Source organism: Pseudomonas sp. LAM2023 (genome assembly GCF_016620375.1).
Classification (GTDB): Bacteria; Pseudomonadota; Gammaproteobacteria; order Pseudomonadales; family Pseudomonadaceae; genus Aquipseudomonas; species Aquipseudomonas anuradhapurensis.
The window spans coordinates 55,368-112,076 of sequence record NZ_JAENHV010000009.1; the positions used below are offsets into that span (position 1 = coordinate 55,368).

At 64.7% G+C, this 56,709-nt stretch carries 48 protein-coding genes (2 of these 48 running past the window's edge); 23 read left to right on the top strand and 25 right to left on the bottom strand.

The window, feature by feature from the left end; all coding sequences use genetic code 11:
- Nucleotides 1-75, top strand: partial view of a LysR family transcriptional regulator gene (locus tag JKP78_RS00390; protein WP_186685589.1) — the 3' portion only. It extends 846 nt beyond the left edge of the window; only the last 75 of its 921 coding nucleotides appear in the window; its start codon lies off the left edge, out of view; the stop codon is at nucleotides 73-75.
- Here the strand turns inward: JKP78_RS00390 and JKP78_RS00395 are convergent, their stop codons facing one another.
- Entirely contained in the window at nucleotides 76-726 is a 651-nt protein-coding gene (locus JKP78_RS00395) for a TIGR04211 family SH3 domain-containing protein (protein ID WP_200625823.1), read from the bottom strand. It lies immediately after the preceding gene.
- A gap of 225 nt (nucleotides 727-951) precedes the next feature.
- On the opposite strand from JKP78_RS00395, the gene JKP78_RS00400 reads away from it, so the two are divergent.
- Nucleotides 952-1,431, top strand: a complete 480-nt coding sequence (locus JKP78_RS00400) for a VOC family protein (protein ID WP_186685593.1) — start codon at nucleotides 952-954, stop codon at nucleotides 1,429-1,431.
- A 94-nt stretch (nucleotides 1,432-1,525) separates the two neighbouring features.
- Here JKP78_RS00400 and JKP78_RS00405 read toward each other — a convergent pair whose 3' ends face one another.
- Nucleotides 1,526-3,274 carry a BCCT family transporter gene (locus JKP78_RS00405; RefSeq protein ID WP_186685595.1) on the bottom strand — a complete coding sequence of 583 codons (1,749 nt, stop codon included), beginning with the start codon at nucleotides 3,272-3,274 and terminating at the stop codon, nucleotides 1,526-1,528.
- Between the two features lie 313 nt (nucleotides 3,275-3,587).
- Here JKP78_RS00405 and JKP78_RS00410 point away from each other — a divergent pair, with 313 nt between their 5' ends.
- The 4 genes from JKP78_RS00410 (at nucleotide 3,588) to JKP78_RS00425 (ending at nucleotide 5,741) form a co-directional block, all read left to right on the top strand.
- Nucleotides 3,588-3,905 (top strand): hypothetical protein, encoded by a 318-nt coding sequence (locus tag JKP78_RS00410; protein ID WP_186679970.1) that lies wholly within the window; start codon nucleotides 3,588-3,590, stop codon nucleotides 3,903-3,905.
- 8 nt (nucleotides 3,906-3,913) lie between these two features.
- The gene (locus JKP78_RS00415; RefSeq protein ID WP_186685597.1) at nucleotides 3,914-4,114 is read left to right on the top strand and encodes a DUF1289 domain-containing protein; all 201 of its coding nucleotides are present in this window, start codon (nucleotides 3,914-3,916) and stop codon (nucleotides 4,112-4,114) included.
- Nucleotides 4,115-4,167: 53 nt separating this feature from the next.
- Nucleotides 4,168-4,809, top strand: coding sequence for a LysE family translocator (locus JKP78_RS00420; RefSeq protein WP_186685599.1), 642 nt, complete (start codon nucleotides 4,168-4,170; stop codon nucleotides 4,807-4,809).
- Between the two features lie 140 nt (nucleotides 4,810-4,949).
- The gene (locus JKP78_RS00425; RefSeq protein ID WP_200625824.1) at nucleotides 4,950-5,741 is read left to right on the top strand and encodes a substrate-binding periplasmic protein; all 792 of its coding nucleotides are present in this window, start codon (nucleotides 4,950-4,952) and stop codon (nucleotides 5,739-5,741) included.
- Between the two features lie 127 nt (nucleotides 5,742-5,868).
- On the opposite strand, the gene JKP78_RS00430 is transcribed toward JKP78_RS00425, so the two are convergent.
- From JKP78_RS00430 to JKP78_RS00445, 4 genes are read right to left on the bottom strand one after another with little or no spacing between them, the layout of a single operon-like run.
- Complete coding sequence (locus JKP78_RS00430; RefSeq protein ID WP_186685603.1) at nucleotides 5,869-6,888, bottom strand: XdhC family protein; 1,020 nt, start codon at nucleotides 6,886-6,888, stop codon at nucleotides 5,869-5,871.
- A 50-nt stretch (nucleotides 6,889-6,938) separates the two neighbouring features.
- On the bottom strand, nucleotides 6,939-8,282 hold the full coding sequence (locus JKP78_RS00435; RefSeq protein WP_200625826.1) for a c-type cytochrome: 1,344 nt from the start codon (nucleotides 8,280-8,282) through the stop codon (nucleotides 6,939-6,941).
- A gap of 17 nt (nucleotides 8,283-8,299) precedes the next feature.
- Entirely contained in the window at nucleotides 8,300-10,555 is a 2,256-nt protein-coding gene (locus tag JKP78_RS00440) for a xanthine dehydrogenase family protein molybdopterin-binding subunit (RefSeq protein ID WP_200625827.1), read from the bottom strand.
- Nucleotides 10,555-11,010: a (2Fe-2S)-binding protein gene (locus JKP78_RS00445; RefSeq protein WP_170030265.1), complete on the bottom strand. Its 456-nt coding sequence runs from the start codon at nucleotides 11,008-11,010 to the stop codon at nucleotides 10,555-10,557. Before JKP78_RS00445 ends, JKP78_RS00440 begins: the two co-directional genes overlap by 1 nt.
- A gap of 245 nt (nucleotides 11,011-11,255) precedes the next feature.
- Here JKP78_RS00445 and JKP78_RS00450 point away from each other — a divergent pair, with 245 nt between their 5' ends.
- Both JKP78_RS00450 and JKP78_RS00455 read left to right on the top strand, forming a co-directional pair.
- Nucleotides 11,256-13,442, top strand: coding sequence for an OsmC domain/YcaO domain-containing protein (locus JKP78_RS00450; RefSeq protein ID WP_186685608.1), 2,187 nt, complete (start codon nucleotides 11,256-11,258; stop codon nucleotides 13,440-13,442).
- Between the two features lie 229 nt (nucleotides 13,443-13,671).
- Nucleotides 13,672-14,487 (top strand): class I SAM-dependent methyltransferase, encoded by an 816-nt coding sequence (locus tag JKP78_RS00455; protein WP_200625828.1) that lies wholly within the window; start codon nucleotides 13,672-13,674, stop codon nucleotides 14,485-14,487.
- Between the two features lie 112 nt (nucleotides 14,488-14,599).
- Here the strand turns inward: JKP78_RS00455 and JKP78_RS00460 are convergent, their stop codons facing one another.
- Complete coding sequence (locus tag JKP78_RS00460; protein ID WP_186685612.1) at nucleotides 14,600-14,899, bottom strand: hypothetical protein; 300 nt, start codon at nucleotides 14,897-14,899, stop codon at nucleotides 14,600-14,602.
- A gap of 155 nt (nucleotides 14,900-15,054) precedes the next feature.
- Between JKP78_RS00460 and JKP78_RS00465 the strand changes: the two genes are divergently transcribed.
- Together JKP78_RS00465 and JKP78_RS00470 are read left to right on the top strand one after the other, a co-directional pair.
- The gene (locus tag JKP78_RS00465; protein WP_200625829.1) at nucleotides 15,055-15,483 is read left to right on the top strand and encodes a DUF2231 domain-containing protein; all 429 of its coding nucleotides are present in this window, start codon (nucleotides 15,055-15,057) and stop codon (nucleotides 15,481-15,483) included.
- The gene (locus tag JKP78_RS00470; protein WP_200625831.1) at nucleotides 15,480-16,772 is read left to right on the top strand and encodes a PQQ-dependent sugar dehydrogenase; all 1,293 of its coding nucleotides are present in this window, start codon (nucleotides 15,480-15,482) and stop codon (nucleotides 16,770-16,772) included. Before JKP78_RS00465 ends, JKP78_RS00470 begins: the two co-directional genes overlap by 4 nt.
- Nucleotides 16,773-16,935: 163 nt before the next feature.
- On the opposite strand, the gene JKP78_RS00475 is transcribed toward JKP78_RS00470, so the two are convergent.
- On the bottom strand, nucleotides 16,936-19,065 hold the full coding sequence (locus JKP78_RS00475) for a TonB-dependent receptor (RefSeq protein ID WP_186685618.1): 2,130 nt from the start codon (nucleotides 19,063-19,065) through the stop codon (nucleotides 16,936-16,938).
- A gap of 225 nt (nucleotides 19,066-19,290) precedes the next feature.
- Between JKP78_RS00475 and JKP78_RS00480 the strand changes: the two genes are divergently transcribed.
- Nucleotides 19,291-19,872, top strand: a complete 582-nt coding sequence (locus tag JKP78_RS00480) for a hypothetical protein (protein WP_186685620.1) — start codon at nucleotides 19,291-19,293, stop codon at nucleotides 19,870-19,872.
- Nucleotides 19,873-19,874: 2 nt separating this feature from the next.
- Here JKP78_RS00480 and JKP78_RS00485 read toward each other — a convergent pair whose 3' ends face one another.
- Nucleotides 19,875-20,666: a hypothetical protein gene (locus tag JKP78_RS00485; RefSeq protein WP_442793956.1), complete on the bottom strand. Its 792-nt coding sequence runs from the start codon at nucleotides 20,664-20,666 to the stop codon at nucleotides 19,875-19,877.
- A 145-nt stretch (nucleotides 20,667-20,811) separates the two neighbouring features.
- Between JKP78_RS00485 and JKP78_RS00490 the strand changes: the two genes are divergently transcribed.
- Nucleotides 20,812-21,330: a DMT family transporter gene (locus tag JKP78_RS00490; RefSeq protein WP_186685621.1), complete on the top strand. Its 519-nt coding sequence runs from the start codon at nucleotides 20,812-20,814 to the stop codon at nucleotides 21,328-21,330.
- Here the strand turns inward: JKP78_RS00490 and JKP78_RS00495 are convergent, their stop codons facing one another.
- A complete protein-coding gene (locus tag JKP78_RS00495) occupies nucleotides 21,331-22,239 on the bottom strand; it encodes a LysR family transcriptional regulator (protein ID WP_186685623.1) in 909 nt (302 codons plus the stop codon).
- Between the two features lie 602 nt (nucleotides 22,240-22,841).
- Nucleotides 22,842-23,171, bottom strand: coding sequence for a hypothetical protein (locus JKP78_RS00500; RefSeq protein ID WP_200625832.1), 330 nt, complete (start codon nucleotides 23,169-23,171; stop codon nucleotides 22,842-22,844).
- A gap of 195 nt (nucleotides 23,172-23,366) precedes the next feature.
- Between JKP78_RS00500 and JKP78_RS00505 the strand changes: the two genes are divergently transcribed.
- Nucleotides 23,367-24,116: a FadR/GntR family transcriptional regulator gene (locus JKP78_RS00505; protein ID WP_170030254.1), complete on the top strand. Its 750-nt coding sequence runs from the start codon at nucleotides 23,367-23,369 to the stop codon at nucleotides 24,114-24,116.
- 88 nt (nucleotides 24,117-24,204) lie between these two features.
- Here JKP78_RS00505 and JKP78_RS00510 read toward each other — a convergent pair whose 3' ends face one another.
- The 11 genes from JKP78_RS00510 to JKP78_RS00560 form a co-directional block, all read right to left on the bottom strand.
- Nucleotides 24,205-25,785: an aldehyde dehydrogenase (NADP(+)) gene (locus JKP78_RS00510; RefSeq protein ID WP_186685627.1), complete on the bottom strand. Its 1,581-nt coding sequence runs from the start codon at nucleotides 25,783-25,785 to the stop codon at nucleotides 24,205-24,207.
- A 181-nt stretch (nucleotides 25,786-25,966) separates the two neighbouring features.
- Complete coding sequence (garD, locus tag JKP78_RS00515) at nucleotides 25,967-27,520, bottom strand: galactarate dehydratase (RefSeq protein WP_186685629.1); 1,554 nt, start codon at nucleotides 27,518-27,520, stop codon at nucleotides 25,967-25,969.
- A gap of 76 nt (nucleotides 27,521-27,596) precedes the next feature.
- The gene (locus JKP78_RS00520; protein ID WP_170030251.1) at nucleotides 27,597-28,958 is read right to left on the bottom strand and encodes an MFS transporter; all 1,362 of its coding nucleotides are present in this window, start codon (nucleotides 28,956-28,958) and stop codon (nucleotides 27,597-27,599) included.
- Nucleotides 28,959-29,059: 101 nt separating this feature from the next.
- Complete coding sequence (kdgD, locus tag JKP78_RS00525) at nucleotides 29,060-29,971, bottom strand: 5-dehydro-4-deoxyglucarate dehydratase (RefSeq protein ID WP_170030250.1); 912 nt, start codon at nucleotides 29,969-29,971, stop codon at nucleotides 29,060-29,062.
- Between the two features lie 389 nt (nucleotides 29,972-30,360).
- Nucleotides 30,361-31,170, bottom strand: a complete 810-nt coding sequence (locus JKP78_RS00530) for a gamma-glutamyl-gamma-aminobutyrate hydrolase family protein (protein WP_170030249.1) — start codon at nucleotides 31,168-31,170, stop codon at nucleotides 30,361-30,363.
- A 491-nt stretch (nucleotides 31,171-31,661) separates the two neighbouring features.
- Complete coding sequence (locus tag JKP78_RS00535) at nucleotides 31,662-32,444, bottom strand: amino acid ABC transporter ATP-binding protein (RefSeq protein WP_186685633.1); 783 nt, start codon at nucleotides 32,442-32,444, stop codon at nucleotides 31,662-31,664.
- Between the two features lie 23 nt (nucleotides 32,445-32,467).
- A complete protein-coding gene (locus tag JKP78_RS00540; protein ID WP_170030247.1) occupies nucleotides 32,468-33,712 on the bottom strand; it encodes an NAD(P)/FAD-dependent oxidoreductase in 1,245 nt (414 codons plus the stop codon).
- Between the two features lie 17 nt (nucleotides 33,713-33,729).
- Nucleotides 33,730-34,440 carry an ABC transporter permease gene (locus JKP78_RS00545; RefSeq protein ID WP_170030246.1) on the bottom strand — a complete coding sequence of 237 codons (711 nt, stop codon included), beginning with the start codon at nucleotides 34,438-34,440 and terminating at the stop codon, nucleotides 33,730-33,732.
- A complete protein-coding gene (locus JKP78_RS00550) occupies nucleotides 34,437-35,156 on the bottom strand; it encodes an ABC transporter permease (RefSeq protein WP_170030245.1) in 720 nt (239 codons plus the stop codon). Before JKP78_RS00550 ends, JKP78_RS00545 begins: the two co-directional genes overlap by 4 nt.
- A gap of 169 nt (nucleotides 35,157-35,325) precedes the next feature.
- Entirely contained in the window at nucleotides 35,326-36,078 is a 753-nt protein-coding gene (locus tag JKP78_RS00555; protein ID WP_170030244.1) for a transporter substrate-binding domain-containing protein, read from the bottom strand.
- Between the two features lie 21 nt (nucleotides 36,079-36,099).
- Nucleotides 36,100-36,972, bottom strand: coding sequence for a MurR/RpiR family transcriptional regulator (locus JKP78_RS00560; protein ID WP_200625833.1), 873 nt, complete (start codon nucleotides 36,970-36,972; stop codon nucleotides 36,100-36,102).
- 143 nt (nucleotides 36,973-37,115) lie between these two features.
- On the opposite strand from JKP78_RS00560, the gene JKP78_RS00565 reads away from it, so the two are divergent.
- From JKP78_RS00565 to JKP78_RS00605, 9 genes are all read left to right on the top strand, one after another.
- A complete protein-coding gene (locus JKP78_RS00565) occupies nucleotides 37,116-38,141 on the top strand; it encodes an Ldh family oxidoreductase (protein ID WP_186685637.1) in 1,026 nt (341 codons plus the stop codon).
- Between the two features lie 214 nt (nucleotides 38,142-38,355).
- On the top strand, nucleotides 38,356-39,552 hold the full coding sequence (locus tag JKP78_RS00570; RefSeq protein WP_186685639.1) for an amino acid aminotransferase: 1,197 nt from the start codon (nucleotides 38,356-38,358) through the stop codon (nucleotides 39,550-39,552).
- Between the two features lie 326 nt (nucleotides 39,553-39,878).
- Entirely contained in the window at nucleotides 39,879-41,159 is a 1,281-nt protein-coding gene (locus JKP78_RS00575) for a serine/threonine transporter (RefSeq protein WP_170030240.1), read from the top strand.
- A 167-nt stretch (nucleotides 41,160-41,326) separates the two neighbouring features.
- Nucleotides 41,327-41,827 carry a thiol peroxidase gene (tpx, locus tag JKP78_RS00580; RefSeq protein ID WP_170030239.1) on the top strand — a complete coding sequence of 167 codons (501 nt, stop codon included), beginning with the start codon at nucleotides 41,327-41,329 and terminating at the stop codon, nucleotides 41,825-41,827.
- 343 nt (nucleotides 41,828-42,170) lie between these two features.
- The gene (locus tag JKP78_RS00585; RefSeq protein WP_200625834.1) at nucleotides 42,171-43,484 is read left to right on the top strand and encodes an MdtA/MuxA family multidrug efflux RND transporter periplasmic adaptor subunit; all 1,314 of its coding nucleotides are present in this window, start codon (nucleotides 42,171-42,173) and stop codon (nucleotides 43,482-43,484) included.
- Nucleotides 43,481-46,579, top strand: a complete 3,099-nt coding sequence (locus JKP78_RS00590) for an MdtB/MuxB family multidrug efflux RND transporter permease subunit (RefSeq protein WP_200625835.1) — start codon at nucleotides 43,481-43,483, stop codon at nucleotides 46,577-46,579. The genes JKP78_RS00585 and JKP78_RS00590 overlap by 4 nt, the downstream gene beginning before the upstream one ends.
- Nucleotides 46,576-49,683 carry an efflux RND transporter permease subunit gene (locus JKP78_RS00595; RefSeq protein WP_200625836.1) on the top strand — a complete coding sequence of 1,036 codons (3,108 nt, stop codon included), beginning with the start codon at nucleotides 46,576-46,578 and terminating at the stop codon, nucleotides 49,681-49,683. The genes JKP78_RS00590 and JKP78_RS00595 overlap by 4 nt, the downstream gene beginning before the upstream one ends.
- Nucleotides 49,680-51,167, top strand: a complete 1,488-nt coding sequence (locus JKP78_RS00600; RefSeq protein WP_186685645.1) for an efflux transporter outer membrane subunit — start codon at nucleotides 49,680-49,682, stop codon at nucleotides 51,165-51,167. Before JKP78_RS00595 ends, JKP78_RS00600 begins: the two co-directional genes overlap by 4 nt.
- A 101-nt stretch (nucleotides 51,168-51,268) precedes the next feature.
- Nucleotides 51,269-53,359, top strand: a complete 2,091-nt coding sequence (locus JKP78_RS00605; protein ID WP_186685646.1) for a putative bifunctional diguanylate cyclase/phosphodiesterase — start codon at nucleotides 51,269-51,271, stop codon at nucleotides 53,357-53,359.
- On the opposite strand, the gene JKP78_RS00610 is transcribed toward JKP78_RS00605, so the two are convergent.
- Both JKP78_RS00610 and JKP78_RS00615 read right to left on the bottom strand, forming a co-directional pair.
- On the bottom strand, nucleotides 53,356-53,616 hold the full coding sequence (locus tag JKP78_RS00610; protein ID WP_200625838.1) for a DUF1652 domain-containing protein: 261 nt from the start codon (nucleotides 53,614-53,616) through the stop codon (nucleotides 53,356-53,358). The genes JKP78_RS00605 and JKP78_RS00610 overlap by 4 nt on opposite strands.
- Nucleotides 53,617-53,890: 274 nt before the next feature.
- Entirely contained in the window at nucleotides 53,891-54,538 is a 648-nt protein-coding gene (locus JKP78_RS00615; protein WP_186685647.1) for a DUF1345 domain-containing protein, read from the bottom strand.
- A gap of 234 nt (nucleotides 54,539-54,772) precedes the next feature.
- Here JKP78_RS00615 and pgm point away from each other — a divergent pair, with 234 nt between their 5' ends.
- Nucleotides 54,773-56,410, top strand: a complete 1,638-nt coding sequence (gene pgm / locus JKP78_RS00620) for a phosphoglucomutase (alpha-D-glucose-1,6-bisphosphate-dependent) (protein WP_186685648.1) — start codon at nucleotides 54,773-54,775, stop codon at nucleotides 56,408-56,410.
- A 152-nt stretch (nucleotides 56,411-56,562) separates the two neighbouring features.
- On the opposite strand, the gene JKP78_RS00625 is transcribed toward pgm, so the two are convergent.
- A protein-coding gene (locus tag JKP78_RS00625; RefSeq protein ID WP_170030230.1) for a RidA family protein crosses the window boundary here: on the bottom strand, nucleotides 56,563-56,709 show its 3' portion. Its footprint extends 270 nt past the window's final position; 147 of the gene's 417 nt are visible here — the last part of the coding sequence; its start codon lies off the right edge, out of view; its stop codon occupies nucleotides 56,563-56,565.

Genomic DNA, 56,709 nt, shown 5'->3' on the forward strand with positions numbered 1-56,709 from the left:
GCTCGGCATATGCCGTTGAGGGTGCGGGTGTTCATCGACTTCCTGTTCGCCGAAGCCAGCTTGCCGCACGGCTGATCAGAACCAGCGATCGTTCTTCTTGCGCCCACGGGTCAGCGACGGCAGGATCAGCCCCGCCAGCAGGCCCGCGCCGGCAATGCTGCCGCCATACACCATGTAGCGCATCATCACCTGCTTGTTCTCGTCACCCAGGCGGGCCTTGGTATCGCGCAGGTCCGACTGGCTCTGGTCGAGTTGTTCGTTCAATGCCTGGTTGCGCGCCTGCAGTTCGTCGATGAGCTTTTTCCGCGAATCGAGCGTCTCCTGCATGCCCTGAACGCGGTTCTTCCAGCTGTCGTCGATGGTCTTCAGCTGCCCGGTCAGGTCCGCGACCTGGGCGTCGAGCTGTGGCAGGCGCTCGCCCTGGCCTGGCACCGCCTGCAAGTCGCTGCTGAGAATCCACACCACGTCGCCATTCTGGCCACGCACCTGGCTGTAGTTGCCCTGGGTGCCGATCAGGGTCAGTTTCTGCCCGGACTTGAGGATACCGACGATGCGGTGGCCATCGGTCGGGCCGCTGCGCACATAGGTGCTCAGGCTGTCGCTGACCCAGCGTGCATCGCTGGCGGGCTCTTCGGCGTGCACCGGCGCGGCAAGGGCGACAAGGGTGGCAATCAGGCCGCTGCGCAGGGCAGAGAGGGCGGAAGCAGTCGGGCGGGAATCGGGCATGTTGGTCTTCGCTGAAACAGGACAAAGGTAGGCCCGGTGGCTGGGCCGATGAACCGGTCGGTGAGTTGACCGCCAGCGAAAGACCGTTTTTTTATCGGCAGGTTCACCACCTGACGTCGGAAATGTCTGCAGAATATTGCAGAAGCAGCCACTTGGCCGGGCTCGCGCCGGTGCTTGATGCGGCGCGCTAGACTGCAGTGTCCACCTCTTTCATGGAGCAAGACCATGACTGCCAAGAACACCATTTGCCTCTGGTACGACAACGATGCCGAGGCGGCGGCAACCTTCTACGCCAGCGTTTTCCCTGATACCCGGGTGACGGCGGTGCACAAGGCACCGAGCGACTACCCGTCGGGCAAGCAGGACGATGTGATCACTGTCGAATTCACCGTCATGGGCATACCTTGCGTGGGGCTCAATGGCGGCAAGGCCTTCAGCCATTGCGAGGCGTTTTCATTTCAGGTCAGTACCGAGGACCAGGCCGAGACCGACCGCTATTGGAATGCCATAGTCGACAATGGTGGCGAGGCCAGCGTCTGCGGCTGGTGCAAGGACCGCTGGGGGATTTCCTGGCAGATCACCCCACGCGTCCTGATCGAAGCCATCGGCCACCCGGATCGCGCGGCGGCCAAGCGCGCGTTCGAGGCCATGATGCAGATGGGCAAGATTGATGTGGCCAGGATCGAGGCCGCCCTGCAGGGCTGAGCCGAGGGGAGTAGCCGCGCGCGTCCAGCCGCGAACACCGGCGAAGCCGGTGCCAGGGGTGATGACTGCGGCTATCGGCCCCACACAGGCCGCGTCAGGTTTCGGACACTTCGCTTGCCGCTGGGGTGGCCTTGCTGGATGCCTTCTTCTCCTGCACCACGATGTAGAACTCCTCGCCGTGCTTGACCGCGCCATACAGCACGGCCTTTTCGATCAGTTCGTTACCGCGCAGGTGGCGCAGCATCATCGGGTCCTTGCGCAGGTCGCGGTACAGCGCCAGGCATAGCAGCACCATCACCACCACGAACGGCAAGGCCACGACGATGGTCAGGTTCTGCAGCCCGGTGAGCGCCTCGCCGGGGTCGCGTGGGTCGCCGATGGCCAGCATGATCGCCGCCACCGTACCGGTCAGCGCGCCCCAGAAGATCACCGTGCGGCGCGATGGCGTGGTGGTGCCGTGTTCCGACAGTGTGCCCATGACCAGCGAGGCAGCGTCGGCCCCCGAGACGAAGAAGATGCCCACCAGGATCATTACCAGCACCGAGGTCGCCGAGGCCAGCGGGTAGCTGGCCAGCAACTGGTACAGCGCATGGTTGCTGTTGACTGCGCCATTGGCCAGTTGCAAGGCACCTTCGCGCAGGGCCTCGATGCTCGCGCCGCCGAAGATGGTGAACCACACCAGGCTGACCAGGCTCGGTACCAGCAATACGCCGGTGACGAACTGGCGGATGGTGCGACCACGGCTGATGCGGGCGATGAACATGCCCACGAATGGCGTCCAGGAAATCCACCAGGCCCAGTAGAACACGGTCCAGCCGGCCAGCCAGCTGTTCATCTGCTCGCCGCCGCTGGCATTGGTGCGGGCCATCATTTCCGGGAGCATCTTGATGTAGATGCCGATCGAGGTCGGCAACAGGTTGAGCATCAGCAGGGTCGGGCCCACCATGAACACGAACGCCGCCAGCACCAGGGCCAGCACCATGTTGGTGTTGGACAGCCACTGGATACCCTTGCCGATGCCGGAAACCGCCGAGGTGACGAAGGCGATGGTCAGCAAGGTGATGACCGAGATGTAGAACAGCTTGCCGGGGTTGTCGATCCAGCCGTTGTATTCCAGGCCGCCGGCAATCTGCAGGGCGCCCAGGCCGAGTGAGGCGGCCGAACCGAACAGCGTGGCGAAGATCGCCATCATGTCGATCATGCGGCCCAGCGGGCCATTGGCATGCTTGCCGATCAACGGCCGGAAGGCGGCGGAAATCAACTGCGAGCGGCCCCGGCGGAAGGTGCCGTAGGCAATCACCAGGCCGACGATGGCGTACATCGCCCATGGGTGCAAGGTCCAGTGGAACAGCGTGGTGGCCATGGCCACCTGCATCGCTTCGCTGCTCTGCCCAGCGGCTGACCCTGGCGGTGGTGACACATAGTGCGAAAGGGGTTCGGCAACGCCGAAGAACATCAGGCCGATGCCCATGCCGGCGCTGAACATCATCGCCACCCAGGACACCGTGCGGAACTCGGGCTGTTCGCCATCGCGCCCCAGCGGCACCCGGCCGTAGCGGCTGGCGGCCAGCCACAGCACGAACACCACGAACAGGGTGGAAGTCAGCACGAAGAACCAGCCGAAGTTGAGGATGACCCAGGACTGCGCGCTGGAGGCGTGGCTGGCGAGGCTGGCCTGGTTGAGGAAGCCCCAGAGGACGAAAGCGATTGCCAGGAGGCTGGTGCAGCCAAAGACGATCCAGTCGAGCTTGCCCTCGAAATGCCGGTCCTGGCGTGCTTCGGCGGTTTTCGAGGGGTCTGTCACGCCAAGGTCGAGCGTTTCGGTGATGTGTTCCTTTGCCATGAATTTCAGGGCCCTTTTTCTGGCTTACCTGCTGGCGCAGGCTTGTTGTCGTGTGGGCTGCCGGGCTCGCGCACTGCCTCGGCGGGAAACTGCTGAGGCGATTATCCTGCGCAGGAAATGCCAGCGCCTGTCCCGATAGCGCCGTGGGGCGTCCATTACGCGACTTGGCAAATACTTTTAGTTCTGGGGGTGATGGCCCTTTCTGCTTCGCGTTCTGGTACCCTGAAGGGCATCAACCGGGCCCGCCCGTCCGAGCACCGTAGAAGCGCTGCTGTGTGGGCCTGGCCGTAACAGGAAACGGAGATTCGTCAACATGGCCACTGACCGTGTGAGCCTGATTCATTTCGATAAATTGAGCATGAGCCCTGCCGCTGCCGATCGGTTCCAGAAAGCCCTCGATGCGCTGGAAGCGCTCAAGCTGCAGGACCGTTACGTGTACCTCATCGCTCCTTATCTGGGTGATATCGCCGACGCCTCCGACAGCGAGCAACTGGCCACCGCCCTGGAGCAGGGCTTGCGCGTGGTCGACGAACTGCTGGCTGCGAGGTCGGTCAGCAAGGTCAAGGCCGAGGACGTACGCCAGGTGTTCCAGGGCGCCGCGGCACAGGCGCGGGCAGCCATGCCTGGTTAAGTGGCAGCATGGCCAAAGACATCGACAACCCTTGCGTCTCGCTGTGCCAGCTCAACAGCGAGCTGTGCGTGAGTTGTGGCCGCACCCGCGACGAAATCCGCAAATGGCGGGGCATGAAGCGCCCCGAGAAGATGGCCACCGTGCAGCGGGCGGCCACGCGCATGAAAGTTATCGCCAAGAAAGCGGCCAAGCGGCAGAATGCCGGCTGAACCTGCGTATCCTGCACGCGGCCCTTTCTGTTTTGTTGTCTGACGAGCCTGAAATGGATTCTCACTCGCTGTTAGCCTTTACCCTGGTCGCGGCCATCGCGATCGCCAGCCCTGGCCCTGCCACCCTGATGGCCATCAACAACAGCCTTGCCCACGGCCAGCGCAGCGCGATCTGGTCGTCGCTGGGCAATGGCTCGGGCCTGTTCTGCCTGTCGGCTGCAGCCATGCTCGGGCTGGGCGCACTGCTGGCCAGTTCTGAAATGCTCTTCAATGCCGTGAAGATCCTGGGCGCCGGCTACCTGTTCTATCTGGGCGCGCGGCAATTGCTGAAAACCAGCCCGATGCTGGCACAAGATGGTGCAGAAGGGGTGCCCAAGGTACGACCGACGCCGCTGAAACTGTACAAGTCGGCCTTCTTCACGGCCGTGACCAACCCCAAGGCGACCATGTTCTTCACCGCGCTGTTTCCGCAGTTCATCGACCAGGGGGCGGCGTTGTTGCCACAGTTCCTGATCCTGACCGGGATCTTCGTGGCCTTGTCGCTGGTTTCGCTGAGCCTGTATGCGGCGTTGGCGGCACGGGCCAAGGGCGTGCTCACTCGGCCGTCGCTGTCTCGCTGGGTAAGCCGGGTAGTGGGCACGACCTTCATCGGCTTCGGCGCGGCGATCCTGGCGATGCGGCGGCAGGGCGCCTGAAGTACGGGTGGTGCAGGCGCGAGGCCTGCAGCTTCGGGGCACCAATGCTGGCCGATAGACGGCCAGCAGGATGACCGCAGGTGATCCAGACTGATTCATGGCGCGCACATAGGGATGCCGCAGCCGACCGAGGGTTGTTCATGATCGAGCGTTGCTTTCGCCACGCCTTGCGGCTGTTGCCGTGCCTGTTGCTGCTACCCCTGGTGGCGGTGGCAGATGAACCCTGTCGGCGGCTGACGGCCACCGGCAACCCGGAATACCCCCCTTATCTGTGGCGCGACCCGCAAAACCCGCAGCAACTGATCGGTGTCAATGCCGACCTGCTGAAATACCTGGGCAAGCAGCTGGGGCTGGAAATCGAATTGATCTATACCGGGCCGTGGTCGCGCGCGCAGGAAGAAGTGCGCACCGGCCGTATCGACTTGATGGCCGGGTATTTCCTGACCCGGGCCCGCCAGCAACAGATGGACTTCATCGCCCCGCCATTCCTGCACACCCCAAGCGTGGTCTGGGTGCGCCAGGACAGTGCCTTCGCCTACCAGCAATGGGCCGACCTGAAAGGCCACAAGGGCGGCATACTGGTCAGCAACAGCCATGGCCAGCAGTTCGACGACTACGCCAGGGCCAACCTCACCCTCGAGGCAGTACCCGGCGCCAGGCAGGCGTTCGAGAAGCTGCTGCACAAGCGCAGCGATTATGTGGTGTACGAGCAGTATCCCGGCATGGCCCTGGTGCGCAGCTTGGGCATCGCCGGGACTGTGCGGGTGCTGGAGCCGCCGATTTCCAGCGAAGGGCTGTACCTGGCGATGTCGCATCACTCGCCCTGCAACCAGCCGCAGTTGCGTGAAGCGCTGGCGCGGGAAATGGAAAAGATCGTAGCCGGGGCGTTGCCGGAACAGCTGTTGCAGCAGAACCTGGAGCGTTGGCAGTAGGCCCTGCTGCGTGGTCCTTGTAGGAGCGGCCTTGCGTCGCGATGGGGTGCGAAGCGCCCCCGGCAATCTCCGCTGCGAAGCTGAAAACCAGGGCCGCTTCGCGCCCCATCGCGACGCAAGGCCGCTCCTACAAGGTCCGTGACAGCTGCTCGGCTTCCTTGGCCCGGGTCACATTGACCGCGCCGGGCAGGCTGACGGCGTTCTTCGCAGCGAGGAGCTCGGCCATCACGCTGACCGCGATCTCCGCCGGTGTCTTGCTGCCGATATAGATCCCGATGGGGCCATGCAGGCGCTGCAGTGACGCTTCGCTTTCGCCGAAGTGTTCGATCAGGCGCTCACGGCGCAGCTGGCTGTTGCGCCGCGAGCCAATCGCACCGATGTAGAACGCCGGGCTGTGCAAGGCTTCGAGCAGGGCCAGGTCGTCCAGCTTGGGGTCGTGGCTGACGGCGACGATGGCACTGCGCAGGTCCGGGGCGAAGGCGCGCACCACGTCGTCCGGCATGCCGGCCAAGTGATTGACGCCGGCAACGTTCCAACCGGCCCGGTACTCGGGGCGTGGGTCGCACAGGGAAACGCTGAAGCCATTGAACAGGGCCATGGTCGCCAGGTATTCGGCCAGCGCGCCGGCACCGATCAGCAGCAAGCGGTAGCCGGGGCCGAGGGTGTTGCACAGGCGCTGGCCATCGAAGCTGAACAGCTCGGGCGCGCTGGTGGCGGCGAGGCTGGCCGCGCCGCTGCGCAGGTCGAGATCGCGGCGCACCAGGCTGCCGCTGTCCAGGCCTGCCAGCAGTTGCTCCAGATGCGGCAGCGACGGGGCGAATTCCAGCACCAGTTCGAGCGTGCCGCCGCAGGGCAGGCCGAAACGGTGGGCGTCGTCGGCGCTGACGCCGTAGCGCACCAGCTGTGGCAGGCCATGGGGCATGCCGGGACCGCCGTAGGCGGTGGTGAAGCGGTGGATGAGGTCGTCTTCGATACAGCCACCGGAGACACTGCCGACCACCCGGCCATCGCTGCGCAGGGCCATCATCGAGCCCACTGGGCGTGGCGAAGATCCCCAGGTGCGGGCGACGGTGGCGAGCAAGGCGCGGTGACCGGTGGCGAGCCAGTCGCGGGTGGTGCGCAGCACCAGCAGGTCGATGCTTTCCATGGTTACTCCGGTAGATCGGATGTTCGGGGGGCCGTACCGGCCTCCACATTTCAACGCATATGCAGGATGATCGGGCTGCTGCTGGCCGGGTCGGTATGCTCACGCAGCTTGCTCACTGCCTGGACACTCACCGTACCGCCCTGGTTGCCCCAGGCCGTGCGCACGAAGCTCAGCACGGCGGCAATTTCCTGATCGCTCAACTGTTCACGAAACGCCGGCATGCGATAGGCATCCGGCAGGCCAGCGGTTACCACCCGCTGTGAGCCGTTGAGGGTAATGTTGATCGCCGAGGCGTCTTCCTTGGCCAGTGCCGATGTGGCACCGGCCAAGGGTGGCATCCATTCCGCCTGGCCCTTGCCGTCCAGGCCGTGGCACGACGCACAACGGGTCACATAGCCATGCGCCCCGGGGCTATCGAGCCGCGTTGCTGCCGATTCGTCCTGGTGCTGCCACGCTGCGCCGTCGCGCTGCGGATCGCCAGGCAGCGACTTCAGGTAGTGCGCGATGGCGGCCAGGTCAGCGTCGCTCATGAACTGAGTGGAATTGTTGAAGGCCTCGGTCATCGAACCGAATACCACCGCATGGCGGTTGCGCCCGGTCTTGAGGAACTGCGTTATTTCCGCCTCGCTCCAGCGCCCCAGCCCGGTGTTGTGGTCGGCGCGCAGGCTCGGCGCGTACCAGCCATCGAGCAGGGCACCGGCGAGGAACGGCTTGCCACTGTCATCCAGGGCCTTCTCGTTGAACGCCAGGCCGCGCGGGGTGTGGCAGCTGCCGCAGTGGCCAGGGCCCTGGACCAGGTAGGCGCCGCGGTTCCACTGTGCATCCTTGCCGGCCTGGTCGGCGTACGGCGTGCTGGTGGCGAACAGGCCATTCCACACGGCGATGGGCCAACGCAGGTTCAGCGGCCAGGGAATGTCGCCGGGCTGGTTGGCCTGCGCTACCGGCTGCACGCCGAGCATGAAGAAGGCGTACAGCGCCTTGACATCGTCATCGCCAAGCTTGGCGTAGGACGGGTAGGGCATGGCCGGGTACAACCGCCGGCCACCGGGCGCGACGCCGTGGCGCACGGCGCGGTCGAAGTCGGCCAGGCTGTAGCGACCGATGCCGTTGTCGCGGTCGGGGGTGATGTTGGTGGCATGAATGGCGCCCAGCGGGGTGGCCATTTCCAGCCCGCCGGCGAACGGCTTGCCGTCCGGCACGCTGTGGCAGGCTACGCAGTCGCTGAGCCGCGCCACGTACTCGCCACGGTTGACCAGCGCCGGGTCGGCGGCCGTGGCCTGTTCACCGGTAAACGGTGAAACGGGCTCGCGGGTGACGTACCAGGCCAGCAGGCCTGCCGCGACCAGGCACGGCAGCGCCAGCCAGACAGCGGTTCTTGCGAAACGATGGGTCATGGTACGTCCTTGTGCGCTCAGCTGAAGGTATGGCGGCTCAGCGGCAGGCTGCGCACGCGCTGGCCGGTCAGTTGCGCGATCGCGTTGACCACCGCCGGGGCGACGGCGGGCAGCGGTGGCTCGCCGATACCGCCCATCTTCGCCCCGCTCTCGACGATACGGACATGCACCCGGGCCATGCGCGAGGGCGGCAGGATCGGGTACAGGTCGTAGTTGCGCGCGCGTGGCTTGCCGTCGACGTATACCGCTTCTTCCAGCAGCGTCTGCGACAGGCCCAGGGCGACGGCGCCGTTGACCTGGTGCTCGATGATCGCCGGGTTGACGATGCTGCCCGGGTCGATGGCCTGCCAGATGTCGTGCACCTTGACCTGGCCATTTTCGATCGACACTTCGGCAATGACCGCCGCTTCCGAGCCGAACGGCGAGGCCATGGCCACGCCGCGTGCGCGCTTGCTGCCGTCCTCGGCAGTGAACGGCCCGCGCTTCCAGCCGCCGGACAGTTCGGCAACCGCCTGCAGCAGGGTGGTCAGGCGCGGGTTGTCACGCAGCAGGTGCAGGCGCAGTTCGAACGGGTCCTTGCCGCCCTTGTCGGCCAGCTCGTCAAGGAACGACTCGTAGAAGAAGTCGTTCAGCGAGTTGCCCACCGAGCGCCAGTAACCAAGCATGGCCGGGCCTTTGACGTAGACCTGGGCGATGCGTTTGTTGGCAATTGCGTAGGACTTGCCCGACAGCCCTTCAAGCGCAGTCGGGTCGAGCTTGTCGCCCTGTTTGCCGGCGAGGGCTTCGGTCGGGCCTTCGGTGGCGCTCACGGCCTCGAGCGCCACCGGCAGGCCGTCGGCATCCAGCCCGGCACGCAACTTCACCACCGCCACCGGGCGCAGTACGTCACGCAGGAACTCTTCCTCGCGACTCCAGATGAGCTTCACCGGGCGGCCGACCGCCTTGGCCAAGGCAATCGCCTGAGGGTAGGGGTTGGCCGAGTCGTAGAGGAAGTGGCGGCCGAAGAAACCACCCAGCAACGGCGAGTGCAGGGTGATCTGTGCCGGAGCCAGGCCGGTGCGCCGGGCGATGTCGTCACGGAACATGTCCGGCGCCTGGTTGGGCAGCCACACCTCCAGCGAACCATCGGCATTGAAGCGCGCCAGTGCCGAGGGTGGCTCGAGCTGGGCATGGTTGAGGTACTGGTTTTGGTAGGTCGCCTCGACGCGGGTCTTGGCACTGGCCAGCATGCCGGCCACATCGCCCTGGTTTTCCTCGTCGCGGGACGGGCCTTCGACCGTGGCCAGGTGCTCGCGCCAGCCATCGCTGGAGAAGTCGGCCGGCATCGGCCGTACCGGGCTGTCGGCGGCAGGCTCCTGCCAGTCCACCTGGATGGCTTCTACCGCACGCTTGGCGTGCCACCAGCGCTCGGCAACCACCGCCACGGCGCCAGGCAACTGATGCACCGAGTGCACACCCGGCATGGCCTTGACCTGCTCTTCGTTGCGCAGGCTGCCGACGGTCATGCCCAGGCGTGGCGCGTGCTGCACGGCAGCATGGAGCATGCCGTCGACCTTGACGTCGATGCTGTACACGGCCTTGCCGGTGGACTTGTCATAGGCATCCAGGCGGCGTACCGGCTTGCCGATCCAGCGAAACTGGCTGGGGTCGCGCAGCTTGACGCTGGCCGGGTCGGGTACCGGCAGGTCCATGGCCCGCGCGGCCAGTTCACCATAGGGCACGGAACGCCCACTCGTGGTATGTACCACGTTGCCCGGGGTGGTGGTGAGTTGCTCAACCGGTACGCCCAGCTGCTCGGCGCCTGCCTGCAGCAGCATGGCGCGGGCGAGGGCGCCCAGGCGGCGCATGGTCGGGTAGCTCATGCGTACCGACATGCTGCCGCCGGTGATGCGCATACCGTTTTCCATCACTACATAGGCTTCCCCAGGCGGCGCGCTATCGACCACGAACCTGGCCGGGTCGACATCCAGTTCCTCTCCGACGATCTGGGCCATGGCGGTGAAAGGGCCTTGCCCGCCTTCCATGAACGGGCTGAGCAGGCGCACCGTGCCGTCCGGGCGGATCTCCAGGAATGCCGGTACCTGAGTGCCGCGTTCGGCGCTGGTAGCGGCCGCTGCCTGCGCGCGGGCCGGGCCCAGCGGCAGGCCGAAGCCAAGCACCAGGGCGCCGACCGCCGTGCCGGCCAGAAAGCGCCGACGCGACAGGTTGAGGGTCGCGCCCTGCTGCAACTCGAGCAGGTCGGCTTCTGCAGGTGTATCGACGGGCGTGCGCATCAGGCCTTCTCTCCTTGAGCCAGGTCATGCATGGCGGCATGGATGGCGTTGTAGGTGCCGCAGCGGCACAGGTTGACCATCGCCGCGTCGATCTGCGCGTCACTGGGTTTGGGCGTGTGCTTGAGCAGTGCGGTGGCCGCCATCACCTGGCCGGACTGGCAATAACCGCACTGGGCAACCTGGTGTTCGACCCAGGCCGCGACCACCCGCTTGCCCACGGCGTCGGCCTCGATCGCCTCGATGGTGGTCACCTCGCGCCCGACCACACCGGCCACCGGCGTGACGCAAGCGCGCACCACGTTGCCGTCCACCAGCACCGAACAGGCGCCGCACTGGGCCAGGCCGCAGCCATACTTGGTGCCGGTCAGCCCCAGGTCATCGCGGATCACCCACAGCAAGGGTGTATCGGCGTCTGCCTCGACCTGGTAGGTCTTCTGGTTGATGCGTAGTTCCATGGTTCACCTGCCCGTCTACGGTTACTGTCGCGCTGTCTTTGCGGTTGGGGAATACGCTGTTCCCCAGTCCGAAAACGCTAGCACAGGGGGCTGACCGTTGATCTGCTGGATAGGCCAGGTTCAGAGGATCAGGCAAGTAATTCGGCGGAATGCGCAAGCTGGTCGCGCAAACAGGACTTCCGCGGTGAAAACCCGGATAATGCCGGCCACTTTCGTTTTGCACGCTTAAATCACGGTAATCCCGCATGGAAATCAAGGTCAATTTTCTCGACAATCTCCGTCTCGAAGCCAAGTTCGACGACTTCACGGTGATCGCCGACCAACCGATCCGTTACAAAGGTGATGGCTCGGCCCCGGGGCCGTTCGACTATTTCCTGGCGTCCTCGGCCTTGTGCGCGGCTTACTTCGTCAAGCTGTACTGCCAGACCCGTAACATCCCGACCGAAAACATTCGCCTGGCACAGAACAACATCGTCGACCCGGAAAACCGCTACAACCAGATCTTCAAGATCCAGGTCGAGCTGCCCGAGGACATCTCCGACAAGGACCGCCAGGGTATCCTGCGTTCCATCGACCGCTGCACCGTGAAGAAGGTGGTACAGACCGGCCCCGAGTTCGTCATCGAAGTGGTCGACAACCTCGATGCCGATGCCCAGGGCCTGTTGATGCCGGTGTCGGACACCAGCACCTACATTCCTGGCAAGGACCTGCCGCTGGAGCAGACCATCGCCAACATGTCGGGCATCCTGGCCGGGCTGGGGATGAAGATCGAGATCGCTTCGTGGCGCAACATCGTGCCCAACGTATGGTCGCTGCACGTACGCGACGCCCAGTCGCCAATGTGCTTCACCAACGGCAAGGGCGCGACCAAGGAGGCTGCGCTGGCCTCGGCGCTGGGCGAATTCATCGAGCGCCTGAACTGCAACTTCTTCTATAACGACCAGTACTGGGGTGAGGACCTGGCCAACGCGCCGTTCGTGCACTACCCGAACGAGCAATGGTTCAAACCGGGCCCGCGGGACGCGCTGCCGGTCGAGATCCTCGACGAGCACTGCCTGGCGATCTACAACCCGGACGGCGAGCTGCGCGGCTCGCACCTGTACGACACCAACTCGGGCAACACGGCCCGTGGCATCTGCTCGCTGCCGTTCGTGCGCCAGTCCGACCAGCAGGTGGTGTACTTCCCGTCCAACCTGATCGAGAACCTGTTCCTCAGCAATGGCATGAGCGCCGGCAATACCCTGGCCGAAGCGCAGGTGCAGTGCCTGTCGGAAATCTTCGAACGGGCGGTGAAGCGCGAAATCCTCGAAGGCGAGCTGTGCCTGCCGGACGTGCCGCAGGAGGTATTGGCCAAGTACCCGGCCATTGTTGCCGGCATCCAGGGCCTGGAGGAGCAGGGCTTCCCGGTGCTGGTCAAGGATGCTTCGCTGGGCGGCGCGTTCCCGGTCATGTGCGTGACCCTGATGAACCCGCGTACCGGTGGCGTATTTGCCTCGTTCGGTGCCCATCCGAGCCTGGAAGTGGCGCTGGAGCGCAGCCTTACCGAACTGCTCCAGGGGCGCAGCTTCGAGGGCCTGAACGACCTGCCGCAGCCGACCTTCGAAAGCCACGCGCTGACCGAGCCGAACAACTTCGTCGAGCATTTCATCGACTCCAGCGGCGTGGTGTCGTGGCGCTTCTTCAGCGCCAAGGCCGACTTCGAGTTCGTCGAGTGGGACTTCTCCGGCCATGGCGAGGATTCCAACGTGCAGGAGGCCGCGACCCTGTTCGGCATCCTCGAAGACCTGGGCAAGGAGGTGTACATGGCCGTGTACGACAACCTTGGCGCCACCGCCTGCCGCATCCTGGTGCCGGGTTACTCGGAAATCTACCCGGTGGAGGACCTGATCTGGGACAACACCAACCGCGCCCTGTCGTTCCGCGCCGATATCCTCAACCTGCACAGCCTCGACAACCGCGCCCTCAAGCTGCTGCTCAAGCGCCTGGACAACTGCGATGTGGATGACTACACCACCATCACCACGCTGATCGGGGTGGAGTTCGACGAAAACACAGTCTGGGGCCAGCTGACCATTCTTGAACTGAAGCTGCTGATCTGCCTGGCAGTGCAGCGCTTCGAGGATGCCAAGGAACTGGTCGAGGCGTTCCTGCAGTTCAACGACAACACCGTCGAGCGCGGGTTGTTCTACCAGGCATTGAACGTGGTGCTGGAAGTGTTGCTGGACGACGAGCTGGAAATGGACGACTACGAAGCCAACTTCCGGCGTATGTTCGGCGACTCGCGCATGGACGCGGTGTTGGGCTCGGTCGATGGCAGCGTGCGCTTCCATGGCCTGACCCCGACCAGCATGAAGCTCGAAGGCCTCGACCGCCACTTGCGCCTGATCGAGAGCTATAAAAAGCTGCATGCGGCGCGGGCCAGGCTGGCCTGATCAGGCGTTACTGGCTGATATCGCCGGGGGCCGCTTTGCGGCCCCTCGCGACACAAGGCCGCTCCTACAAAACGCGCGCCCGTATAGATCGCTTTCAAATAGCCGCTATCCCCAATCTGTCTTGTCGCTTCGCCTGCCAGGCGCGTAGCGTTTTGCTTCTATCCCCTCAATCCATGGCGCGTTGACCGCCAGAAGGATCTCGGCCGCGCACCTTGCAAAGGCGCAGACCATGAATACCTCTTTGGATACCAATGCCCTGAAAGCCCGCCAGCAAGCCATATGGGCCAGTGGCGACTACGCGGTAATCGGCACCACCATGCAAATCGTCGGCGAGCGCCTGGCCGAGGCCTGTGACCTGCGCTGGGACGAACAGGTGCTGGATGTTGCCGCCGGCAATGGCAACGCCACCCTGGCCGCAGCCCGACGCGGTTGCCGCGTCACCTCCACCGACTATGTGCCCGAGCTGCTCAAGCGCGGCGAAGAACGGGCGCGGGCCGAGCGCCTCGATGTGGTGTTCCAGACCGCCGATGCCGAAGCACTGCCGTTTGCCGATGGCACCTTCGATGCGGTGCTGTCGACCTTCGGCGTGATGTTCGCCCCCGACCAGGCCCGGGCTGCGCGCGAACTGAGCCGGGTGTGCCGGCCCGGTGGCCGGATCGGCCTGGCCAACTGGACCCCGCAAGGCTACGTCGGGCAGATGTTCAAGACCCTGGGGCGGCATGTACCGCCGCCTGCCGGGGCCTTGCCGCCCTCGCGCTGGGGTGATGAGGAACAATTGCGCGTGCTGTTCGCAGGCGCGTTTGACGAGTTGAGGATCAGCCGCCAGCTGTTCAACTTCCGCTATCGTTCGGCGTCGCATTACCTCGAGGTGTTCCGCACCTGGTTCGGACCGATGCGCACGGCCTTTGCCTCGCTGGAGCCGGAGGCGGCTGCGGCGCTGGAGCGTGACCTTACCGAATTGCTGAATGCCTGCAATGTGGGCGGCCCGACGTCACTGGTGGTGCCGAGCGAATACCTGGAGGTGGTGATCACGCGCGGCCGTTAGCAAGGGCGCTTCGAGTCAGCGCGGCCCCCAGTTGGGTTCGCCGTGAGAGGGGGCTTGTCCGAGGCGTGACCCGTGAAGTGGCGCAGGGGCCTTGGTTGCGGTTCATACAAGCTCAGTTCTTGCACTTGGCCATGACGACCTGGCAAGTTCTCGGTGAGCCCCCCGACCGGCTGGCATAACGCACGCAGTTGTCCAGCGACTTCTTGCGGGCGATGCTCAAGGTATCGCCCCATGCCAGGCCACCTTCGCCAGTGGTGGGGACGGCTTTGGCGAAGCAGTTGGAGCCTATTGTGCGTGCCGCGTAGTGGGTCTTGCCGGTGTTGCTGGAGCAACCGGCCACGAGCACCAGGCCGAGCGCCAGCAAGGTGGTCAACGCCCAGGGTGAACGCGGGCGAATCGGGTTGCTGCTCATCGGTTGTCTCCTTGCGCCAACGCCTCGCAGCATAGGCCATTCAAACCAAACGGTGAACTATCGCCTTGTTCAGAGGCTCCTTTGCTAGGCGCGCCCTGCGCACGCCTGGTGGCCACGCCATCAGCCCTTGGGTCACTGAATGAAAAGGAGGCACCGTGACCGCATCCGAGCAAACCTTCTACCGCCATACCCCCAGCCCGCTGCATGCCTTGCTGCTGGCCGGCAGCGTTCCGTTGTTTGTCGCTGCGCTACTGAGCGACATCGCCTACTTCAACAGTTACCAGATCCAGTGGAGCAACTTCGCCGCCTGGCTGATCGCCGGCGCCCTGGTATTTTGCGGGCTGGCACTGTTGTTTGCGTTGGCCAACCTGATCCGTGCCGAGCACAAGGGCGGCCGGCCGACGCTGTACTTCGTGCTGCTGCTGGTGACCTGGGTGCTGGGGCTGATCAATGCCTTCGAACATGCCAAGGACGCCTGGGCGGTAATGCCGTCCGGGCTGGTGCTGTCGGTGATCGTGAGCGTGCTCGCGACAGTGGCCGCCTGGACCGGTTTGAGCGGCCTGCGCTCGGGAGGTGCGGCATGAAGCTTGTACCTGCATTGAGCCTGTTGAGCATGGCGTTGCTGTTGACTGCGTGTGGCGGTGATGGCGAGCCGACCCAGGCCCTTGGGCCCGACCCGAAACTGCCGGCGCCACAACGTGGCCTGCTGCCGAGCATGAAAATCGCCCAGCCGGTAGCCTGGGGTGAGCAGAAGCCGACGGTACCTGAAGGCTTTACCGTCACTGCCATCGCCACCGGCCTGAAGATCCCGCGGCAGACCCTGGTGTTGCCCAATGGCGACATCCTGGTCGCCGAGGGCCGCGGTGGTAGCGCGGCCAAGCTCAAGCCCAAGGATGTCATCGCCAGCCAGATCAAGGCCAAGGGCAATACCCAGGTCAAGGGGGGCAACCGCCTGACCCTGCTGCGCGATGCCGACGGCGACGGTACCTATGAGCTGCAGACGGTGTTTGCAGAAAACCTCAATGCGCCGTACGGCCTGGCCTTTGCCGCTGGCAAGCTGTACGTGGCCAACCAGGATGCCCTGGTGCGCTTCGACTACCAGGACGGCCAGACCCGGGCCGATGGCCCGCCGACCAAGGTCACCGACCTGCCGGCCGCGATCAACCACCACTGGACCAAGGCGCTGACGATCAGCCCGGATGGTCGTTACCTGTACGTGGGCATCGGCTCCAACAGCAACATCACCGAACGCGGGCTGGAGGTGGAGATCGACCGGGCCATGGTCTGGCAGGTCGATGCTGCAACCGGCGCGCACCGGCCCTATGCCACGGGCCTGCGCAACCCGACGGCGCTGGCCATCCAGCCGCAGAGCGGGCAGCTGTGGGCGGTGGTCAACGAGCGCGATGAGCTGGGCCCCGACCTGGTGCCGGACTACCTGACCTCGGTGCGTGACGGTGGTTTCTACGGCTGGCCTTACAGTTACTGGGGGCAGAACGTGGATCAGCGGGTACGGCCGCAGAACCCGGACAAGGTAGCGGCGGCGATCAAGCCGGATTACAGCCTCGGTTCGCACGTGGCGGCATTGGGCGTGGCCTTCTCCATCCCGGCCATGGGTGAGCGCTTCGCCGACGGTGTCTTCGTCGGTGAACATGGCAGCTGGAACCGGCCCAATCCGGTCGGCTACAAGGTCATCTTCGTGCCGTTCGGCAAAGGCAAGCCGGCAGGTGAGCCGATCGACTTCGCCACCGGCTTCCGCGGTGAGGACGGCAAGACCCGCGGGCGGCCGGTGGGGGTGACGGTGGACCCGCGTGGTGCATTGATCATCGCCGATGACCTGGCCAATACGGTCTGGCGGGTAACGCGCAACCGCTGATGGCGTGGGGGGATGCGCCCGTGCTGAAGCGGCGTCGTGTCGCGAAAGGGGCGCGCCGCGGCCCCCTATTGCAGCTTCGCCGCGATGATCACTGGGGCCGCTTTGCGGCCCTTTCGCGACACGAGGCCGCTCCTACAAGGGGCGCGGGCTGCTTGCCCGGCGATCAGAAGCGGTAATTGAAGCTGGCTTCCAATGTACGCGGTGCGCCTGGGGTGATCAGGTCCACCGAGCCGTGCGCAGAGGCGTAGTAGTCGCGGTCGAACACGTTCTTCAGGCGCAGCGCGGCGTCCCACTGCGGCACGCTGTACAGCAGCGCGGCGTCGAAGGTGGTGTAGCCCGGCATCACTACCACGTTATCGAGTGCGGTGTAGCGCTCGTCGACGTAATTGGCACCGGCGGCCACGCGCCACTGCGGGGTCAAGGTACGCACCAGCCAGACGTTGGCGCTGTTACGCGGCGTCAGGGTAGGGGTCTGGCCTTCGTTGGCCACGCCATTGGTCTTGCTGTTGGATTTGCTGATTTCGGCGTCCAGATAGGCATAGCCGGCATAGATCTGCCACTTGTCACTCAGCTGGCCGCTGACGGTGGCTTCGAAGCCGTCGGTGCGCTGTTCGCCTGCCAGCACGGTGAGGTTGGGGTTGGCCGGGTCGGCGGTCTTCATGTTGGTGCGCTCGAGGCGGAACAGCGCTGCTGTCAACGACAGGCGGCTGTCGAGCAGGTCCCACTTGGCGCCGATTTCGTAGTTGGTGGTTTGTTCCGGCTCAAGGTGCTGGTTGCTTGGGCTGACCGCGAACACCTCGCCCGAGGGCTGGTAGCTGCGGCTGACCGAAACGTAGTAGGACTGGATGGCATCCGGCTGGTAGACCAGGCCAGCGCGAGGGCTCCAGGTCTTGTCGGTGCGGTCGAGGTCGACATTCTGCGCGCGGTCGTCGTCGTATTCCTGGCCAAAGATGTCATAACGCACACCGACCAGCGCTTTCCAGTGTTCATTCAGCTCGATCAGGTCCTGCACGTACAGGCCAGTGGTCTGCTGCCAGTTGGTGCCCTTCGACGACAGGTTGGCGGCGTGTTCCGGCACCGCTACCAGGGCGTCTCGGTACACCGGCACCTGGACCACGTTGTTCTGGCTCAGCACCCGCTGGTGCTTGTCCTGGAAGCCCACCTCCACGCCATACAGCAGGTTGTGCTGCATCCCGGCCAGCTGCGCCTGTTGCTTGAGCTCGGTCTGGTTGAACAGGCCGTACTCGTCGCGGGCGACATTGCCGCGGTTGAGCTTGACCAGCAGCTCGCCATCGGGCGCAGTGACGAAGCGCTTCGGGCTGCTGTCGGCGAGGGTGTTGTTGCGGTCCAGGTCGTAGCGGTAGTAACGGCTGGTGTTGGTCAGGGTAAAGTCGTCGTTGATGCGGTAATCAAGGCTTGCGGTCAGCGAGAACACTTCACTGCGTGCATAGTCCTGGTCGGCATCGCCGGAACCGAAGCGCTTGTCACGGTGCACATCCACCGGGCGGTTGCCCAGGGCCGGGATGCCGAAGTCGATCAGGCGCTTGTCGTACAGGTAGGTGGCGCCCAGGTTCAGTTCCAGGTCGTCGGAAAGGCGGAAATACGCCGATGGCGCGATGGCCTTGCGGTCGATGTAGCCATCATCGCGGAAGGTGTCGCTGTCTTCGAAGGCACCGGTCACGCGGTAGGCCTGGTTGCCCTGCGGGTCGGCCCAGCCACTGTCGAACTGGGTGCGGCGCTTGCCTTCGCTGTCGAAGCTCATGCCCACTTCGCGCTTGGGTGTGAAGCTGGGTTTCTTGCTGATGCTGTTGATCAGGCCACCGGAAGAACCACGGCCATACAGCACGGCGGCAGGGCCCTTGATTACCTCGACCCGCTCGATGTTGGACAGGTCGCGGAAGTACAGCGCATCGTCGCGCACACCGTCGATGTACATGTCGCCAATGGCGCTGAAGCCACGGATGGTCACCTGATCGCGCTGGCCATCGCCGTTGGACAGGCCGACGCCAGGCACGTTCTTCAGTACGTCTTGCATCGACTGGGCGCCCTGGTCCTTGATCACGCTTTCCGGCACGACGTTGACGGTTTGCGGGATGTCGCGCAGCGGCGCGTCGATCTTCAAGGCGCTGCGGCTTTCACTGGCCTTGTAGCTCTGCTGCTCATAGGCGCTGGTGACGGCGGTGGCGGGCAGGGCGAGGGAACCCTGCGACTCAGGTTGAGCTGCATGAGCAGCAGGCATGACCAGCAGGCCGAGCATGGAAAGCGAAGCCGGGGCAACAGACTTTTTTGCCATTACAGGTGACTCGTTGTTGTATTCGAGGTTGCGAATACTAACGATTCTCAAATGTAAAGCAAGTGTAAAGAATTCGCATTTGCTATTGCGACGGCCTGCCTGGTTGCACGCTGGCTGAACCTGTCGCCAGGGGCTGGCCCGGCAAGCCAACCGGGAACGGCTATGCTTGTCAGCGCGTGAGCATCACGCGCAATCGTCCGGTCTTGATTACAGGGAAGCAGGCCTATGAATCCAATTCGCTCCATCGCTCGTGCTGTCGCCCTTGCCACGCTGGCCTGCGCTGCCAGTTTCACGGTGCAGGCTGCCGGTATTCCCATCGGCAGCGAGGCGCTGGAAAGCCACGTCACCACGCAAGTCACGGCCATCGACCTGGGCAAGCGCCAGGTCACGGTGAAAGGTCCCGATGCGAAGAAGGATGTGACCTTCCAGCTCACGGAAAAGGCCAAGGCACTGCACAACCTCAAGGTGGGTGACCAGGTCGACATCTATGTCACCCGCGCGGTGGCCTATGTGTTGAATCCCGAAGTAGGCGGGGCGCCAAAGGCGACTGACGAGTCCGGTACCATCCGCGCCACGGCGGACAACCCCAACCCTGGTGGCGAGGCATTCCGCCAGGTCAAGATCACCTCGCAGATCAAGAAGATCGACCTCGACAAGCATGAGGTCAGCTTGCTGCCACCGGAAGGCAAGCTGCAGGTGGTCAAGGTCGAGAACCCGGACCTGCAGGCACGCATGAAGAACCTCGAGGTCGGGCAGACCGTCGACGCGATCTACACCGAAGTGCTGCGCGTCGAAACCTCACGCTGATCTCAACCAGCGCCGACCTCGGCTGCTGCCGGGGTCAGGCTTCGGCTGGCCCGGGCCTGTATCCGCCGCGAGGCCTTGCAGGCGGGAGGGTGTTGTTGAAACAGCCGTAGCACCCAGTCAGGGCGGGTCTTGCTGGCATCGTTGAGCCAGTTGGCGACCGAGTCCTGGGCATATTTCTCGGGTTCGGCCAGCAGTGGCACCAGCATCGGCTCGGCCACCTCCGGCTGTTGCTTGAGTGCGGCAATGTGTTCGCACCAGACCCCGCGGGGGCGCAGGATCTCGATGCAAAACCGCCGCACCAGCGGGTCGGCATCGCCAACATGGCGGCCGAGCAGGAGCAAAGCGGCGTCAAGGTTCTGCGCCAGGCGCAGGCGCAGGGCAATCCAGGCCCACTCGCGTACACCGAAGTGTTCATCACGAGCGAAGCGCAACTGCGCCTGCAGGGCCTCTTCCAGGGGCAGCGAGCGGGACAGGTGCGCCTGGGCAAATGCCGCCCAGCTGCGCACGGTATCGGACGGGTGTGTGCAGCATCGCTCGAACGCCTGTTGGCGCCAGGGCGCGGCAGCCTGCTCCAGCCATTGCCCCAGCGCCAGGCCAATGGCTGCGACCTTTTTCGACAGGCCCAGCGCCTGGGCCAGTTCGGCGCTGGCGGTCAACTGCTCCAGCAGTGCCTCGGGAAGCTGGCCGGCCAGGGCGTGGGCGAGGGCCGCCTGGTCTACCGCCAGGCATTCGGCCAGGTTGCGGGTGGGCAACTGGCCAAGGTCGATCAGGGTCTTGCGTTGCTCCTGCAACATGTTCCACCTCCATGTGGTCGGCCAAGGTACGACAGTACCCTCAGGCATGCATGCTACGAATAGTGCGCGTGCAGGGTTTTGATTTCCATCACTTCGGCGGGTTGTACGATCATGGCCGTCATCGACACGCTGAAGGAGAGCGGCCATGTTCAGTAAATCCATGCTCCTGCTGGCACTGCCGGTGGTGATGGCGTTGCTTGCCGGTGCCGTGTTGCCGTTTCAGGCTGCAGGCAATGCCGCCGTTGGACGCGCACTGGGGCACTGGTTGTGGGCGGCGTTCACTTCGTTGACAGTGAGCTCGCTGGTGGTAATTGCTGCATTGCTATTGCTCAGGGTGCCGGCACCGGACCTGGGCAAGGCCCTGCAGGGGCCGTGGTGGCTGTGGATCGGAGGGGTACTGGGGGCCCTCTACGTGGCCGCCGCGGCAGCGCTGACGCCCAGGCTTGGCGCTGCGGGGTTTCTGGTGTTGGTGGTGGCTGGGCAAATCATCACGGCAGTGCTGGTCGACCATTTCGCCGTGATGGGCCTGGGCGGCAAGCCACTCAACCTGACCAGGCTGGCAGGCCTGGTGCTGATCCTGGTGGGGGTGGTGCTGGTGCAAGGCAATTGGGCGGCGGGTTCACTGCCCGGCACCGCTGTGATCACGAAGCCGCCGCAGGGCTGATCAGTGCTCCGGCTGGCTGCAGGCCCGCACGGTCTCGCGCAGCCAGCGGTGTCCCGGGTCGCTGTCCTTGCGAATATGCCAAGCCTGCTGGTAATCGAACGGGGCGATAGTCAAAGGAGGCTCGAACTGACGCAGCGTCGGGTGCTGCTGCAGGGGCCCTGCCGCCCGCCGCGCTACGGTAAGGATCAAGTCGGTGCCGGGCAGCACGTCGATGGCCGCGCTCCAGTGGGGCAATGCCAGGGCAATGCGACGGCGCAGCCCTAGCGCGGCAAGCGCACGCTCGATCTCATCGAAGGCATCGGGGCGCATGGCCATCAACACGTGCGGGCGGGCCAGCCAATCCTCCAGGGCCAGGCCGCCGTCGACGGGCAGTACCTGGCAATCGGCAACGCTGATGAAGTCCTCGGCAAACAGCGCCTGGGTGGTGATTTGTTCGGGTGGGTCGGGGAACAAGCCCAGGGCCAGGTCCAGTTCGCCGTCAAGCAACTGCGCCAGCATGGTTTCGCGGCTGGCCTGGCTGATGGCCAGGTCCACGCCAGGGGCGACCCGGCGCAGATGGCGGACCAGCGGCGGCAGGACAATCCGTGAAGCGTAATCCGACAGCGACAGACGGAAGCGGCGCTGGGCCTTGGCCGGTTCGAAAACCGGCGTGGCCAGCAGGCCGTTGAGGGCGTTCAAGGCGTCCTGCAGCGGGCTGGCCAGCGATTCGGCACGCGGGGTCAGGACCATGCGGCCGTTCTGGCGCATCAGCAAAGGGTCGTCGAAATGCTTGCGCAACTGCGCCAGCGCGTGGCTGACCGCAGGTTGGCTACGGTGCAGTCGCAGGGCTGCGCGCGTGACGTGCTTTTCGCTCAGCAAAGCATGCAGGGCCAAGAGCAGGTTGAGGTCGATTCTACGCAGTTCATCCATCTTGTGAATGGTCTCGATCCGATACGACGGTTGTGATCAGCTTAACAAATACCCGTTGAAGCGATGCCGCTGCGTCATGTTGCCTTTTCCTACTGGTGTATCCGCAGCTGACGTGAAGGTCGAATCCGCCAAGCCAGCGTATCCCTGCCCGCCAAGGCAACCGATACAGCAGAGAATTTTGGATTGAACTCTATGTATTTCAATCGGTTACGATGATTTATTGAAGTAAAACAGAAGATATCCAGGCGGTAGGTGACTGCTTGGCGGATAAGAATCTGGCCACTTGGTGCTTGGTGCGGGCGCTGCCATCGTGGTACCCGGACGTGGCAGCAGGCACTTAGCTGATGCGGGCTACTGCGCGCCTCGACACCGCGCCCTGGTGGCCTTCAAAACCTGGCTGGAAGCCCGCTTCGAGGCTGGCGCCTCCTGGCGCACCAGACGCGGTTCTTGTGGGAGCGGCCTTGTGTCGCGATGGGCCGCAAAGCGGTCCCAGGAATCGGGGGTTTTGCCGCACATTCTCGGGGCCGCTTTGCGGCCCATCGCGACACAATGCATCTCCTTCAAAGCGTTAAGTTCATTTGCTAACTTATTGATAAAAAAGACTAACGTCGTGCTACAGCATGCTGCACACACTGCTCGTAGTAAGTCTGCCTGATCGCCGCCGGCTTGAGCTGCGAGCGGCTGTTGTAGGTCTGCTCGGTAATTCCGAAGGCGGTCATGCGCATCCACGGTTTGGCGAACTTGCGTACCTGCAGCTTCTTGCGAGTGGCATACAGCGTTACCCCGGAAAGCTTGGCCTGCTGGGCCTCGGCGGCGATCTGCGCGCCCCAGTCGCAAGTGTGGCGATCGTTCTGGCTCAATGCCCGTGCCTGGGCGCCGAAAGCGAGCGTAGCCAGCAGGCAGCCGGCCATCGTTGCTAGAATTGCGCGCATGTTGCTGTCCTAAACGTCTGACGGAACAGGGAGTTTGCCTTCGCTGCAGGACGCCGGGGGCCAGCAATTTGCCGTCAGTTACAAACGCCGCGTCGCCACCGGTGGCGAGGTCGAGAAATACCGCACCGTATGTATGTGATCGTACAACTGCTTGCGCTATGATGACGGCTGTCTTTCTAGGTGAAATACAGCGTAATGACAGAGCAGCAGGTACAGCCAAGGACCCGGCGCAAGCCGCGCAGCCTGGCGCAGGAACTGGTCACGGTGCTGACCGAGCGGATTCGCAGCGGCCAGCTCAAGCGTGGCGACAAGTTGCCGACCGAATCGCAGATCATGGCCGAAGAGGGCGTCAGCCGCACCGTAGTGCGGGAGGCAATCTCGCGGCTGCAGGCCGCCGGGCAGGTCGAGACCCGTCACGGTATCGGCACCTTTGTCCTGGATGCGCCAGCCACCGGTGGCTTCCGCATCGACCCGGCGACTGTCGTCACATTGCGCGAAGTGCTGGCGGTGCTCGAGTTGCGCATTGCCCTGGAGATCGAGTCGGCAGGCCTGGCAGCACAGCGCCGCAGCGATGAACAGCTGGCCGGTATGCGTGCGGCACTGGATGAAATCAACGAAGGGGCAGCCCACGCCAGTGATGCGGTATCTGCCGACTTCCAGTTTCACCTGCGCATCGCCCAGGCCAGCGGCAACCACTACTTTGCCGACATCATCAACCACCTGGGCACCAGCATCATTCCGCGTACCCGGCTGAATTCGGCGCGGCTGGCGCATGATGACCAGGCACATTACATGAGCCGCTTGATGCATGAGCACGAGGCGATCTACGAAGCCATCGCCCGGGGTGACAGCGAAGGGGCCAAGATGGCCATGCGCATGCACCTGAGCAATAGCCGTGAGCGTTTGCGCCAGGCTCATGCCGAGGCCGAGGCCCAGGGGGCCTGAACCCCTGGCTGGCAGCGCCGGCCTGTTCGCCGGCAAGCCGAAAGAAAAGCCCCGCCATGCGCGGGGCTTCGTTGTTTTGGGCAACCGGTCAGATCGGCCCTTCACGCCATTGGCCATTCACCAGCCGACGTAGCCCCAGCGGGTTGTCATCGCGCAGTGCTGCGGGCAACAGCGCCTGCGGGTAGTTCTGGTAACACACCGGGCGCAGGAAACGGTCGATCGCCAGGGTGCCGACCGAGGTGCCGCGGGCATCCGAGGTTGCCGGGTACGGCCCGCCATGCACCATTGCCTCACATACCTCGACACCGGTCGGGTAGCCGTTCACCAGAATCCGCCCGACCTTTTCTTCCAGCAGTGGCACCAGCCAGGCAAAGGCCTCGAAGTCCTCGGGCTCGCCGATCAGCGTTGCGGTCAGTTGCCCACGCAGGCCGAGCAAGGCGCTGCGCAATTGCGCGTTGTCCTGCACTTCGACGGCCACGGTGGCAGGGCCGAACACTTCTTCCTGCAGCAACGGGTCGGATTCGATCAGCAAGCGGGCATCGGCCTTGAACAGCTGCGCACGGGCCTGGCTGCCTGCCTGAGCCTGGCCGGCCAGGTGCTGGATACCGGCGTGGGCCTGCAAATGCTCCAGGCCAGCAACGTAGCTGCGCAAGCCTGCGGCGTTGAGCATGGTCTGGCCGGCTTGTTGAGCCAGGTGGTGGCCAAGCTCGGCCAGCAACTGGCTGTACTGCGGCGACTGCAGGCCGATCACCAGGCCCGGGTTGGTGCAGAACTGGCCAGCGCCGAGGCAGACCGAACCCGCCAGTTCGCGGGCAATCGAATCACCACGCTTGGCCAGGGCGCCGGGCAGGATGATCACCGGGTTGATACTGGACATTTCAGCGAACACCGGGATTGGCTGCGGGCGTTCGGCGGCCATGCGGCACAGCGCGTCACCGCCTTTCAGCGAGCCGGTAAAGCCAACTGCCTGGATCGCCGGGTGCTTGACCAGCCACTCGCCGACGCCGCCACCGAAGACCATGTTGAATACCCCCTTGGGCATCCCGGTGCGCTCGGCGGCGCGCTGGATGGCGCAGGCCACCAGGTCGGCCGTGGCCATGTGGCCGCTGTGGGCCTTGAACACCACCGGGCAACCGGCAGCCAGGGCGGCGGCGGTGTCGCCCCCGGCGGTGGAGAAGGCCAGCGGGAAGTTGCTGGCGCCGAACACCGCAACCGGGCCGACGCCGATGCGCATCTGGCGCAGGTCTGCGCGTGGCAACGGCTGGCGCTCTGGCAGGGCGAGGTCGATGCGCGCCCCAAGGAAATCACCGCGGCGCAATACCTGGGCGAACAGGCGCATCTGGCCACTGGTACGGCCGCGCTCGCCGTGGATACGTGCGGCGGGCAGGGCGGTTTCGCGGCAAACGATGCTGACGAAGGCGTCGTCCAGCTCATCCAGTTCGGCGGCAATGGCGTCGAGGAACTCGGCGCGCCGCGTCGGGGCCAACTGGCGGAATTCGGCAAAGGCCGCCGCGGCAGCCTTGGCAGCCTGGTCCACTTCGCCTTCGGTAGCCTGGAAGAAATTGTATGGCAGCGCCTCGCCAGTGCTGGCGTCCAGGCTCTGCAGGCGCTGTTGGCCCGCGGCGCTGCGCTGGCCGGCGATGAAGTTGTGGCCGAGGATTTCAGGCATGGGGTGCTCCTGTGGGCTTTAGGGGAAAAGTGGAACGCATTCGGGGCGCAGCCCTGCTGGAGCGGGTTTATCCCGCGAACAACCCAACGCGATGGATGGCACCGGCTGTGCCGGTGATCGCGGGTGATCCCGCTCCTACAGGGGGGGTGAACTAGCGGACGTCCGGGCAACCTCGGGGGCATCAGGTAATCGGTGCCGGGTTGAACAGGGTGATGTCGTTATGCAGGCGGTGCTGCTCGGCCCAGGTCCGCTTGCGGCCGCTGGCCACGTCCAGGTAGTAGTGGAACAGCTCCCAGCCCAGCTCTTCGATGGTCGCGCGGCCGCTGGCGATGCGCCCGGCATCGATGTCGATCAGGTCGGGCCAGCGCTGGGCCAGCTCGCTGCGGGTGCAGACCTTGACCACCGGCGCCATGGCCAGGCCATAGGGGGTGCCGCGGCCAGTGGTGAACACGTGCAGGTTCATGCCAGCGGCCAGCTGCAGGGTGCCGCAGACAAAGTCGCTGGCCGGGGTGGCGCAGAAGATCAGGCCTTTGCGCTTGACCCGCTCGCCCGGGCCAAGCACGCCCTGGATGGCACCGCTGCCGGACTTGACGATCGAGCCCAGGGCCTTCTCGACGATGTTCGACAGGCCGCCTTTCTTGTTGCCTGGCGTGGTGTTGGCGCTGCGGTCGGCGGCACCCTGTTGCAGATAACGGTCGTACCAGTCCATCTCGCGGACGAGCGCATCGGCAACTTCCTGGTCTTGCGCGCGCGAAGTCAGCATGTAGATCGCATCGCGCACTTCGGTCACCTCCGAGAACAGCACGGTGGCACCGGCGCGAACCAGCAGGTCGGCAGCGTAGCCCAGCGCCGGGTTGGCGGTAATGCCGGAAAAGGCATCGCTGCCCCCGCACTGCATGCCCAGGATCAGTTCGCTGGCCGGTACGCTTTCGCGGCGGCGCTGGTCGAGTTTCTTCAGGCGGGTTTCGGCCAGCTGCATGATCTGTTCGATCATCTCCACAAAGCCCAGGCTGGCGTCCTGCAGGCGGTACAGCCAGGGCTCGCTGAGGTCGACCGAGGGGTCGTCGGCGTGCATCACCTGGTCGGCCTGCAGCTTTTCGCAACCCAGGCTGATGACCAGGGCCTCGCCGCCGAGGTTGGGGTTGCGCGCCAGGTTGCGCACGGTGCGGATCGGGATGTAGGCATCGCGCGCGTTGATCGCCACGCCGCAGCCGTAGCTGTGGGTGATGGCGACCACATCATCGACGTTCGGGTAGCTGGGCAGCAGCTCGCTGCGAATGCGCTTGACGGCGTGCTCCAGTACCCCGGCCACGCACTGCACGGTGGTGGTGATGCCCAGAATGTTGCGAGTGCCGACGCTGCCGTCGGCATTGCGGTAGCCTTGGAAGCTGAAGCCTTCGAGCGGCGGCAGCGGCTGCGGCACAGCATCGCAGCGGGGCAGGCTGTCCAGCGCCGGGGCCGCCGGCATGGCCAGCTGGCTCTCCTGTACCCAGCTGCCCTGGCGCAGGTCCTCCAGTGCGTAGCCGATGATCTGCCCATAGCGGCGCACGGGCTCGCCCTTGGCAATGGCCACGGTGGCCACCTTGTGGCTTTGTGGCACGCCTTCGACCAGGGTCAGGCCATCGGCGAAGCGGGCACCTTCGCCCAGGCCGCCGGCATTGACCACCACCACGACGTTGTCGTCATCGTGCAGGCGGACGTAGCGGGGCGAGTCGGAATGTTCGATCAACTGCATGTTCGGGCCCTACTTGTCAGGTTCTCAGGCGTTTGTCCATCCGCCTGCGCCGGGGGGCCGGCACAGGCGTGCTCAGTCAGTGCTGCGAGCTGGCCAGTTCGCCGCTGGCGACTGGCCCGGCGTCAGGCTTTGGCGGTTCGCGCAGCTCGATGCGCTTGATCGGGCCGACGATGACCAGGTAGCTGAACACCGCCACCAAGGCATTGGCGCCCACATACACCAGTGCCCACTTGAACGAGCCGGTGGCGCTGATGATGTAGCCGATGACGATCGGGGTGGTGATCGAGGCGATGTTGCCGAAGGTATTGAACAGGCCGCCTGAAAGCCCGGCGATCTGCTTGGGCGACGTGTCGGCGACTACCGCCCAGCCCAGTGCGCCGATGCCTTTGCCGAAGAACGCCAGGGTCATGAAGCCGACCACCATCCATTCGCTGTCGACGTAGTTGCAGAACACCATGCTGGTCGACAGCAGCAGCCCGCAGACGATCGGCAGCTTGCGCGAGAAGGTCAGCGAGTTGCCGCGGCGCAGCAGCCAGTCGGAAATCACCCCGCCGAGCACGCCGCCGATGAAACCGCAGATTGCCGGCAACGAGGCGATGAAGCCGGCCTTGAGGATGGTCATGCCGCGCTCCTGTACCAGGTACACCGGGAACCAGGTTAGGAAGAAGTAGGTGATGGCGTTGATGCAGTATTGGCCCAGGTACACCCCCAGCAGCATGCGGCTGGTCAGCAGTTGCCTGATGTAGCCCCATTTCGGGCCGTCGCTGCCGCGTTTCTGGTCCATGTCCACCAGGCCGCCATTTCGCTCTATGTGCTCGAGTTCGGCCGGGCTGATGCGCGGATGCTGGCGCGGGTTGTAGATGGTCTTCAGCCAGACCATGGAGAACACGATGCCCAGTACGCCCATGACGATGAACACGTGCTCCCAGCCGAAGCGGAACACGATCCAGCCCATCAGCGGTGCGAACAGGGCAGTGGCAAAGTATTGCGCCGAGTTGAAGATGGCCGAGGCGGTGCCGCGTTCCTGGGTCGGGAACCAGGCGGCGACGATGCGGGCATTCCCCGGGAACGACGGGGCTTCGGCAAAACCGACCAGGAAGCGCAGGGTGAACAGCGTGACCACCGCCCAGGCCACCGGCAGGCCACCGACAAAGCCCTGCAGCAAGGTGAACAACGACCAGGTGAAGATGCTGAAGGCGTAGACGTTCTTGGAACCGAAGCGATCGAGCAGCCAGCCGCCGGGAATCTGCCCGGCCACATAGGCCCAGCCGAAGGCGGAGAATATATAACCCAGGGTGACGGCATCGATGCCGAGGTCTTTCTGCAGGCTGGAACCTGCGATGGCAATGGTGGCGCGGTCGGCGTAGTTGATCGTGGTCACCAGAAACAGCATGAACAGGATCAGGTAGCGCACATGCGTCTTTTTGCTCGCTTGCATGCTGGCAATACTCCCACTAGTTATTTTTGTGCGGGCTCATCAAGGATAACCGGAGTGGCTGGCCACTCCGGGCGCGGCGTCGGGCAGGCCGCGGGCAGTGACTACTGCGGGCCCATCTTGTCCATCAGCGCAGCGAGCTGCTGGTACTCGTCGGCAGTCAGGTCGGTCAGCGGGGTACGCACCGGGCCTGCATCGTAACCGGCAATCCTGGCACCGGCCTTGACGATACTGACGGCGTAACCGGCCTTGCGGTTGCGGATGTCCAGGTAGGGCAGGAAGAAGTCGTCGATCAGCTTGGCCACGGTGGCCTGGTCGTCACGGGCAATGGCGTTGTAGAAGGCCATGGCGGTCTTCGGCACGAAGTTGAACACGGCGGAGGAGTACACCGGCACGCCCAGGGCCTTGTAGGCAGCCGCATAGACCTCGGCGGTCGGCAGGCCACCCAGGTAGCTGAAGCGCTCGCCCAGGCGGCGACGGATCGACACCATCAGCTCGATGTCGCCCAGGCCGTCCTTGTAGCCGATCAGGTTCGGGCAGCGTTCGGCGAGCTTTTCCAGCAGGTCGGCGTTCAGCCGGCAGACGTTGCGGTTGTACACCACGACGCCGATGTTCACCGCTTTGCACACTGCCTCGACGTGGGCGGCAACGCCTTCCTGGCTGGCTTCGGTCAGGTAGTGCGGCAACAGCAACAGGCCCTTGGCACCCAGCCGCTCGGCTTCCTGGGCGTACTCGATGGCCTGGCGGGTGGCACCACCAACGCCGGCGAGGATCGGTACCGAGGTGGCGCAGGTGTCGACTGCGGTCTTGATCACCTGGCTGTACTCGCTGGCGGCCAGGGAGAAGAACTCACCGGTGCCGCCGGCGGCGAACAGGGCGCTGGCGCCGTAGGGAGCGAGCCATTCCAGGCGCTTCACGTAGCCCGCCGGGTTGAAGTCGCCCTGGGCATTGAAGTCGGTGACCGGGAAGGACAGCAGGCCGTGGGAGAGGATGGATTTCAGTTCTTGTGGGGTCATTGTTGTAGGCATCCTGTGGCGCTTGGGGGTGGAGGGTGTTGTTCTGCGCTGGAGGTAAGTTATCGTACAACTAGTGCGATGACTAGTGCCTTTTGGGAATTTTTTGCGGGGATGGCAGGGGGATGGCAGGGCGGATTGGTTTTAGATGTGTGTGGTTGCGTAAATCGAGCGCCGCCCGCGCGGCGCTCGATCTCCCAGGCGCAGAAGATCCAACGACAACCGCTCGGCAGTCATCATATCTCTTAAGAAAAAAAGGAAAAAAGATCGCGGAGACAGGCACAAGCCCGCCGCCCGCTTCCACGGGAAGTGTTCTGGGACCAGCAGAGGGTGACCGGGGAAACGGGGGCGACCTTGCGCCGCCCCGCGATCAAAGCGCAGTGAAACGAAGGTCAGGCAGCCTGCTGGCGCTTGATCTGCGCCTTGCGTACCTGGGCCCGGCAAGCATCGCCGAAGGCCTGGAAGATCTTGATCGAGTCCGGGTTGCTCGCCGCTTGCCACTCTGGATGCCACTGCACGGCGAACAGGAACGGCGAGAGGCTCGGGGCGTGAATCGCCTCGACCAGGCCGTCTTCGGCATGGGCGATGGCCTCGATGCCGGCGCCGAGCTTGCGCAGGCCCTGGCCATGCAGCGAGTTGACGCGAATTTCGTCGGTACCCAGTGTGTCACGCAGCCAGCTGCCAGGCTCGATCTTCACGCCGTGCACCTGGGCGTATTGCACCTCGACCGGGTCTTCCGGGTTTTCCCGATGGTCGTTGAAGCCAGGCTCGGCGTAGACCTTCTGGTAGATGTCGCCACCCAGGGCCACGTTGATTTCCTGCATGCCCCGGCAGATGCCGAAGATCGGCAGGCCGCGCTTGATCGCTGCCTTTACCAGGGGGATGTCGAACAGGTCGCGGTGCTTGTCCTGGCCTTTGCCGGGGGTCTGGTTTTCCTGGCCGTACAGGGCCGGGTCGATGTTGCTGCCAGCGCCGGTCAGGTACACGCCGTCGGCCATGTCCAGGTAGGTTTCGAGGTCATCGATGCCGCAGCAGGTGGGGACCAGTACCGGTACGCAATCGGCGAACTCGACCAGCGGAGTGATGTATTTGTGGGTCATGACCTGGTAGTCATGGCCTTTGCGCTCTTGGCTGCCCATGGTCATCAGGACGACGGGTTTGCGCAGGGAAGGTTGCTTGTTGCCAATGTTGCTGTTGGACATATGTCACCTTGGGACAGGTTCGGCCTGTCGTTGTTGTGCAGGTGCACGGCGCGTAGCCTTGGGTGCAGCCTGTAGCCCCGAGCACTGCCGGCTCGTCAGAGGCGACGATTCCGGTCGGGGCTTGTAGATAGCTTGCCAGAGCCGTTCGATATGTCAAACGACGGAACAGGGCTTGATGCCAGGGAATGCGCCGGTTTTTGGGGGCTGAAACCGATGCGGGCCTGTGCCGGCGTGGGTTTGGCGGGGGTTAAGGTCAATAATATTTAACGATGCAGTCGGGTCTTTGCAGCGGTGCAATGAAGGCCCGGTAGAGTCGCTCACGCCGTCGCTGACGCGGAAACTGTGTAGGAGCGGCCTTGTGTCGCGAAGGGCTGCAACGCAGCCCCGGCAATTTGTATTTCTGCGCTGAAAATCCTGGGGCTGCCATGCAGCCCTTTCGCGACACAAGGCCGCTCCTACACAGGTATCGCGCCAGCTTGCATGATTTTCAATCAGTGCAGTATCTGCGCCAGGAACCCTTTGGCCCGCTCGGTACGCGGCTGGTTGAAGAACACCTGCGGCGGGCTGTCCTCGATGATCTGCCCGCCCTCGAGGAACAGCACGCGCTCGGCGACCTGCCGGGCAAAGCCCATTTCATGGGTGACGCAGAGCATGGTCATTCCGGTACCGGCCAGTTGCACCAGCACGTCCAGCACCTCGGCGACCATCTCCGGGTCCAGTGCCGAGGTGGGCTCGTCGAACAGCATGATACGGGGCTTCATGCACAGCGCCCGGGCGATCGCCACCCGCTGCTGCTGGCCACCGGACAGCTGGCTGGGATACTTGTGCGCCTGGCTTTCGATACCGACCTTGCTCAGGTACATGCGTGCGCGCTCTTCGGCATCCTTGCGCGACAACCCGCGCACGCTGGTGGGGGCCAGCAGGCAGTTGTCCAGCACGCTCATGTGCGGGAACAGGTTGAAGTGCTGGAACACCATGCCGATATCGCTGCGCACTCGCGCCGCTTCGCGGCTGCTGGCAGCCAGGTCGATGCCGTCCACCTTGATGCTGCCCTGCTGGGCCACTTCCAGGCGGTTGATGCAACGGATCAGCGTCGATTTGCCCGAGCCGGAAGGCCCGCAAAGCACGATGCGTTCGCCTTCGCGCACCTGCAGGTTGATGTCGCGCAGTACATGGAAGGCACCGTAGTGCTTGTTGAGGCCCTCGATGCGGATCAGCACCGGGCGTGGGTCGGGTTCGGGGGCAAGGCTGGCAAGGCTCAGTGGTGCGGTCATCTTTGTTGTTCTCCCGCGTGGGTTCAGTCGAAACGGGTCGCGCTATAGGGCGCGGGGTCGGTGAAGGGGCGTTCGCCGGTGACCAGTTCGGCCAGCAGGCGGCCGCTGACCGGGCCCAGGGTGAGGCCATGGTGGGCATGGCCGAAGTTGAACCACAGCCCCGGGTGGCGCGGAGCCGGGCCGATCACCGGGCGCATGTCGGGCAGGCAGGGGCGGCGGCCCAGCCATGGGCTGTCGTCCAGACGCTCGCCCAGCGCCGGGAACAGCTTGCGGGCCAGGGCTTCGCAGCGGCCCAGCTGGATCTGGTTGCCCGGTGCGCTGCTGGCTGCGAACTCGATGCCGGTGGTCAGGCGCACGCCGCGGGCCATGGGCGCCAGCACGTAGCCGCCCTGGGTATCGCAGATGGAGTGCTCCAGCTGCGCGCCGTCACGGGTGCTGTAGTGCATGTGGTAGCCACGCTTGATCGCCAACGGGATTTCATAGCCCAGGCCGCTGAACAGATCGGCGGACTGTGGGCCGAGGCAGGCCACCACTTCATCGGCGGTGATCGGGCCGCGGCGGCTGTCGACCTGCCATTGGCCATCGAGCTGGCGCAGGCTGCGTGCATCGCCGTGCAGGAACTGCCCGCCGCGTTGCAGGAACAGGCTGGCATAGCCACGGGTGAGGGCGCCAGGGTTGTTCACGGTCTTGGGGTCGAGCCAATGGATGCCACCGACCACGGTGGCGTCCAGCTGCTGTTCGCGGGCCTGCAGCTGCCCGCATTCGAGGATTTCGAACTGCAGGCCATAGCGGCTCAGGCCTATGGCGTCGGCCTTGGCCTGCGCGAACAGCGCCGGGTCACGGAACACTTCGATCCAGCCTTTGGCCTGCACCAGGCCTTCCAGGCCGGCGGCAGCGATCAGCGCATCGTGTTCCTCGACGCAACGTTGCACCAGCGGCAGCATGTCGGCGGCAGCCCCGGCCAGGCGCCCAGGGGCCGACTGGCGCCAGTAACGCCATAGCCACGGGGCCGCCTTGGGCAGGTGCAGCAGGCTGTAACGCACATCGGGCTGGCGGTTCAGGCCGTAGCGCAGTAGCGCGCCCAGTTGCCGCGGGAAGGCGTAGGGGATGACGCTGGAGCGCTCGATCAGCCCGGCATTGCCGTGGCTGGTGCCGCTGCCCGGTTCGTCGCGGTCGATCAGGATCACCTGGCGCCCGCGGGCCTGCAGGTGCAGCGCAGTGCTGACGCCGACGATGCCGGCGCCGAGGACAAGGGTCTGGCAATGCATTGGAACGTATCCTTCGGTCAATTCAGGTGGCGGCCCAGGCGGGCTTCCAGGTGCTTCAACAGGCGCCGCACCAGTTCGACGATCAGCAGGTAGAGCACGGCGGCCCACAGGTAGATCTGGAAGTCGAAACTGCGCGAGAAGGCCAGCTTGGTCACGCCCATCAGGTCGTAGATGGTTACCAGCGAGGCGATCGCGCTGGCCTTGATCATCAGGATCAGTTCGTTGCCCAGCGGGCCGATGGCCACCAACAGCGACTGCGGCAGGATCACCTTGAAAAAGGTGGTCGAGCGCTTCAGGTTCAGGGCCCGCGCTGCTTCATGCTGGCCAGGAGCCACGGCCATCAGGCTGCCGCGGAAGATCTCGGCCTGGTAGGCGGCAGTGTTCAGGGTGAATGCCAGCAGGGTGCAGAACCACGCCTCGCGGAAGAACCACCACAGGCCGACGTCCTGCCAGAAGCCCTTGAGCGAGCCCAGGCCGTAATACAGCAGGAACAGCTGGGCCAGCAGCGGCGAGCCGCGGAAGAAGTACACGTAGCCTGCAGCCACGCGTTGCAGCAGCAGGCTGCGCGACATGCGCGCCAGGGCCAGCAGCAGGCCCAGCAGGGCACCCAGGCTGAAGGAAATCGCCACCAGTTTGGCGGTCACCAGCAGGCCATCGAGGAAACGCGGGCCGTAGCGCTCCAGCAGGTTGGGGTCGACCACCAACGCCAGCAGTTGTTCGAGGCTCATGCGCGTGCTCCTTGCAGGTGGCGGTTGCTGCGCCGTTCGATGAAGGCGAACACGCGTCCGGAGAGGGCGGCGAACAGCAGGTAGCCCAGGCAGGCGACGCCATAGAAGAACATCGGTTCCTTGGTCACGCTGACTGCCAGGTTGGTCTGGCGCATCAGGTCGACCAGCGAGATGGTGGAAACCAGTGAGGTGTCCTTGAGCAGCGACAGCCAGTTGTTGGACAGGCCGGGCAGGGCGATCCGGGTCAGTTGCGGCAGCAGCACCTTGAAGAAACCCGTGCGTTTGCTCAGGCCCAGCGCCGAGCACGCTTCCAGCTGGCCCTTGGGCAAGGTCTTGAAGGCGGCCAGCCAGATTTCGCTGGAAAAGGCGGCGAACACCAGGCTGAAGGCGATCATCGCGGCAAGGAAGGTGTTGATCAGGAACTCACCCGGATAACCCATGGCGGCGAGGATCTTCTGCGCCGCGATCTGGCAGCCGTAATAGATGATCAGCAGCGTCAGCAGTTCGGGCAGGCCACGGAACACGGTGGAGAAGGTGGTGGCCCAGAGCCGAGGCAGGCGCTTGCGCGAGCGTGCCGCGAGGGCGACCAGCAGGCCCAGCGGCAGGCCGACGGGCAGGCAGGCCAGGGCCAGGGACAGGGTGACCAGGGCGCCGGCCAGCAGCGCCTGGCCCCAGCCTCCGCTGGCGAAGGACAGCAAGGACAATTGATCGAGCATGACAAACCCCTAGGATGGGCAACGCGGACTCTTTGCAGGAGCGGCCTGGTGTCGCGAAAGGGCTGCGCAGCAGCCCCAGGATCTATGCCGTGGCAGGGAGTGCCGGGGCCGCCTTGCGGCCCTGTCGCGACGCAAGGCCGCTCCTACAGATTGCGCAGTTTCCTGAAGATCAGTTGTAGATATCGAAAGCGAAGTACTTGCTGGCGATCTTCTGGTAGGTGCCGTTGGCCACGATCTGTTGCAGCGCAGTATTCAGGCGCTGGCGCAGGGCCTCGTCGTCCTTGCGCACGGCAATCGCGGCGTCGGCCTTGGTGTTGGCCACGTCGCCGAGGATCTTGCAGCAGTCCCCGCCGTTCTTGGTCATCCACTCCTGCAGCGGGAACTTGTCGGCGATCACGCCGTCCAGGCGGCCAGCGGCGAGGTCGGCGTTGGCTTCGTCCATGGTCGGGTACAGCTTCACGTCGGCGCCTGCCTTGGCATAGACGTCTTCGGCGTAGATGGCCTGGGTCGACGACGACTGCGCGCCCACGGTATAGCCGTCGAAGTTGGTCTGGGCGTCGCTGATCTTGCTGTCCTTGGCCACGGCGACGGTCAGCGGTGTGCGGTAGTAGTGGTCGGTGAAGGCGATCTTCTTGCGCCGCTCCTCGGTGTTGATCATCGAGGCCACCACCGCGTCGTACTTGCGTGCCATCAGGGCGGGGATGATGCCTTCCCAGTCCTGGGCCACCAGCGTGCATTCGACTTTCATCTGCTCGCACAGGGCGTGGGTGATGTCGACATCGAAGCCATGCAACTGGTTATTGGCGTCGACGTAATTGAAGGGCGGGTAGGCGCCCTCGGTGGCGAAGCGCAGGGTTTCGGCACTGGCGGCGCCCGACAGCAGCAGGGCGCACGCACCCACCAAGGCCATGGTCTTGTTCATCTCGCACCTCTTGCACTCTTGCTATTGTTGTTTTCCCGCCGACCACGAGGTGTAGCCGACGAATTCGTTATGTAGAGCGGCAGTTGCTTCCAAGCGTTTTTCAACATCCGGCCCGAGCTTCTTGCAGACCTCGTTGACCATCAGGTGCACCCACGACAGCATGGTCGAGGTGGATTCCCAGAACAGGTTGAATTCGGTGGGGATGCGGAACACCTCGTCGGCATTGGCATCGGCCCAGTCACAGAAGGTGTCGGTCACCAGGGTGACCGCAATGCCGGCCTCGCGCGCCTTCTGGCACAACAGCAGGGCATGGCGGGAATAGCGGCGTGCCTCGAATACCACCAGGGCGCTGTCCTCGGCGCGGCCCAGCAACACGTCGCCGAAGTGGCCGGCGCCGAGATCGACCAGTTGCACGCCATCGCGCAGGTACTGCAGCAGATGGCTCATGCACATGGCGATGCCGCGCTCGGTCTGGAAACCGGCAATGAACACCCGCTGCTTGCTCGCCAGGCGTTGCGCGACGGCGTGCCAGGCGCTGCCCTGGCGATACTCGTGCACACGCACCAGGGCGGCGATTTCCAGCTCCAGGCTGCCAGCGTTGTCGCCGGCGTCCTGATTCTGGCGGTAATCTTGCAGGCGGTCGCCCACCAGCCACGGGCCGTCACCCAGGTCGTTCTGCAGGTCTTGCTTGAGCGCCTTGAGATGGGCATAACCCAGTGAGCGGCAGAAGCGGCCAACGCTGGATTCGCTGACGCCCAGCTTGGCAGCGATGCTGGCCGAGGTCTGGAACGGCAGTTCATGCAGGTTGGCGAGCATGTAGGTGGCGATCTTGCGGCCGGAAGCTGCGGCCCCTTCGAGGCTGTGTTCCAGGCGTTGCTTGATCATTTGGCTCATGCTGCGGCTCCAGGGGTGAGGCTTGTGGAAGAAAATGAATGTTTTCTGTCATCAAGTCAACAATTGACAGATAGCTGTCACATGCAGGAAAGTTTTTGTCGTTGCACGCTGTAGCCATTCCAATTCCAATAAAGGAGCTTCAGATGTCCGCACCTTCCACCAGCACTGTCGTGCGCGTGCCTTTCACCGAGCTCCAGGCCTTGTTGCAGGCTATTTTCCAGCGCCATGGTTGCAGCGATGGCGTGGCCCGTGTATTGGCTCACAATTGCGCCAGCGCCCAGCGCGATGGTGCCCACAGCCATGGGGTGTTCCGCATGCCTGGCTATGTCTCGACGCTGGCCAGTGGCTGGGTCGACGGCCAGGCCACGCCGCAGGTAAGCGACGTGGCGGCTGGCTATGTGCGTGTCGATGCCGCAGGCGGCTTTGCCCAGCCGGCACTGGCGGCAGCCCGTGGCCTACTGGTGGCCAAGGCGCGCAACGCTGGCATCGCGGTACTGGCGATTCACAACTCGCACCACTTCGCCGCGCTGTGGCCAGACGTGGAACCTTTCGCCGAGGAAGGCCTGGTGGCCCTGAGCGTGGTCAACAGCATGACCTGCGTGGTGCCGCATGGTGCGCGCAAGCCGCTGTTTGGCACCAACCCCATCGCCTTTGCCGCGCCCTGTGCCGAACACGACCCGATCGTCTTCGACATGGCCACCAGTGCCATGGCCCACGGTGACGTGCAGATTGCCGCGCGCGCCGGCCAGCAGTTGCCTGAAGGCATGGGCGTGGATGCCAATGGCGAGCCGACCACCGACCCCAAGGCAATCCTGGAAGGTGGCGCCTTGCTGCCGTTTGGCGGGCACAAGGGCTCGGCGCTGTCGATGATGGTCGAGTTGCTGGCGGCGGCGCTGACCGGCGGGCACTTTTCGTGGGAGTTCGACTGGTCGGGGCATCCGGGCGCGAAAACACCATGGACCGGGCAGCTGATCATCGTCATCGACCCGAGCAAGGCCGAGGGCGAGCGCTTTGCCCAGCGCAGCCGCGAACTGGTGGAGCAGATGCAGGCGGCAGGGCTGACCCGTATGCCCGGTGAACGGCGCTACCGCGAGCGCGAAGTGGCCGAGGAGGAGGGGGTGGCGCTGACCGAACAAGAGTTGCAGGGCTTGAAAGCGCTGCTTGGCTGACCCGGCCTCTTCGCGGGCACGCCCGCTCCCACAGGGATATCACCGTCCTCGCAGTACCATTGGGTCGGGCTTGCCCGCGAAGAATTCGCCACTGCCCCGAGCCATGCATCGTTGCATGGACAACCTTGCACAATAGTTGATGTTCCTGACCGTGCACTCCGGGTATGCTCAGGGCTGACTTTTCGTACTGTCCTGATCCAAGGAGCTGCACGCTGTGTTCAAACATGTCGATGCCTATGCCGGCGACCCGATCCTCTCGCTGATGGAAACCTTCAAGGCCGACCCGCGCGCCGACAAGGTCAACCTGAGTATCGGCCTGTACTACGATGAGGCCGGCGTGGTGCCGCAACTGGCGGCTGTGGATGCGGTGGAAAAACGCATCGCCGGCCAGGACCATGAGGCTTCGCTGTACCTGCCGATGGAAGGTCTGGCCAGCTACCGCCAGGCCATCCAGGCGCTGCTGTTCGGGGCCGATCACCCGGCCGTGACCGCTGGCCGGGTGGCCACCGTGCAGACCGTGGGCGGTTCCGGTGCGCTGAAAGTCGGTGCCGACTTCCTCAAGCGTTACTTCCCGCAATCCGAAGTCTGGGTCAGCAACCCGACCTGGGACAACCACCGCGCCATTTTCGAAGGCGCCGGTTTCAAGGTGCACACCTACCCGTACTTCGACCAGGCCAGCCGTGGCGTGGACTTCGACGGCATGCTGGCCACCTTGCAAACCCTGCCGGCCAACAGCGTGGTGCTGCTGCACCCGTGCTGCCACAACCCGACCGGGGCTGACCTGGACCAGCAGCAGTGGCAGCAAGTGGTCGAAGTGGTCAAGGCGCGCCAGCTGATCCCGTTCCTCGACATCGCCTACCAGGGCTTCGCCGAAGGCCTGGTGGAGGATGCCTATGCCATCCGCGAAATGGCCCGCGCCGGCGTACCGTGCCTGGTCAGCAACTCGTTCTCGAAAATTTTCTCGCTTTATGGCGAGCGCGTCGGTGGCCTGTCGGTGGTCTGCGACGACGAGGCCACCGCCCAGAGCGTGCTCGGCCAGCTCAAGGCCACCGTGCGCCGCAACTACTCCAGCCCGCCCAACTTCGGTGCCCAGCTGGTCGCTGGCGTGCTCGGCGATGCCGGCCTGAATGCCCAGTGGGCGGCGGAAGTCGAAGTGATGCGCAAGCGCATCCTCGACATGCGCCAGGCGCTGGTCGATGCCCTGGCAGTGCTGCTGCCAGGCCAGGACTTCCAGTTCTTCCTGCGTCAGCGCGGCATGTTCAGCTACACCGGCTTCAGCGTCGAGCAGGTACGCCGCCTGCGTGACGAGTTCGGGGTGTACCTGATCGACAGCGGCCGCGTGTGCATGTCCGGCCTGCGCCCGGCCAACCTGCAACGGGTTGCCGAAGCCTTCGCTGCGGTCCAGAAGTAACCCTTCTCCCAGGACGACGCGCCCTTGTAGGAGCGGCCTCGTGTCGCGATAGGGGCGCACAGCGCCCCACATTTTGCAGCTTCGCCGCAAATATTGCCGGGGCCGCGTCGCGGCCCATCGCGACGCAAGGCCGCTCCTGCACAATCCCCTCCAGCCTGTAGGCACAACCCGCTTGTAAAGACAAGTGCAACCGTCCCTCGGATAGGGCTTCGCAAGTGCAACCTTTCCGTGCACAATCGCGCCCCTCTTTCCCGGTTGAGTTGGGCGGAACGTCTAGTCCGCCATTCTCAGCCTGTTGCAGTCTTGCGAGTGGAGCTTCACCCGGAATGAATGAGCAGGCCCCGAGCGTTGAACAACGCTTTGCAGAATCGACCCCCGCCACCCTCGGCAGCTGGTCGCGTCACGACACCACCTGGATGCTGGGCCTGTTCGGCACAGCCATCGGCGCCGGAACCCTGTTCCTGCCGATCAACGCGGGCCTCGGCGGCTTCTGGCCGCTGCTGATCCTGGCCGCGCTGGCCTTCCCGATGACTTATTTTGCCCACCGCGGGCTGACCCGCTTCGTCCTCTCGGGGCGCGCGGGTGGCGACATCACCGAGGTGGTCAAGGAGCACTTCGGCGCCTCCGCCGGTGGCGCGATCACCGTGCTGTACTTCTTCGCGATCTTCCCGATCCTGCTTATCTATAGCGTGGCGCTGACCAACACCGTGGCCAGCTTCATGGAGCACCAGCTGCACCTGGAGCCGCCGCCGCGGGCCATCCTGTCGTTCGTGCTGATCCTCGGCCTGCTGGCCATCGTGCGCTGCGGCGAGCAGGCCACGGTGAAGGTCATGAGCCTGCTGGTCTACCCGTTCATCGTCGCCCTGGGGCTGCTGGGCCTGTACCTGGTCCCGCACTGGACCGGCGGCATCCTCGATGGCGCCCACCAAGTACCGCCGGCATCGGCGTTCCTGCATACCGTGTGGCTGGCGATTCCGGTGATGGTGTTCTCGTTCAACCACTCGCCGATCATCTCGGCCTTTGCCGTTGACCAGAAACGCCGCTACGGTGAGCACGCCGATGAGCGCAGCGGCCAGATCCTGCGGCGCGCACACCTGTTGATGGTGCTGATGGTGCTGTTCTTCGTGTTCAGCTGCGTGCTCACCCTGAACAGCGCCCAGCTGGCCGAGGCCAAGGCACAGAACCTGTCGATCCTGTCATACCTGGCCAACCACTTCAGCAACCCGACCATCGCCTTCGCCGCGCCGCTGATTGCCTTCGTGGCCATCGCCAAGTCCTTCCTCGGCCACTACATCGGTGCCAGCGAAGGCCTCAAGGGCATCATCAGCAAGACTGGCGCACGCCCGGGGGCCAAGGCCCTGGACCGTGTGGTAGCCGCGCTGATGCTGGTGGTGTGCTGGATCGTGGCCACCCTCAACCCGAGCATCCTCGGCATGATCGAGTCGCTGGGCGGCCCGATCATCGCGGTGCTGCTGTTCCTGATGCCGATGTATGCCATCCGCCGGGTACCGTCGATGCGCAAGTACAGCGGTGCGGCGTCCAACCTGTTCGTCGTGGTGGTCGGCCTGGTTGCGCTGACCTCGGTGGTGTACGGCCTGGTGAGCTGATGCACTGCAGTCGATGAAGCATGCCCGGGGCGTTTGTCGCTACCCGGGCATTTTTTTGTCCACAAGTTTTGTCAGGCAATAGAACAATTTCACCTGCCCCATAGGCACCCGACCGCCTTCATGCTTAACTCAGTGTCCTTTTCAAACCCCCGCATAAGGAATTCGTCATGGCTCAAGTGACTCTCAAAGGCAACCCGGTTCAGGTCAACGGCAACCTGCCACAGGCCGGCGCCCAGGCTCCGGCCTTCTCCCTGGTCGGTGAAGGCCTGGCCGACAAGTCGCTGCAGGACTACGCCGGCAAGCGCAAGGTGCTGAACATTTTCCCTAGCGTCGATACCCCGACCTGCGCCACTTCCGTGCGCAAGTTCAACGCCCAGGCCAACAAACTGGACAACACCGTGGTGCTGTGCATTTCCGCCGACCTGCCGTTCGCCCAGGCCCGCTTCTGCGGCGCCGAGGGCCTGGACAACGTGAAGAACCTGTCGACCCTGCGTGGCCGCGAGTTCCTCGACAACTACGGCGTTGCCATCGCCGACGGCCCGCTGGCCGGCCTGGCTGCCCGCGCCGTGGTGGTGCTGGACGAGAACGACAAGGTGCTGCACAGCGAGCTGGTTGGCGAAATCGCTGATGAGCCGAACTACGACGCAGCTCTGGCTGTGCTGAAGTAAGGGTTGTTGGGGTAGGTCGGCTGAGTCCTGTACCGGCCTCTTCGCGGGTAAACCCGCTCCCACAGGTACGGCACAGGTTTCAAAAGCTGTGATATCCCTGTGGGAGCGGGTTTACCCGCGAAGGGGCCGGCATAGGCAACCGAAACCTTTCAGCCCGCCACCGCTCCAAGTAACACCCTGTAAACGGCCCGGAACGCGTTCCGGGCCGTTTTCATTTAAAGTTCAACCCCTTGGCAACGTCAGGCAAAGGTAAACCTCTGGTAAAGGCGCTTTGCTAAAACGATGCCAGTGCTTATCGTTCATCCTCCCCAAGTCGTCATTCCGAACAAGGTTCGTTCAACCCATGCAAGCGCCCAATTCCCGTTCCCCCCGTCGCTGGCTCGTCGGCCTGCTGATCCTGCTGCTGGTGGCTGCCCTGGCCTGGTGGCTGTGGCCGGCAGCGACGCCTGCGCACAAGGACAGCAGTGGCGGGCGCGCCGGCAAGGGCGCGGGCATGGGCATGATGGGCGGCCGCCCGGGCTTCGGCGGCTCCAGCGACCCGGTACCGGTGCGTGTCGAGCCGGTGCGGGTGGGCGATTTCCCGCTGTACTACAAGGCCCTGGGCACGGTTACCGCGACCAATACGGTGAACGTGCGCAGCCGCGTGGCCGGCGAGCTGGTGAAGATCCACTTCAAGGAAGGCCAGCAGGTCAAGGCCGGCGACCTGCTCGCCGAGATCGACCCGCGCCCCTACCGCATCGCCCTGCAACAGGCCGAAGGCACCCTGGCGCAGAACCAGGCGCAGCTGAAGAACGCCCAGGTTGATCTGGCCCGCTATAAAGGCCTGTACGCCGAGGACAGTATCGCCAAGCAGACCCTCGACACTGCCGAAGCGCAGGTGGCGCAGTTCCAGGGGCTGGTCAAGACCAACCAGGCGCAGGTCAACGACGCCCGCCTGAACCTCGAGTTCACCCAGATCCGTGCGCCGATCAACGGCCGCGTGGGCCTGCGCCAGCTCGACCTGGGCAACCTGGTGGCGGCCAACGACACCACCGCGCTGGTGGTGATCACCCAGACCGAACCGATCAGCGTCGCCTTCACCCTGCCGGAAACCGAGCTGAGCACGGTGCTGGAGCGCTACCGCAGCGGCGCCAGCCTGCCGGTCGAGGCCTGGGACCGCAGCGACAGCAAACTGCAGTCCACCGGCGTGCTGGGCAGCATCGACAACCAGATCGACACCACCACTGGCACCCTCAAGTTCAAGGGCCGCTTCGAGAACAAGGACCTGGCCCTGTTCCCCAACCAGTTCGTCAACGTGCGCCTGCTCGCCGACACCCTCAGGCAGGTGACCTTGGCCCCGGCGGCAGCCATCCAGTTCGGCAACGATGGCACCTTCGCCTACGTGGTCAACGAGCAGAGCACGGTGAACGTGCGCAAGCTCAAGGTGGGGGCCAGCGACGGCGAGCACAGCGTCATCCTCGAAGGCCTCAAGGCCGGTGAGCGCCTGGTGCTGGAAGGCACCGACCGGCTGCGCGAAGGCACCAAGGTGGAAGTGGTCGAAGACAGCTCGCAAGTGCCGACCAGCCCCGGCCAGCAGCTGCAGGGGCAGGAGGCCAAGGGCTCGGCGCAGGCCGTTGAAGCCCAGCCCGGTCAGGCAGCAGGCAAGGCCGGCGCATGAACCTCTCGCGCCTGTTCATCCTGCGCCCGGTCGCCACCACGCTGAGCATGCTGGCCATCGTCCTGGCCGGCCTGATCGCCTACAAGCTGCTGCCGGTTTCCGCCTTGCCGCAGGTGGATTACCCGACCATCCGGGTCATGACCCTGTACCCCGGCGCCAGCCCGCAGGTCATGACCAGCGCCGTCACTGCACCGCTGGAGCGCCAGTTCGGGCAGATGCCGGGCCTGGAACAGATGGCCTCGACCAGCTCCGGCGGCGCCTCAGTGCTGACCCTGCGCTTCAACCTCGACATGAACATGGACGTTGCCGAACAGCAGGTGCAGGCCGCGATCAATGCCGCCAGCAACCTGTTGCCCAGCGACCTGCCGGCGCCACCGGTGTACAACAAGGTCAACCCGGCCGACACGCCGGTGCTGACCCTGGCCATTTCCAGCAAGACCATGCCGTTGCCCAAGCTCAACGACCTGGTCGACACCCGCGTGGCGCAGAAGCTCGCGCAGATCAGTGGCGTGGGCATGGTCAGCATCGCCGGTGGTCAGCGCCAGGCGGTGCGGATCAAGGTCAATGTCGATGCCCTGGCTGCCAACGGCCTGAACCTGGATGACGTGCGCACCCTGGTCGGCGCCTCCAACGTCAACCAGCCCAAGGGCAACTTCGACGGGCCGACCCGGGTTTCGATGCTCGATGCCAACGACCAGCTGCGCTCGCCCGAGGAATACGCGAACCTGATCCTGGCCTACAACAACGGGGCGCCGCTGCGCCTGAAGGACGTGGCCGAAATCGTCGATGGCGCGGAGAACGAGCGCCTGGCCGCCTGGGCCAATGACAACCATGCGGTGCTGCTGAACATCCAGCGCCAGCCGGGCGCCAACGTCATCGAAGTGGTCGACCGGATCAAAGACCTGTTGCCATCGATCACCGACAACCTGCCGGCCGGCCTCGACGTCTCGGTGTTGACCGACCGCACCCAGACCATCCGTGCCGCGGTCAAGGACGTGCAGCACGAGTTGCTGCTGGCCATCGCCCTGGTGGTGATGGTCACCTTTGTCTTCCTGCGCCGTTTCAGCGCCACCATCATCCCGTCGATTGCCGTGCCGCTGTCGCTGATCGGAACCTTCGGCGTGATGTACCTGGCCGGCTTCTCGGTCAACAACCTGACGCTGATGGCGCTGACCATCGCCACCGGCTTCGTGGTCGACGACGCCATCGTCATGCTGGAGAACATCTCCCGGCACATCGAGGAGGGCGAGACACCGATGCAGGCGGCGCTCAAGGGCGCCCGGCAGATCGGCTTCACCCTGGTTTCGCTGACCTTCTCGCTGATTGCGGTACTGATTCCGCTGCTGTTCATGGCCGATGTGGTCGGCCGCCTGTTCCGCGAGTTCGCCATCACCCTGGCGGTGGCCATCCTGATTTCCCTGGTGGTGTCGCTGACCCTCACGCCGATGATGTGCGCGCGCCTGCTCAAGCGTGAGCCCGAGCCCGCAGAGCAGGGCCGTTTCTACCGCGCCAGTGGTGCCTGGATCGACTGGTTGATCAGGCACTACGGCAGTGCCTTGCAGTGGGTACTGAGGCACCAGCCGCTGACCTTGCTGGTGGCCGTGGCCAGCCTGGCGCTCACCGTGTTCCTGTACATGGTGGTGCCCAAGGGTTTCTTCCCGGTGCAGGACACCGGGGTGATCCAGGGCATTTCCGAGGCGCCGCAGGCCACCTCGTTCGCCGCCATGAGCGAGCGCCAGCAGGCCTTGAGCAAGGTGATCCTGCAGGACCCGGCGGTGCAGAGCCTGTCGTCCTACATCGGCGTCGATGGCGACAACGCCACGCTCAACAGTGGCCGCCTGCTGATCAACCTCAAGCCGCATGGCGAGCGCGATGTCAGCGCCAGCGAAGTGATCAGCCGCCTGCAGCCGCAACTCGATCGCCTGGTGGGGATCCGCCTGTTCATGCAGCCGGTGCAGGACCTGAGCATCGAGGATCGGGTCAGCCGTACCCAGTACCAGTTCAGCCTGTCGTCACCGGATGCCGACCTGCTGGCGCAGTGGAGCGGCAAGCTGGTGCAGGCGCTGCAGCAACGCCCGGAACTGGCCGATGTGGCCAGTGACCTGCAGGACAAGGGCTTGCAGGTCTACCTGGTCATTGACCGCGACATGGCAAGCCGCCTGGGAATCAGCGTGTCGCAGATCACCAACGCCTTGTACGACGCGTTCGGCCAGCGGCAGATTTCCACCATCTACACCCAGGCCAGCCAGTACCGTGTGGTGCTGCAGTCGAAAGACGCCGCGGTCATCGGCCCGCAGGCGCTGGAGTCGGTCCACGTCAAGGCCGCCGATGGCGGCCAGGTGCGCCTGTCGGCGCTGGCTCGGATCGAGCAGCGCCAGGCCCAGTTGGCCATTTCCCATATCGGCCAGTTCCCGGCAGTGACCCTGTCGTTCAACCTGGCTCACGGGGCGTCGCTGGGCGAAGCGGTGCAGGTGATCGAGCAGGTACAACAAGACATCGGCATGCCGCTGGGCGTGCAGACCCGCTTCCAGGGTGCCGCCGAGGCCTTCCAGGCGTCGCTGTCGAGCACCTTGCTGCTGATCCTGGCGGCGGTGGTGACCATGTACATCGTGCTGGGCGTGCTGTACGAAAGCTACATCCACCCGGTGACCATCCTCTCCACGCTGCCGTCGGCAGCGGTCGGGGCCTTGCTGGCGTTGCTCATCAGCGGCAATGACCTGGGCATGATCGCCATCATCGGCATCATCCTGCTGATCGGCATCGTCAAGAAGAACGCGATCATGATGATCGACTTTGCCCTTGAGGCCGAGCGCCAGCAGGGCATGAGCCCACGCGATGCGATCTACCAGGCGGCACTGTTGCGCTTCCGGCCAATCCTGATGACCACCCTGGCTGCGCTGTTCGGCGCCGTGCCGCTGATGTTCGCCACCGGTTCCGGTGCCGAGCTGCGCCAGCCGCTGGGCCTGGTGATGGTCGGCGGGTTGCTGGTCAGCCAGGTGCTGACGCTGTTCACCACCCCGGTCATCTACCTGTACTTCGACCGCCTGGCCCGTCGCTGGCGCCCGGCCACCGATGCCACGCAGGCCCAGGCATGAACCTGTCCGGCCCGTTCATCCGTCGCCCGGTGGCAACCATGCTGCTGAGCCTGGCGATCATGCTGCTGGGCGGGGTCAGCTTCGGCCTGCTGCCGGTGGCACCGTTGCCGCAGATGGATTTCCCGGTGATCGTGGTATCGGCCAACCTGCCTGGCGCCAGCCCCGAGGTGATGGCCTCCACCGTGGCCACGCCGCTGGAGCGCAAGCTGGGCAGCATCGCCGGTGTGACCACCCTGACCAGCAGCTCCAACCAGGGCTCCACGCGGGTGATCATCGGCTTCGAGATGGGCCGCGACATCGACGGTGCAGCGCGCGAGGTGCAGGCCGCGATCAACGCCACCCGCAACCTGTTGCCCAGCGGCATGCGCAGCATGCCCACCTACAAGAAGATCAACCCGTCGCAAGCGCCGATCATGGTGTTGTCGCTGACCTCGCAGGTGCTGCAGAAAGGCCAGTTGTACGACCTGGCGGATACCATCCTGGCGCAAAGCCTGGCACAGGTGCCGGGGGTAGGGGAGGTGCAGATCGGCGGCAGTTCGCTGCCGGCGGTGCGGATTGCTGTGGAACCGCAACTGCTCAACCAGTACGGCGTGTCGCTGGACGAGGTACGCACGGCGGTATCCAACGCCAACCAGCGCCGGCCCATGGGCTTTGTCGAGGATGCCGAGCGTAACTGGCAGGTGCGGGCCAACGACCAGCTGGAAAGCGCCAGGGACTACGAGCCGGTGGTGATCCGCCAGCAGAACGGCACCATCCTGCGCCTGGCCGATGTGGCGACCATCACCGATGGCGTCGAGAACCGCTACAACAGCGGATTCTTCAATGACCAGAGTGCGGTACTGCTGGTGGTCAACCGCCAGAGCGGCGCCAACATCATCGAAACCGTGGACCAGATCAAGGCGCAACTGCCAGCCCTGCAGTCGCTGCTGCCGGCCAGCGTGCAACTCAACGTGGCGATGGACCGCTCGCCGGTGATCAAGGCTACCCTGAAGGAGGCCGAGCACACCTTGCTGATTGCCGTGGTGCTGGTGATCCTGGTGGTCTACCTGTTCCTCGGCAGCCTGCGCGCCTCGCTGATCCCCAGCCTGGCCGTGCCGGTGTCGCTGGTGGGGACCTTCGCGGTCATGTACCTGTGTGGCTTCTCGCTCAATAACCTGTCGCTGATGGCGCTGATCCTGGCCACCGGGCTGGTGGTGGACGATGCCATCGTGGTGCTGGAAAACATCTCCCGGCATATCGAGGACGGCCAGCCGCCGATGAAGGCAGCCTACCTCGGGGCCCGGGAAGTGGGCTTTACGCTGCTGTCGATGAACGTCTCGCTGGTGGCGGTATTCGTGTCGATCCTGTTCATGGGCGGCATCGTGCGCAACCTGTTCCAGGAATTCTCCATCACCCTGGCGGCGGCGATCATCGTGTCGCTGGTGGTATCGCTGACCCTCACGCCGATGCTCTGCGCCCGCTGGCTGCAGCCACACCGGGCCGAGCAGAGCCGCCTGCAGCGCTGGAGCGACAAGCTGCACCAGCGCATGGTCGATGCCTATGACCGCAGCCTTGGCTGGGCCTTGCGCCACAAGCGCCTGACCCTGATCAGCCTGCTGGCCACCATCGGCCTCAACATCGCCCTGTACGTGGTCGTGCCCAAGACGCTGATGCCGCAGCAGGACACCGGCCAGCTGATAGGCTTCATCCGCGGCGATGACGGCCTGTCGTTCGGCGTGATGCAGCCGAAAATGGAAACCTACCGCCGCGCCTTGCTGGCCGACCCGGCAGTGCAGAGCGTTGCCGGTTTCATAGGTGGCAACAGTGGCACGAACAACGCCTTCGTGCTGGTGCGCCTGAAACCGATCCACGAGCGCAAGCTCGATGCGCAGAAGGTGATCGAACGTCTGCGCAAAGAGATGCCCAAGGTGCCAGGCGGGCGCCTGTTCCTGATGGCCGACCAGGACCTGCAACTGGGCGGCGGCGGCCGTGACCAGACCTCGTCGCAGTACCTGTACACCTTGCAGAGTGGCGACCTGGCGGCGTTGCGCGAATGGTTCCCGAAAGTGGTCGCGGCACTGCGTGCGCTGCCGCAGCTGACCGCCATCGATGCCCGCGACGGAGCCGGGACCCAGCAGGTGACCCTGGTGGTCGACCGTGACCAGGCCAAGCGCCTGGGGATCGACATGGACATGGTCACCACGGTGCTGAACAACGCCTACAGCCAACGGCAGATCTCTACCATCTACGACAGCCTCAACCAGTACCAGGTGGTGCTGGAGATCAACCCGAAATACGCCTGGGACCCGAGCACGCTGGAGCAGGTGCAGGTAATCACCGCCGACGGCGCCCGCGTGCCCCTGTCGACCATCGCCCATTACCAGAACAGCCTGGCCAACGACCGGGTCAGCCATGAAGGGCAATTCGCGGCCGAAAGCATCGCCTTCGACATCGCCGAAGGCTACAGCCCCGACCAGGCCATGGCGGCGCTGGAGCGCGCAGTGGCCAAGCTGGGCCTGCCGGAGGAAGTGATTGCCAGGCTCGGTGGCAGTGCCGACGCCTTTGCCACGACCCAGCAAGGCCAGCCGCTGATGATCCTGGGCGCGCTGGTGCTGGTGTACCTGGTGCTGGGCATCCTCTATGAAAGCTACATCCACCCGTTGACCATTCTGTCCACGTTGCCCTCGGCTGGCGTTGGCGCCTTGCTGGCGCTGTACCTCACTGGCGGCGAATTCAGCCTGATCTCGCTGCTCGGGTTGTTCCTGTTGATCGGCGTGGTGAAGAAAAACGCGATCCTGATGATCGACCTGGCCTTGCAACTGGAACGTCACCAGGGCCTGTCCCCGGAGGCGTCGATCCGCCGTGCCTGCCTGCTGCGCCTGCGGCCGATCCTGATGACCACCCTGGCGGCCATCCTCGGTGCCTTGCCGCTGCTGCTGAGCCGCGCCGAAGGCGCGGAAATGCGCCAGCCGCTGGGCCTGACCATTATCGGAGGGCTGGTGTTCAGCCAGGTCCTCACCCTTTACACGACGCCGGTGGTGTACTTGTACCTGGACCGCCTGCGTCACCGTTTCAATCGTTGGCGCGGCGTGCGCAGCGACGCCGCCCTGGATACCCCGCTATGACTTTTGCCCAGACCCCGCTTCACCGAACCCTGCAAGTGCTGGCGCGCGCGCGTGGCTCACGCCTGCTCGGTGCCGGGTTGTGCGTGGCCTTGCTCAGTGCCTGCACCCTGAGCCCGGATTACCACCGCCCCGAGATGAGCGGCACGGCGCAGTTCAAGCACGCCGAAGGCTGGACCCAGGCCACGCCGTCCGATGCCATCGCCCGCGGGGCCTGGTGGGAGATCTACGGCGATGCCGGGCTCAATGCGCTGGTCGAGGAACTGAACCGCAGCAACCAGACGGTGGCGCAATCCGAGGCCCAGTATCGCCAGGCCCAGGCGCTGGTGCGCAGCAGCCGCGCGGCACTGTTCCCCAGCCTCGACCTGAGTGTCGGCAAGAACCGCTCGGCCCAAGGCACCGGCAGCTCCAGTTCGAGCCTGTCCAACAACAGCAGCGGCATTCGCAACACCTATAACGCCCAGCTCGGCGTCAGCTGGGAAATCGACCTGTGGGGAAAGCTGCGCGAGACCCTCGATGCCAACCAGGCCAGTGCCGAAGCCAGCCTGGCCGACCTGGCCTCGATCCGCCTCAGCCAACAGTCGGAACTGGTGCAGAACTACCTGCAACTGCGGGTGATCGATGAGCAGAAGCGCCTGCTGGAAGCCACCGTGGCCGCCTATGAACGTTCGCTGCGGATGAACCAGAACCAGTACCGCGCGGGCGTTGCCGGCCCGGATGCGGTGGCCCAGGCGCGTACCCAGCTGAAAACCACCCAGGCCGACCTGATCGACCTGGCCTGGCAGCGCGCGCAATTCGAGAACGCCATCGCCGTGTTGCTGGGCAAGACGCCGGCCGAGTTTGCCCTGGCCGACAGCAAGAGCATACCGGCGCTGCCGCAGATACCGGTGTCCCTGCCTTCGCAGTTGCTCGAGCGGCGCCCGGACATCGCCGCCGCCGAACGCAATGTGATGGCTGCCAACGCCAACATCGGTGTGGCGCGCGCGGCATATTTCCCCGACCTCAGCCTGAGCATGAGTGGTGGCTATTCCAGCAGCAGCTTCAACAATTGGATCGAGCTGCCCAACCGCTACTGGTCGGTGGGCCCGCAGTTGGCGCTGACCCTGTTCGACGCCGGCAAGCGCAGCGCCGAGGTGGACCGCACCGTGGCGGTGTATGACCAGACCGTGGCGCAATACCGCCAGACCGTGCTCGATGGTTTCAAGGAAGTGGAGAACCTGCTGGTGCAGTTGAAGGTGTATGGCGATGAAGCGGTGGTGCGCCAGGAAGCGCTGGATGCTGCTCGCGAGTCGCTGCGCCTGACCGAGAACCAGTACCGCGCTGGGCTGATCGGCTACCTGGATGTAGTGAATGTGCAGACCACGGCATTGAGCAACGAGCGCAGTGTGTTGAACCTGCTGCAAGGGCGTCTGGTGGCCAGCGTGCAACTGATTGCCGCGTTGGGCGGGGGCTGGGACGCCGGGCAGGCGTTCGCCAGGCAGGACTGATCTGCTGGCGTTCGCCGGGCGCAAAAACCCCGTGCGTTTCGCCTAAGCTTGAGTACAATCGTCAGCTTTTTCCGGGCCTGGCCCGTCGCTGGTACCTTCCAATGCTGACCGGTAGCTACTCCTCTTCGCTGGTGTTGATTTCGCTGTGCGTGGCGATTCTGGCGTCCTATACCGCCCTTGACCTGACCGGTCGCATCGCCACGGCAAAGGGCCGGGCGGCGTTGCTGTGGATGGGGGGTGGCGCACTGGCCATGGGCATCGGTGTGTGGTCGATGCATTTCATCGGCATGCTCGCCTTCAGCCTGCCTGTCGAGCTGGGCTATGACCTGGGCCTGACGGCGTTTTCGCTGCTGATTGCGGTAATGTCTTCGGGTTTTGCCCTGTGGCTGGTCAGCCAGCCGAGCCTGCCGGTGCTGCAGCTGGGCTTCGGTGCGCTGGTGATGGGGGCCGGCATTGCCTGCATGCACTACACCGGCATGGCGGCGCTGCGCATGCTGCCAGGCATCGACTATGACCCGAGCCTGTTCGGCGCCTCGTTGCTGATCGCCGTGGGCGCCTCGGCAGCGGCCTTGTGGATTGCCTTCCGCCTGCGTACGCACACGCCCTACGTCCGGCAGATCCGTGGTGTGGCGGCGGTAGTGATGGGGATTGCCATCGTCGGTATGCACTACACCGGCATGGCCGCGGCGAATTTCCCCGAAGGCAGCTTTTGCGGCGCGCTGGCGGGTGGCGGCTTGCAGGGCGATGGCCTGGTCTACCTGGTGCTGATCACCACCCTGGCGGTGCTGGCCGTGGCCTTGCTCACCTCGGTGCTGGATGCCCGCCTCGAAGCGCGCACCGCCGAGCTGGCCCGTTCGCTGACCCTGGCCAACCAGGAACTCACCCAGCTGGCCCTGCACGACACCCTCACCGACCTGCCCAACCGTACCCTGCTGGCCGACCGCATCGAACAGGCCATCGCCAAGGTCGCGGAGCAGGGCGGTTGCTTTGCCTTGATGTTCATCGACCTGGACGGTTTCAAGCCGGTCAACGATGCCTTCGGCCACCACATCGGCGATCTGCTGCTCAAGGCCGTTGCGGCCCGCCTGCGCGGTCATCTGCACAGCCAGGACACGCTGGCGCGCATTGGCGGTGACGAATTCGTGTTGTTGGTGGAATTGCAGGAGCCGAACGATGCCGTGGACGTGGCGGTGAAGCAGGTCAACCTGGTATCGCGGCCGTTCCGCGTGGCCGAGCATGACCTGCAGCTGTCGGCGAGCCTGGGCATCGTCCTGTACCCGGGTAACGGCCAGGACCAGCACGAGTTGCTGCGCAATGCCGACGCCGCCATGTACCACGTCAAGAGCGCCGGCAAGAACGGCTACAGCTTCTTCGACGTGTCGATGAACAGCAACGCCCGCCAGCAACTGCAACTGCTGCAGGACTTGCGCCAGGCGCTGGAGCTGCGCCAGTTCCGCCTGCACTACCAGCCCAAGTTCGACGCCCAGGCTTGCCAGCCGATCGGCGCCGAGGCCTTGTTGCGTTGGGAACATCCGCAGCAGGGCCTGCTGCTGCCCGATCGCTTCATTGGGCTGGCGGAAAAGACCGGCCTGATCATCCCTATCGGTGAGTGGGTGTTGATCGAGGCCTGCCGGCAGATGCGTCAGTGGCTGGACCAGGGGTATCAGTACTGGCGCATGGCCGTGAACCTGTCAGCCATCCAGTTCTGCCATGCCGGGTTGGTCGAGAGCGTGGCCCGGGCGTTGCAGCAGACCGGCCTGCCAGCCAACTGCCTGACCCTGGAAATTACCGAAACCACCGCCATGCACGACGCCGATGCCAGTCTGACGGTGCTGCAGCGCCTGTCCGACATGGGCGTGGACCTGTCCATCGATGACTTTGGTACCGGTTATTCCAGCCTGATGTATCTCAAGCGCCTGCCGGCCAACGAGCTGAAGATCGACCGCGGGTTCGTCCGCGACCTGGAGCAGGACAGCGACGATGCGGCGATCGTTTCGGCAATCGTGGCGTTGGGCCAGGCACTGGGCCTGCGGATCGTTGCCGAAGGGGTGGAAACCGACAAGCAGCAGGCCTTCCTGACCCGCCTGGGTTGTGATTCGCTGCAAGGTTACCTGCTGGGCCAGCCGGTGCCGGCCGAGCAGTTCATGGGCAAGTTGCAGGCCATGCGCGAGAGCACTACGGCAGTTGGTTAGACCGCATCGCGCAGGGGGATGGCGGGGATGAAGGCGTCCATTTCCGCTTCGACGGCTTCGATGATACGTTCTACGTCCGCCGCGGCCATGATCGCCGCACAGGGGATCCCGGCAATCGCCAGCATGGTTTCGCCGGTGGCGCGGTCGAACAGCCGCGCGACCATGCTGCGTGGCGCATCCATGCTGGCTTCGAAGCCCAGTGGGTGGAAATGCCAGCGCATCACCTGGCAGGCGTTGGGGAACGTCATTTTGTTCATGCCAGCCTCCTTGTCCGTACCCGGACGTGGTGAGCGGGTGGCCACCTCGCTGTGGCCGCCGGGAAGGTAACCATAGCACCTGTCACGCGCTATTCTCGCTGGCGAATGCGACAAAAGTACTAATGCATGATGGCGGTCACATCTTTGTGCGCCACGCCAGCCAGCGAGGCGCCTTCTTGCAAACGTTTTCCTCGCCGGATGGCCGCACTTACCCCGCTGTTTGCCGTCATTCGTCACGTGGTTCGGTCGGCGCTTTTTCAGACGAATGGTGCGCTCAGCCCAGCAGCCCTGCGGCGATGTTGATGGTGAAGCCGAGGATGGCGGTATTGAACACGAACCCGACCACTGAATGGGCCAGCACCACCCTGCGTAAGCCGCGCCCGGCGACGCCGACGTCCGAGGTTTGCACCGCGATGCTGATGGTGAACGAGAAGTAGTGGAAGTCCCAGTAATCCGGGTTGCGCTCGCCGTCGGCGAAACGCAGCGGCGGCTCATGTTGTTGCGCGGTGTAGAACAGCCGAGCGTAATGCAGGCTGAAGATGCAGCCGATCAGCAACCACGAGCCGGCCACGGTCAGGCCGGTATAAAGGTAGTGCAGCGCCTGTGCGGTGCCTTGCAGGCCGCGACTGGAGACCAGTTGCAAGGTGACTGCAGCGAGGCTGGCTATCGCGGCGATGCACACGGTGAGCAAGACCAGGCCGGCGTTTTCATCTTCGACCCGGGCAACCTTGCGCACCTTGTCCGGGTTGGCATTCCAGGTCAGGTAGAACACCAGCAGCAGGTAAAGCCATACACCCAGGTTCCAGCCGGCAAGGATGCGCTGAACGGTGTCGTCTGCAGGAATCAGCCAGGCGCCGAGCAGGCCGGCCAGGGTGGCGACAGTCAGGCGCGGGTGGGTGTGGGTCAGGCGGTGGAAAGCCATGTGGCCTCGCTGGCAAAGGGTGTGGCTACTACTCTGGATGGTCATGACAGAGACGAGCGGCACGCCCCGGTCCATTGTGCGCGAGCATGCCCGCTCGCACAGGGTGGGCGCAATCGTCGGGCGGCGTGGTCGGGTGTTTCTTTGATGTCGCCCATCGCACGGCATTGCAACTCTCAGTACACTGCATGCTCCAATCCCAACATCCCCACCATCCGTTGAACTCGAGGTTTTTGCATGACGCTCAGTCCTTTGGCAGGCAAGCCGGCTCCGGCCAGCGTGCTGGTCGATATTCCACGACTGCTCACCGCCTACTACACCGGCCGCCCCGATGCTGCCGTGGCGGCCCAGCGGGTGGCCTTCGGCACCTCGGGGCACCGGGGCACTTCACTTGAGTTGAGCTTCAACGAATACCACGTCCTGGCCATCACCCAGGCCATCTGCCTGTATCGCCAGGAGAAGGGCATCGACGGCCCGCTGTTCATCGGCGCCGATACCCACGCCCTGTCGGCACCGGCTACCGCCAGCGCCCTGGAAGTGCTGGCGGCCAACGGCGTGCAGGTGATGCTGTCCAAGGACGACGAGTACACGCCGACCCCGGCCGTGTCCCACGCCATCCTCTGCCATAACCGTGGCCGCGTGCAGGGCCTGGCCGATGGCATCGTCATCACCCCGTCGCACAACCCGCCACAGAGCGGTGGCTTCAAGTACAACCCACCCAATGGCGGCCCGGCCGACAGCGATGTGACCAAGTGGATCGAAGCCAAGGCCAACGAACTGCTGGCGGCGAACCTGGCGGGGGTCAAGCGCATGGCGCATGCCCAGGCGCTGCAGGCCGCCACTACCCAGCGTCACGACTACGTCAGCAACTACGTGGCCGACCTGGAAAATGTCATCGACTTCGAGGTCATCCGTGGCGCCAAGCTGCGCCTGGGTGTCGACCCGCTGGGCGGGGCCGGGGTGCGCTACTGGTCGGCGATTGCCGAGCGCTACCAGCTGGACCTGGAAGTGGTGAATACCGAGGTCGACCCGACCTTCCGCTTCATGACCGTCGACTGGGACGGCCAGATCCGCATGGACCCGTCGTCGCCGTACGCCATGCAAGGCCTGATCGGCCTGCGCGAGCGCTTCGACGTGGCGTTCGCCTGCGACCCGGACCATGACCGCCACGGCATCGTCACCCCGGATGGCCTGCTGCAGCCCAACAACTACCTGGCCGTGGCCATCGACTACCTGTACCGCCACCGCCCGCAATGGCGCAGTGACGCGGCAGTGGGCAAGACCGTGGTGTCCAGCGGCCTGATCGACCGCGTTACCCAGCGCCTGGGCCGCGAGTTGTACGAGGTGCCGGTGGGCTTCAAGTTCTTCGCCCAAGGGCTGTTCGACGGGACGCTCGGCTTTGGTGGCGAGGAGAGTGCAGGGGCTTCGTTCCTGCGCCGCGATGGCTCGGTCTGGGCCACCGACAAGGACGGCCTGATCCCGGCCTTGCTGGCTGCCGAGATGACCGCCCGCACCGGGCGCAACCCGAGCCAGGCCTACGCCGACCTCACTGCGGCGCTGGGCAAGCCGTTTGCTACGCGGGTCGAAGCCAAGGCCGATGCCCGGCAGAAGGCGCTGCTGAGCAAGCTGGCACCAGAGCAGGTGAAGTCGACCGAACTGGCCGGAGAGCCGATCGTGCAGATCCTCAGCCACGCGCCGGGCAATGGCCAGGCGATTGGCGGGCTGAAGGTGATGACCGCCAATGGCTGGTTCGCCGCGCGGCCGTCGGGCACCGAGGACATCTACAAGATCTACGCCGAAAGCTTCATCGACGAGGCGCACCTGCAGCGCCTGGTGCAGGAAGCGCAGGTGTTGGTGGACGCCGCGATCGCCTGATCAGGGCAAGTGCAATCCGTGTAGGAGCGGCCTTGCGTCGCGATGGGCTGCGCAGCAGCCCCCGGATTTCAGCGAATATGCACATTTGCCAGGGCTGCTGCGCAGCCCATCGCGACGCAAGGCCGCTCCTACAAGCGACCGCGTCAAACCGCTCAGGCGGGGTCGGGCACCACGGCGATCACATCGATCTCCATCAGCCACTCGGCCTGGGCCAACCCGGCGACCACCAGCCCGGTGGAAATCGGGAACACGCCTTTCAGCCATTTACCCACTTCCTTGTACACCGGCTCGCGAAAGCG

Bases quoted from the DNA above. Each gene is read 5' to 3' on its own strand.
- JKP78_RS00560 (WP_200625833.1), bottom strand. From the start codon at position 36,972: ATGAGCCAAATGATCAAGCAACGCCTGGAACACAGCCTCGAAGGGGCC.
- JKP78_RS00435 (WP_200625826.1), bottom strand. From the start codon at position 8,282: ATGACCCATCGTTTCGCAAGAACCGCTGTCTGGCTGGCGCTGCCGTGC.
- garD (WP_186685629.1), bottom strand. From the start codon at position 27,520: ATGCAGTTGATCGAACATTCCGACTCGCCCCGCTACGTCCGCCTGCAC.
- JKP78_RS00505 (WP_170030254.1), top strand. From the start codon at position 23,367: ATGACAGAGCAGCAGGTACAGCCAAGGACCCGGCGCAAGCCGCGCAGC.
- JKP78_RS00450 (WP_186685608.1), top strand. From the start codon at position 11,256: ATGGAAATCAAGGTCAATTTTCTCGACAATCTCCGTCTCGAAGCCAAG.
- JKP78_RS00500 (WP_200625832.1), bottom strand. From the start codon at position 23,171: ATGCGCGCAATTCTAGCAACGATGGCCGGCTGCCTGCTGGCTACGCTC.
- JKP78_RS00490 (WP_186685621.1), top strand. From the start codon at position 20,812: ATGTTCAGTAAATCCATGCTCCTGCTGGCACTGCCGGTGGTGATGGCG.
- JKP78_RS00510 (WP_186685627.1), bottom strand. From the start codon at position 25,785: ATGCCTGAAATCCTCGGCCACAACTTCATCGCCGGCCAGCGCAGCGCC.
- tpx (WP_170030239.1), top strand. From the start codon at position 41,327: ATGGCTCAAGTGACTCTCAAAGGCAACCCGGTTCAGGTCAACGGCAAC.
- JKP78_RS00555 (WP_170030244.1), bottom strand. From the start codon at position 36,078: ATGAACAAGACCATGGCCTTGGTGGGTGCGTGCGCCCTGCTGCTGTCG.
- JKP78_RS00530 (WP_170030249.1), bottom strand. From the start codon at position 31,170: ATGTCCAACAGCAACATTGGCAACAAGCAACCTTCCCTGCGCAAACCC.
- JKP78_RS00440 (WP_200625827.1), bottom strand. From the start codon at position 10,555: ATGCGCACGCCCGTCGATACACCTGCAGAAGCCGACCTGCTCGAGTTG.
- JKP78_RS00590 (WP_200625835.1), top strand. From the start codon at position 43,481: ATGAACCTCTCGCGCCTGTTCATCCTGCGCCCGGTCGCCACCACGCTG.
- JKP78_RS00455 (WP_200625828.1), top strand. From the start codon at position 13,672: ATGAATACCTCTTTGGATACCAATGCCCTGAAAGCCCGCCAGCAAGCC.
- JKP78_RS00420 (WP_186685599.1), top strand. From the start codon at position 4,168: ATGGATTCTCACTCGCTGTTAGCCTTTACCCTGGTCGCGGCCATCGCG.
- JKP78_RS00540 (WP_170030247.1), bottom strand. From the start codon at position 33,712: ATGCATTGCCAGACCCTTGTCCTCGGCGCCGGCATCGTCGGCGTCAGC.
- JKP78_RS00520 (WP_170030251.1), bottom strand. From the start codon at position 28,958: ATGCAAGCGAGCAAAAAGACGCATGTGCGCTACCTGATCCTGTTCATG.
- JKP78_RS00415 (WP_186685597.1), top strand. From the start codon at position 3,914: ATGGCCAAAGACATCGACAACCCTTGCGTCTCGCTGTGCCAGCTCAAC.
- JKP78_RS00460 (WP_186685612.1), bottom strand. From the start codon at position 14,899: ATGAGCAGCAACCCGATTCGCCCGCGTTCACCCTGGGCGTTGACCACC.
- JKP78_RS00425 (WP_200625824.1), top strand. From the start codon at position 4,950: ATGATCGAGCGTTGCTTTCGCCACGCCTTGCGGCTGTTGCCGTGCCTG.
- JKP78_RS00595 (WP_200625836.1), top strand. From the start codon at position 46,576: ATGAACCTGTCCGGCCCGTTCATCCGTCGCCCGGTGGCAACCATGCTG.
- JKP78_RS00585 (WP_200625834.1), top strand. From the start codon at position 42,171: ATGCAAGCGCCCAATTCCCGTTCCCCCCGTCGCTGGCTCGTCGGCCTG.
- JKP78_RS00575 (WP_170030240.1), top strand. From the start codon at position 39,879: ATGAATGAGCAGGCCCCGAGCGTTGAACAACGCTTTGCAGAATCGACC.
- JKP78_RS00400 (WP_186685593.1), top strand. From the start codon at position 952: ATGACTGCCAAGAACACCATTTGCCTCTGGTACGACAACGATGCCGAG.
- JKP78_RS00485 (WP_442793956.1), bottom strand. From the start codon at position 20,666: ATGTTGCAGGAGCAACGCAAGACCCTGATCGACCTTGGCCAGTTGCCC.
- JKP78_RS00405 (WP_186685595.1), bottom strand. From the start codon at position 3,274: ATGGCAAAGGAACACATCACCGAAACGCTCGACCTTGGCGTGACAGAC.
- JKP78_RS00545 (WP_170030246.1), bottom strand. From the start codon at position 34,440: ATGAGCCTCGAACAACTGCTGGCGTTGGTGGTCGACCCCAACCTGCTG.
- JKP78_RS00395 (WP_200625823.1), bottom strand. From the start codon at position 726: ATGCCCGATTCCCGCCCGACTGCTTCCGCCCTCTCTGCCCTGCGCAGC.
- JKP78_RS00475 (WP_186685618.1), bottom strand. From the start codon at position 19,065: ATGGCAAAAAAGTCTGTTGCCCCGGCTTCGCTTTCCATGCTCGGCCTG.
- JKP78_RS00610 (WP_200625838.1), bottom strand. From the start codon at position 53,616: ATGAACAAAATGACGTTCCCCAACGCCTGCCAGGTGATGCGCTGGCAT.
- JKP78_RS00550 (WP_170030245.1), bottom strand. From the start codon at position 35,156: ATGCTCGATCAATTGTCCTTGCTGTCCTTCGCCAGCGGAGGCTGGGGC.
- JKP78_RS00565 (WP_186685637.1), top strand. From the start codon at position 37,116: ATGTCCGCACCTTCCACCAGCACTGTCGTGCGCGTGCCTTTCACCGAG.
- JKP78_RS00430 (WP_186685603.1), bottom strand. From the start codon at position 6,888: ATGGAAAGCATCGACCTGCTGGTGCTGCGCACCACCCGCGACTGGCTC.
- JKP78_RS00480 (WP_186685620.1), top strand. From the start codon at position 19,291: ATGAATCCAATTCGCTCCATCGCTCGTGCTGTCGCCCTTGCCACGCTG.
- JKP78_RS00535 (WP_186685633.1), bottom strand. From the start codon at position 32,444: ATGACCGCACCACTGAGCCTTGCCAGCCTTGCCCCCGAACCCGACCCA.
- JKP78_RS00410 (WP_186679970.1), top strand. From the start codon at position 3,588: ATGGCCACTGACCGTGTGAGCCTGATTCATTTCGATAAATTGAGCATG.
- JKP78_RS00495 (WP_186685623.1), bottom strand. From the start codon at position 22,239: ATGGATGAACTGCGTAGAATCGACCTCAACCTGCTCTTGGCCCTGCAT.
- JKP78_RS00600 (WP_186685645.1), top strand. From the start codon at position 49,680: ATGACTTTTGCCCAGACCCCGCTTCACCGAACCCTGCAAGTGCTGGCG.
- kdgD (WP_170030250.1), bottom strand. From the start codon at position 29,971: ATGACCCCACAAGAACTGAAATCCATCCTCTCCCACGGCCTGCTGTCC.
- JKP78_RS00605 (WP_186685646.1), top strand. From the start codon at position 51,269: ATGCTGACCGGTAGCTACTCCTCTTCGCTGGTGTTGATTTCGCTGTGC.
- JKP78_RS00445 (WP_170030265.1), bottom strand. From the start codon at position 11,010: ATGGAACTACGCATCAACCAGAAGACCTACCAGGTCGAGGCAGACGCC.
- JKP78_RS00470 (WP_200625831.1), top strand. From the start codon at position 15,480: ATGAAGCTTGTACCTGCATTGAGCCTGTTGAGCATGGCGTTGCTGTTG.
- pgm (WP_186685648.1), top strand. From the start codon at position 54,773: ATGACGCTCAGTCCTTTGGCAGGCAAGCCGGCTCCGGCCAGCGTGCTG.
- JKP78_RS00615 (WP_186685647.1), bottom strand. From the start codon at position 54,538: ATGGCTTTCCACCGCCTGACCCACACCCACCCGCGCCTGACTGTCGCC.